The following is a 44,166-nucleotide window of genomic DNA, read 5'->3' on the forward strand; positions in this document are numbered from 1 at the left end:
CTGGTCGCCAATGTCGAGGGTGGCAACAAGGAGCTCGAGGGCCTGCGCAAGGCCAACGCCGAGCACCCGATCGAGGTCACCGGTAAGAAGCTGCGCGACCTGATGAGCTGGGTCGACCGGCCGATCACCGAAACCGCCTGAGCAGCAGAGAAAGAAGCAATGGATACTCGAGTAGCAATTGTCACCGGTGCGGGCTCCGGAATCGGTGCCGCTTGCGCAGAGGTTCTCGCAGACGCAGGCCACCACATCGTCGTCGCCGATCGCGATGTCTCGAGCGCAGAACAAGTTGCCTCTGCGCTGAACGCCCGATCTTACAGTGCCGAAGCGCAACATATCGATATCGGGAACAACGATTCGATTCAGACGGCTTTTGACGCTATCGCAACCAAGCATGGACGATGCGACATCCTTGTCAACAATGCCGGTATCTCACAGGTGCACGACATACTTACCTTCCCGGATGACGTGTGGGAACAGACGATCAACATCAACCTGACGGGAGCCTTCCGTTGCAGCCAACGTGCGGCGAAGATGATGGTCGAGCGCAGGTGGGGGCGAATCGTCAATATCAGTTCCATCAGCGGAATCCGAGCGGGTGTCGGTCGAACCGCATACGGATCGGCTAAAGCCGGCGTCGATGCTTTGACTCGCCAATTTGCCGTCGAACTCGGGCATGCGGGTATCACGGCAAATGCTATCGCCCCCGGACCCATCGAAACTCCTCTTGCCCATGTAACTCACAGTGAAGAAACTCGAAAGTCCTACTACAGCCACATTCCGCTGCGGCGGTATGGAAACGCCGATGAGGTAGCTTTCGCTGTCGGCTTCCTTGCATCGGAACGTGCCGGATACATTACCGGGCACACTCTCCCTGTTGACGGAGGGTTCGTAGCGGCAGGTCTCTTGGAGAGATAGCAGCGGAGTTATCTAACAGCAATATGCACGATGCCGCGGCATCGCAGAAAAAATCGATCGATTACGGGTTCTCTTGAAGGAGTTGAAGTGTCCGGACAAGGGTTGTCTTTTCTTACCTCGGACGATGTAGAACTGATCTACGACGATGAGGGTTCGGGGCGCACATTCCTTTTCCTGCATGGCTACAGTTGCCGGCGTGGGCACTGGGAATACCAACGTGAGGCTCTTCTGGCCGGCGGTCATCGAGTAATAGCACTCGATCTGAGGGGGCACGGTGACTCCCAGAAGCCCCAGCATGGCCAGACACTAGCCCGAATGGGACAGGATGTACGTGAACTGATCGAGGGACTCGGTCTCGAACAGACTTGCTTGGTAGCGCACTCGATGGGAGTGTCGGTATCGCTCGCAATGTTCATGATCTCCGGATTCGAGGGGATCGAGCGCTTCGTTAATATAGACCAGACACCCAAGATCATCAATGACGAGGGCTGGCACTGGGGTATCAAGGGTGTGAGCTGGGAAAACTTCTACGACTGTGTAAATTTCCGCATCAAATGGAGCGATGAAGAGCAAGAGCCGTCGCTACCGCCGGGCTCGGCAATGGCGGAAGAGCATTGGGCCAGCTTCGATCATGCCGCTGTATCCAAGCTGTTCCTCAACCACTTCGTATCCGATTGGCGCGACATTCTACCGAGAATTTCGGTTCCGACCTGGGTCGTGACCTCTCGTTTCACCAGCTATTACGATAGCGATCATCCGGAAGGAATGGAGTGGATCGCCAAACAGATACCGGACTCCCGGTTGACAATTTTCGAGCACAGCGGCCATCAACCTCACGTTAGTGAGGCGGCCGAGTTCAACCGAAAATTGCTCGAATTCTGCGCTGTCACGAATAAGTGACTCCCGACGCTAAATCTCATCGAAGGACGATTACCGTGAACAAAGCACTACGTGCCTCACTTGCAAAAAATGAACCCGCATACGGTATGTGGGTGACCTCCGAAGCCGCCGCTGTAACCGAGGTTGCTGCAATTCTGGGATTGGACTGGATTTGTATCGACATGGAGCATGGATACCTGGATTATCGCGACATACAGGGGCATCTTACGGCTGCCCGCGGTACCCAGCTATCTGTGTTCGTAAGGCCACCTACTCAGGACCTCGAACCGATCAAGCGAGCGCTTGATGTCGGCGCCCACGGTCTGATCGTCCCGCTCATCAACAACGTCCGCGAGGTCGAAAACGTCAGGAACCACATCTATTACCCCCCGATCGGCCGACGCGGCATCGGCGGTGAACGCAGTGTCACCTGGGGGCTAGAGCTCGAAAGCTACGTCAAGTCCGCCAACGACGAACTCATGTTCGTACCGATGATCGAGACTCAAGAAGCTTACGACAACCTCGACTCCATCTTGTCGGTCGATAAAATCGAGGCAATTTTCCTCGGACCCGGAGATATGTCCGCCAGCCGAGGGGCCGTCGGTGAATGGGAAGGGCCGGGTGTCGCCGAAATCAATCTCGACATCCTGAAACGTGCCGAAGCCCGCGGTATTCACGCCGGCATCGTCGCGCGCAGCACCGAAGAAGCTATTGCTCGACGGGACCAAGGATTCCGTATGGTTTCGCTGGGTTCCGACATCGGTCTCATGATCCGACAAATTCGATCAATGGCCACCCAGCTCGGACGCGAGCCACGACTACACAGCTGGTTCTGATTCCTGTCTCTTACTATCACTACCTCGGCTTCTGCGCCGGCATCGGCTACTGAGGCATGAGACGCGGGCCGGGCTGCGGTACACGTTGCGCCAGCCCAGCCCGCCCAACTATCGCTCAGCACTCGTCTACACGAGTGGACTTGATCCCAGCACTGAGCCTCTTCGAAACGACTTCTCACACCGGAAGGCCTACGTCCCGGATCTCGTATCTCCATTGACCGAGGACGCGGCCGAAAGGGAGCTATGGTGACCGACAAGACGGCGAGCACCAACGCCGGAAAACCCCTTCTCGAAGACAAAGTTCCCAAGCTGCAGGGTGACCTCGGTGGCCTCGGACTTTTCTTCACCGTGATGGCGTTCAACGCCCCGCTGGTCATAGTGATCGGCGTGATCCCCCTGATGATCGCCCTGGGCAACGGGATCGGCGCCCCGGTGCTGGTCGTCGTCTGCGGCCTGATCGTAGCTGCCTTTGCCACCGGCTTCCTGCGCATGTCCGATGTGTTGCAACGTCCCGGCGCGTTCTATGCCTACGTCACCGCCGGGCTCGGCAAACCCCTGGGCCTGGGCGCAGGCCTCTCGATGCTGCTGGCGTACTTCTGCCTTTGCGCAGGGTACCTGGCTTTCGGAGGCGTCGTGCTGAGCTCGCTGATCTCCACCACCTTCCACGGTCCACAGCTGCCGTGGTACGTCTGCGCCTTGGCGTTCTGGCTGGTCGTCGCGGTGTTGGGCTATCTGCGTGTCGATCTGTCCGCCAAGGTCACTGCGGTTGTCCTGGTTGGCGAGCTGATCGTTGTGTTCATCTACGATGCGGTGATCTTCGCCCGCGGTGGGGCCGACGGTCTCAGCGCGGCCCCGTTCGACCCGGTCAACTGGTTCGGTGGATCGATCGCAGTCGGACTGCTGCTGGCCAGCGGCATATTTGGCGGTTACGAAGTGACTGTGCTGTTCCGCGACGAGGTGCGCGACCCTGCCAAGACGATCCCGCGCGCGACCTACGGACTCATCGCGTGCGTGGTCCTCCTCTACGTCGTCACCACCTGGCTGTTCCTCAATGCCCTCGGCATCGATGAGGCCGTATCGACCGTCACCGCCGACCCGACCGCCGCCATGGATTCGTCCCTGGTCACCTTCGGTGGCCACCTTCTGCTCGACACTGCCACCGTGCTCGTCAACACCAGCGTGCTGGCTGTACTCGTCTGTGGCCACAATGTCGGCGCCCGGTACCTGTTCAACCTCGGCGCCGACGGCGTGTTCCCCCGCATAGTCAGCCGCGTGCACAGCCGTCATGGTTCTCCCCATATCGCCTCGATCGCCATGAGCGCGGCGGCACTGGTTGTCAACCTCGTCGTGGTCCTGCTGGGCATCGACGCACTGGCCTTCTACGCAGCGATACTAGGCATCGCGGCGCTCATCGGCATCACCGTGCAGTTCCTCACCGCCGTCGCGATCCCGATCTACCTGCGCAGTACCGGTAATCACACCGGACACATGCTGAGGTCGATCGTTCTACCCCTGATGGCGGCGGCGGGTTTCGGAGCGATCATGGTGGTGTCGATCCTCAACTTTCCGATCCTGACCGGAGGATCGCAGACAGTGTCCAACGTGCTGCTCGTGTTCGTCTACGGCATCTTCTTCTTCGGGGTCGCACTGGCATCGGTGTTGCGACGCCGACGCCCGGAGGTCTACCAGCGGATCGGCCGACAATGACCGTTTCACCCATCACCCCATGGTTCGACAACGGCATCGAACCTCTTGAGCCCGAGCATGTGACGCGACTACTCGCCTCTTTATCGCCGTCCTGGCACGAGCTCCCGACGCACATCGTGCGACGGTTGCTAATCGATCACGTGTCGGTCGACTGGCGGGACGTGCACCGCGCAGTCAAGTACCCACCTGTGGTGGTCGGGCAGTATTCCCCTTCTACGAACTCGACGAAATGTGCTGGTTTACCGATACCGTTCCCGAGGGCTGGGCGAACCATGGCCCAAGAACAGCGGGCGAAACCCGCACATGAACGAATACGAGGACTTCAACGCCCAACTGCTGAAGTTCGTCGCCCAGAAATCACACTTCACAAAGGCAGGCATGAACGGCACCACTGTCCAACAGTACGGCGGCGCATGGATACCGCGGTTACCCGGCGATCGACTGGACCACCCGTTCGTGCCGGGTCGGGAGGCTTACAAGGTCGGCAGCAAGATGTTTATGTTGTCGACCGAAGTCACCGGCCTACCGATAAGGATCCTCGGGACCGAGCATGCCGACGGGCAGGCACAGCGCAGAGCGCACGCCGAGAACGCCGCAAGCCGTCACATGGACAAGCGGCACTCGATCACCCCGGCAGTCACCGAGTCGACCGATCCAGCGCTGGCCGACGATCCGATCGGCGAACCGTACCTGCTCCCTGCCGGCGATCTCCGCCAGCAGGGTTACCCCGTGGATCCCGACATACTCGCCAAGGACTGGTCATGACGTATCTCCTCCTGGCAATTGCCATCGTGATCGAGCTGGTGGCCACAACCTTGATCAAGTACACCGAGGGTTTCACCCGCTTGTGGCCCACTGTCATCTGTCTGGCCTGCTACGCTGCGTCCTTTTTCGCCCTCGCTCAAACCATCAACCGCGGAATGGAAGTGGGTGTCGCCTACGCTCTGTGGGGAGCTATCGGGACCGCGGCCATCGCCACCATCGGCGTCCTCTACCTCGGCGACAGCTTCTCCACCGCCAAGGTTTTGGGAATCGGTTTCGTCATCATCGGCGTCGTCACGCTGAACCTTGGCGGCGCACATTGAGCGACCCTTCGCCATCACTCTCTGGTGGGGAAGGCGGAGCCAGTGTGCCCGGGGTCTGTCCAGTTTCAGGTTCACAGGCCCTGCTAGGGTGCCGCCTGAGGTTTGGGTCGAGCAGGGCTTGGTCAGCGGAGGTGTGGTGTGGCGCGCAAGGTTGTTGTCACTGTGATCGACGATGTGGACGGTGTATCGGCCGCGGCCGAGACTATCTCGTTCAGCATCGACGGTGCAGTGTATGAGATCGATCTGTCGGAATCGAACGCGCGGGAGTTGCGTGCTGGTGTGGATAAGTGGATCCCGTTTGCGCGCAAGCTCGGTGGACGGGGGCGGACGACCGCAGCTGATGTAGGCCGGCGTCAGGACGCGAGAGCGGTGCGTGAATGGGCGCGCCGCAACGGCCATGATGTTCCTGACCGTGGCCGGATTCCTTCCTCCATTCTCGATGCTTATCAGGCTGCAAACGGTTATGCTCGAAGCAGCCACCTGCCCATTTAGCGCCGTGGGCACCTCGCCGGACTACCAGCAAACTGAACAGTCCTGGAACACGAGGGGCGCGCAAACCCTGAAGCTTTGCTAAATACTGGTGCGCAGATAGGCTGCCCGGATGAGGATCTATTACCTCTGAGCAAGTCTGGTGTAAGTGGAGAGATCGACACCGGTCTTGCCGCAGAGGGGCATGGTGGCGATTAACCGGGCATACATCGGCCGTGACCCAAGAGGTGCAGGGAGGCGGCTGTTGAGTTCGCGGGCTCGGAGTGGGGCTGGGGTGGTCACAGGCTGCCCGAGACGTGGTCGTCACGGATGCTCGTATCCGCTGGTGTGCTCGTGTGGTGGTCTCCGTCGAGTAGCTTCTGGACGATATCGCCGAAGCGTTCCAGCACCTGTTCGGGGTGGGCGCCGGACTGGGGGGCTTCGAAGATTCGCAGGGTGGCGGCGAGACCCATCAGCGCCCCTACTGCCAGCTCGGCCCGCAGTCCGGCGTCGTCATCGCCACCGAGTCGTTCGGTCAGTGCGTCGAAGTATCCGCTGGTGAACTTTTCCTGGATCGTTGCGGGGTCGGGGGCGGTGAGTCGCAGCATGATCGCGCGCCCGAGGGGCTCCACCGCGTTTGCGTGCATGCGTTCGATGATGTGCTGGACCAGGGTGCGGCCGAGTGCGTCGTCCGGAATTCCGGCGAGTTCGAGGGGCTGCACCTCGGCCACCTCGTGGAAGAGTTTCTCCTTGCTTCCCACCACTTTCATCACCATTGCGGGCGACAGATCCGCGGCCAGCGCGATGTCGCGGATGGTCACGTGGCGGTATCCGCGCTCAGCGAACAATTTCGCCGCGGCCGCCAGCGCGGCATCCCTGGCCCGGGTCACCGCGCGGCAGCCGTGTCGGAGTGCGGTGTGGCCGGCGTTCGCGCGCAGGGTTTTGCGAGCTCGAGATCGACATGACGAGCCGAGCCCCAAATCGTGATTGCCTGTGCCGTGGACGAGGAACTCGTGAAGGCGGTGATGATGTATCTCCCGTTCTGCGGCAGCGGCAATTGGTAGTCGCCGATCGCGCCGGTCGTGGTCGTCGCGACGGCTTCGCCTGTCTGCCGGGTGAGTACCATGTGGACACCTTCCACCGGTCCGCTCGCATCGATCACTGTGCCCGCCATCATCAACCGTTCCTTCAGTACGATCGCATCGATTCTGCCATCGGCCTCGATGTTCACCAGGCGGGAGTCCGGTGTCCAGCCCTCGGCCGCGGTGACCAACAGGTAGCGGCCCGGTCCGGGGACGGCGATCGAGAAATGGCCCGCGGAGTCCACTTGGCTCCAATCGACGTGGTCCGCGGAGGGTGTGAACATTGTGACGACCGCGTGAGCGATCGGGCGCTTCGATGGGCCGAGTACTTTCCCGCCGGCCACGGCCTCGTGCGGATGCGTGGATTTGTCGAGTTCTTCGGTGCTCTCGTCCGGAGTGTCCCGGAGCCTGGTCATGGCCCATGCGATGACCGCCGTGACGAAGCAGGCACCCGCGGAAATCCAGAACAGCACGGCGAAGGCGTCGAAGGAGGGAAAGATCTCGTCGGCGACTCGGAGTGTGCTCATGGTCGCCACCGCGGCCATGACCGCGCTGGACAGGGCCGTGCCGATGTATCGCAGCAGGGTGTTCAGTCCGTTCGCGGACGCCGATTCCGTCAGCGGAACGGCGCGCATGATCAACGTGGGCAGGGCGGCGTAAGTCATCGAGGTCCCGGCGGCCACCAGTACCGAGCCGACGACTATCTGCCAGAGTTCATGACTGAAATACACGCGAGCTACATACGAACCCGCCATGACGAGCGTTCCGGTGAGCAATGTTGCCACCGGGCCGTACCGGCGGATGATCCGCGCGGACACCGGCGCCATCGTGCCGAAGATCAACGCGATCGGCGCCATCCACAGCCCGGTGCTCGAGATGTCGTATCCGAGCCCGTACCCCGTACTGACCGGCAGTTGCAGCAACTGGGTGGTGACGAGCATATTCGCGAACATGGCGAAGCCCAGCAGCAGTGAAGCGGTATTCGCCAGCAGAACAGCGGGGCGAGCGGCGATCCGGACATTGACGAGTGGGTTGCGGGCCCGGAGTTCCAGCGGCACCCAGGCGATCAACAGAACTGCGCCTGTGCTGGCCAGGGCAAGGGTGGTACCCGAGGTCCAGCCCCACTGTGCTCCTTTGGACAACGCGAGCATCACTGCTGTCAGGGCAACCGACCCGATGACTGCGCCGCGATAGTCGAACGACCCGCCGGTCTTGACCGGCGACTCGCGGATCACCCGCCAGACCGCGGCGAGAACGACAACTCCCACCACACCGGTCACCCAGAAGATGGCGTGCCAGTCCAGATGCGCGGCTATCAGGCCGGACAGGGGGAGCCCCGCGCCGGAACCGATCGCCAGGCTGGCACTCATCAGCGCCACCCCGAGCGGCATCCGGTCGCGCGGCAGCTCGTCCCGCAGAATTGCGATGCCTACGGGTATGAGGGAAAGTCCTACGCCCTGCAAGGCACGAGCGACGATGATGAGGATGAGGTCGGTGCTCACCGCGCCGAGGACCGAGCCGAGCACCATGACGATCAGCGCGACCATCATCATCCGCTTCTTGCCGAACATATCGGCGAGCCTGGTGACGGTGGGAATCGAGACCGCACCGAAGAGCAGGGTCGCGGTCACCAGCCAGGATGCGTTGTCGGCGGTGGTGCTCAGGAGGCCGGGAAGCTCGGGAAGGAGCGGGAGGACGAGTGTTTGCTGGAGGGAGACGACGGTGCCGGTGAGTGCCAAGGTCGCCATCACGGTCCAGCTCCGTAAGCCTTCGAAGCGGTCTCGAGCGCTCACACAGGAACCCTTTCGTCCGGGGTGAACAAGTGTTCACCCCGGATCAGTGAACCAGTGTTCACCACGTTGAGTCGAGCGCCCGCCGAAGATTGTGACCAATGTAATTTCGGCTGTACCGGGCCAACGGTCGATTGGGTAACTGCGCGTGAGGCGGGTTGGAGGCGGCCGAAGCTTGCCGGTTGGGTAGAGGTCGCCGACGGCTCCGACCGGTCGAGGAGCTCTGGTGCCGTGTGTCGAATACTGCAGCGTCGGCCCGCGTCATGAACCGTTGATGCGCGGTCGGAACGCTCACCCGAACGATTGCGGCGGATGCCGCCATTCGCGCCCGCCGGTAAAGGTGAACATCACTGCGTGAACACTGCCCGCTCGTCAACCGGAGTGGCCCCGCCGCCCTGTCGACTGGGTGTGACTTTGAGTAGTAACGGTTTCACGATGTCCCACAACGCATCGGGGACTAGCTTGAAATTTAGCGTCTGATCTGGGTTTTGTTGACTTTCTGCGGGGCCTTGGCCCCGCGGGTTTGGAGGGCTTCGGGACGCTTCCGGTCTCGGTGTGCACGTTGTAGCCGGAGCTGTCCGCTGGTTTTGGTGGCCTGCTGGTCGGCCGGGTCCGGGGCGGAAGGGGGCAGGCGATCCCGTTCCGCGGCGATTTCGGATGGGACCTGATCGGGGGCGTTGCCGGAGATGTTCCAGATCGCGTACCGGGCCCTCACCACCGGACTGAACCTCGGGCCGGGTCAGACCCTGCTGATCCGCGGCGGAACCTCCGGTGTTCGCCGGTCCGCCGCGAGGCTGGCACAGGACCGCAGTGCGTCCGTGATCTCCATCACCCGGGATCCGCTCAAGAAGGCCTGTTGCGTGGACACGGTGCCGATCACGTGGTCATCGACCGCCGATGCTGTCCGCGATGTCGTCGCGGAAGATGGCGTGGACGCGGCCCTCGAACTTGTCGGCCTGGATGTCCTCGCCGACACGCTGCGGACTGTACGCCGCGGCGGTACTGCGTACTTCGCCGGGGCACTGGACGGGGCGTGGACGCTTCACGAGTTCTCTGCCTTCGAATTCATCCCCACCGGCGTCCGTCTGACCACCTACAGTGGCGAAGCGTCCGACCTGCCCGCACGTGTTTTCTTGGATCAGCTGGAGAGATCGCGGCAGGGCGAGCCCGCCCTGCCATCGCCAAGCTGTACCACGGTCTCGCGCAGGCAGCCAGGCGCAGGGCGATCTGGAATCCGGGCACACCCAGGCAAGCGCGTGGTCGTCACCTGGTCGCCGCAGCCACCGGCGATGTCCGCAAGTGACCACATCCTGTCCGCGAGGGAGCGGCCGGTCCCGCCACCCGACGGTGAGGATGGGATAGCACGCAGCGTCGGCGGTGATCAACCGGCGGTCGACCCGTGCGCCCGCATACGAGAGGAGTACGCCATGAGCGTCAGCACGGAACAGTACAGCGAAGAAGTCCAGAAGCTCATCGAGTTCGAGCAGGCGATCCAGTGGCAGTGGAGCACCGGCGACCCGACCGGATACATCGAGGCTCTCGCGGAGGAGGTCACCTACTTCGATCCGATCGCCGAGTACCTCATCGTCGGTCGTGACGCGCTGGTCGAGCACTGGAAGCGCATCTCCGGAGATCCGGGGATCACGCGGCAGGAGTACCTGAATGAGGTCGCCCACGCGAACGAGGCAGGCGATGAAGTCGTGCTCGCGTATAACTTCAATACCTACCAGAAGGACGACAACGGCGCCGAGAAGCTGTTCCTGTCCTGGAACATCTCGATCGTGTTCCGGAAGATCGAGGGAGAGTGGAAGATCATCCACGGCAACTGGGCGCAGCGCCGGACATTCAACCTGGATGCACTCTCTGAGTAAAGCTGCGGCGGTTCTGTGCCGAGTCGTTGCATGGGCACATAACCGCCAAATCTCCAACGTCACATGCAGATGAGCGGCAATCGCCGCGGCCGTCCGGAACTCCTCGAGCGCCGCCGCAGTCTCGGAGAGGATCTCATCGGAGAAGTCGACGTCGCTGACGGCTCGCGCCATCGCAATGGCGCCGACCAGCGCGCTGCACACCAAGCAGGCGCGACGTCGATTGGAGATTTCACTGGTCACAAACGCCGCCGCGCGAATGACCCGCCACGTACTGGCTTTTGCTGAGCTCGCGCGGGAACTGCTGCGGGTCGGGCCCCGCCTCGGGCCGCGGTGGATGCCGTGTCATCCCGCGAAGTCGATACGCTGCGCTTCGGTGTAGATGTTCATCGTGTCCCCGCGCAGGAAACCGACGAGCGTGAGGCCGGCTTCGGCGGCCAGATCCACCGCGAGTGAACTAGGGGCCGAGACTGCCGCCAACATCGGGATGCCGACCATCACTGCCTTCTGTACCAGCTCGAACGAGGCACGGCTGCTGACAACGAGCACGAGATCCGCGGCGGGAATCCGGTGGTTGCGCACCGCCCAGCCGAGAACCTTGTCGACCGCATTGTGGCGGCCCACGTCCTCGCGCACCACGACCGCGGTCCCGTCGCAGGTGAATAGGCCCGCCGCGTGCACACCCCCGGTGACGGCGAAGGCCGCCTGCCGCGATCGGAGTTCATCGGGCAACGCGGACAGGGTCGGTGCGTCGATCGTCAACGCGCTGTCGGCGGGCCGGAATCTGGTGCGGGACCGTACCTCGTCGACTGAGGTCTTCCCGCACACGCCGCACGCGCCGCTGATGACAAACCGCCGCATCGGCAGTACGGTGGGTGCCCGCAACCGGATATCCAGGACGTTGTGGGTATTGTGGCCCTCTGCGTCGGTGCCGGCGCAGTAGCGTGCGGAGACGATGTCATCGGCCGATTCGATGATGTTCTCGCCGAACAGGAAGCCGTGGGCGAGGTCGATGTCATTGCCGGGTGTTCGCATGGTGACAGCGAGCGATTCACCCTCGATCCGTATTTCGAGTGGCTCTTCGACAGCGAGCGTGTCGGGGCGGCGGATCTCGCCCTCAGTGGTCACTCGTACCATCTTGCGGCGGGTGGTAACTCGGCTCATTTTCGTTCGAGCCGGATCGTGACCGCCTTGGACACCGGGGTGTTGGACCGTTCTGCGACGTGGTCCAGCGGAACCAAGGGGTTGGTCTCGGGATAGTAGGCGGCGGCGTTGCCTCGCGGGGTGGAGTAAGGGACCAGCCGGAAATCGGTGACCCGCCGTTCGGTGCCGTCGGTCCACTCCGACACCAGGTCCACGAGGTCGTCCGGGTGGAATCCGAGGGCGGCAATATCGTCGGGGTGTACCAGAACCACCTTGCGCCCGTGGTGGATTCCGCGATAGCGGTCGTCGAGCCCATAGATGGTTGTGTTGTATTGGTCGTGGCTGCGCAAGGTCTGCAAGATCAACCTGCCTTCAGGGACCTGCAGCCACCGTAGGTTGTTGATCGCGAAGTTGGCTTTGCCGGTGGTGGTGTGGAATTCGCGGTGGTCGCGGGGCGGGTGCGGCAGCTGGAACCCGTCACGGTGCCGGACTCGGCGGTTGTAGTCGGTGCAACCCGGCACCACCTGGGCGATGGCGTCGCGTATGAAGTCGTAGTTGCTGCGAAACCGTGCCCAGGGTACGGGATGATCTTGGCCGAAGAGTTCTTGGGCGAGCTCGCAGACGATGGCCACCTCACTGCGCAGGTGCTCGCTGGCCGGCCGCAGCCGTCCGGTGGACAGATGCACCATCGACATCGAATCCTCCACCGATACCTGGTTTTTGCGCCCGGTGGGCGACAGATCGAGGTCGGTGCGACCGAGCGTGGGCAGGATGAGCGCGGTGGCACCGTGCACCACATGACTGCGGTTGAGTTTCGTCGAGACGTGGACGGTGAGCGCACACCGGCGTAGCGCCGCCTCGGTGGTCCCGGTATCGGGAGCGGCGGAGACGAAGTTGCCGCCCATACCGAAGAACACTGTGGCCCGGCCGTCGCGCATGGCACGCACGGCGTCGACCGCATCGTAGCCGTGTTGGCGAGGGGAGGTGATCCCGAACTCGGAATCCAATGCGGCAAGGAAGTTTTCGGGCATCTTCTCCCAAATGCCCATGGTGCGGTCACCCTGCACGTTCGAGTGACCGCGCACCGGGCACACACCCGCACCCGGCTTGCCGATCATGCCGCGCAGCAACAGCAGGTTGGTGCCCTCCTCGATGGTGGCGACGCCGTGGCGCTGCTGGGTCAAGCCCATCGCCCAGCACAGAATGGTTGCCTTCGATCCCGCCAGCAGGGCGGCGGTGCGCTCGAGCTGATCGCGTGTGAGTCCGGTGGCTTCCTGGACGACGTCGAGATCCACTGCGCGTGTGTGGCGTTCGTAGTCGTCGAAGCCGGACGTCAAGGTGGTGGTGAACTCGCGGTCGATCACAGTGCCCGGTGCCCGGTCCTCGGCTTCGAACAGCAATTTGCCGAGCCCTTGGAACAATGCCATGTCACCGCCGAGCCGGATCTGGAGGAACTCGTCGGCGATCTGGACCCCGGTGGTTAGTCCGGTGATGGTCTGGGGATCACGGAAGCCGAGCAACCCCGTTTCCGGGAGCGGATTGACGGCGATGATCTTTGCGCCCGAGGCCTTGGCTTTCTGGAGGGCCGAGAGCATGCGCGGGTGATTGGTGCCGGGGTTCTGCCCGGCGACCACGATCACGTCGGCCAGTTCGAAGTCCTCGATCGTCACCGAACCCTTGCCGATGCCGATGGAGCCGGTCAGTGCGGTGCCGGAGGATTCGTGGCACATGTTCGAACAGTCCGGCAGATTGTTGGTGCCGAAAGAACGGACGAGCAGTTGGTAGAGGAACGCGGTCTCGTTGGCGGTGCGTCCTGAGGTATAGAACAGCGCCTCGTCGGGCGAGTCCAGACCGCGCAGGGTGGACGCGACCAATGCGTAGGCCGCGGGCCAGTCGATGGGGGAGTAGTGGGTGTCGCCCGGGCGCAGGACCATCGGGTGTGTCAGCCGCCCCTGCTGACCGAGCCAGTACCCTGACTTGTCCTCGAGATCGCTGATCGAATGTTCAGCAAAGAACTCGGGCCCAACGGTGCGCAACGTCGCCTCGTCCGCGACAGCTTTCGCGCCGTTCTCACAGAATTCGGCGAGTCGGCGGTGCCCGGTCGGCTCCGGCCATGCACAGCCGGGGCAGTCGAAGCCGTGCCGCTGGTTCACACGGGTCAGGGTGCGCGCCGTCCGGAGCACACCCATCTCTGCGACCGCGTGGTTCAGCGCCACGGCGACCGCTGTGACCCCTGCCGCCTGGGTCTTCGCGGCAGAGGTCGACAGATCGGACTCGTCGGCGTCTCGAATCGGAGCGTGGTGGTGCATGGCGAAGAATCACTCTCTGTTTCAGCAAATGGAGGGCGTTCGGATCAGTATCCGCGACGGATCCACTCCTCCAGGTGGGGTGCTTCGGCCTCGATCGTTGTGCCGTCGCCGTGACCGGTATACATCGGGAATGACGATGTCTGCCAGCTCGACCGGAGAACCAGGCTTCCTGGCAATGATTCCGCGAACTTGCTGTGGCATGAGATCGATCCTCCCAAGGCTGATGAGCGGACAGCGATGCGTAGTGCGAACACTGCGCAACGACGCTAGCCCGATGGTCGAGCCGAAGAATCTGGCCAGAAGGCGGGCAAAACCTATCCATCGGAGGAGTTCCGGTTGGTCGACGCTGCATGGCCCGTGCGTCTTACACTCGGCGGTGTGAGCGGCCAAGCAAGATGCCAGTCGGAGGAGCAAACACTGCGGAGTCTGCGGGACGTGGTCGACGGCCCGCTGGTGGAGATCGCGCTGCGGCTGTCGCGGTGTCTGGGCGAGCGCTGGCCACATCTGGCGCTGGTGATCTTCACTCGGGAATGTAGCGGTCGTCCGCGCAAAGTCGCCGGACCGGCCGAGATCGTCGATCGGATCGCCATCGCGGAACTCGAGGAGCTCAAGGCGACTGTCGAGCCGGGCGATTCTCGCGCGGACGACGTGGTGCTCGCTGGTACGCAGCGGTGGGTGTGGGCGGTGCGTGACCGCTGCGACACGCTGCTGGTGTTGATGCCACGCCAGCGAGAACCGGTGCCGCATCGGGAAGAACTCGTGGCTGTTTTCGGGATGGTGGCGACATCGATCAGTCAGCAGGTGGCACAAGCCAGTCCCGACTATCTCGCGGAGTCGCGGGCAGCTTCGACTGCCAGAGCGCGGGCTATCAGCGAGCTGACTGCATCACACGAGGCGGTGCTCGCGGGTCTGCTGGTCACGCTGCGCGCGCCCGGTCTCAACGATGCTGGGGCCAGAGCCGCGGCGACCTCGGCGGCGTCGAAGGCGTTGATCGCCCTGCGCTCCGGTGAAGCCACCGATCGTGCGCTGTCGGAGGAACCACCGGTGGCGGCGTTCGAGCGGCTACACCGCGAGCTCGAGCCGCTGTTGCACAGGCGGGCGATCATCGCGGAGTTCGAGGCCCCGATCGTCGACGGGCGGCGACTACCAGGCGAGGTTGCCCATGGGGCCCGTGCCATGACGCAATCGGTGGTGTTGGTCTTCATGGCACAATCCGACCTCGACCGCCTCCGCATCGCCTGGACGTCCGACTCGGACTGGCTTGTTATCGACATTCGTGACACTGCCGCCGGCCGACTCGACAGCTCGGCGACGACCAGGAGTCTCGAAGGAAGGGCACGGACGCTGCGCGCGGAACTCGACATCGAGGTGGTGCCGGGCTGGGGGAGCAGGGTGCGGGTTCGGATCCCGCTCGACTCGCCTGTCGCCGCCAGTGAACGGGCGGAATTGAGTTCGCTGAACCGGCGCGAACGCGAAGTACTGGCACGTGTGGCCGCCGGAATGCGGAACAAAGCGATCGCGCAAGACCTCGGAATCGCCGAGAGCACAGCCAAGTTTCATGTTGCGGCCCTGTTGAAGAAGCTCGCTGTGTCTTCGCGGGGCGAAGCAGCCGTCATCGGAATGCGCGCCGGGCTCACGGCTACTTTCGACTCAACTCAGCCGTGACGGTTCAGGGCTAACATCTGAGGCCGAGCTAGACTCGGCCGCGGTCGGCGCGCCGATGCGCAGCGCGTACACGGCCAGGCCGCCGGCAACGAGGACCACCGACATCAGCAGCTACACCTTCGGGGCACCAGCCTAAAGACAGGAGGCGACCGACCAGAATCGGCGAGAGGATGGCGCCGACTCGGCCAATGCCCATTCCCATCCCACACCGGTGGCGCGCACCCCGGCCGGATAGACCGACGGGGTCAGTGCGCACAGACCGGTGATCGAGCCATTGGCGAAGAGCCTCGAAAAGTTTGAGGCCGAACGCGACTGCGAGGAAAGACGCATTCACCCGCTGCGATCAGATCGCGTTCGAGCCGTCTGTTCACGTGCCTGGCAGTCTTCCATAGTCCACAACCCTGACCGGTTCCTGTTGTATCTGAGCCCATTTCATCAGCGCCAGGTGATCGCTGGTGCTCGCGCCGACAGCCACCGCCGATAGTCGGCGGCGGCACAGTCGGAGTCTCACAGTGGACGTGTGTCACATCTGCTATCAGCCCTCAGCGTTTCCCCTGTTGGGGGACCTGCCAGGCAGGAGCCCAACGATGGCTGTACGCGATGACCGGATGCAGCGCGGCGATGAGCTCGCGGCCCTGCGTGGTGAGGTTGTAGTGGACGGACACGGGGGTCGTGCGACCGTGCGTGACACCAGTCCTGCGTGCTCGAGTTCCTTCAGACGTTCCGAAAGTATGCGACCGGAGAGACCCTCCACCATCGCGAGCATCTCGCCCACCGGGTGGCGCCGTGTCCGAGGACAAGCAGAATCGCGCTGTTCCAGCGGCGTGCGACGAGTTCGATCGTCGCGCAGGTTGTGTGGCATTGCCGGTCGATGGCCGCAGCGTGGTTATGCGGGAGCTGGCCGGGCGGGTCGCGGTCCGGATGCTCGGGCGGTGGTCGGTGCGATTGTCGTGGCAGACCGCCGTGCGGGTACTGCTCGGCATCCCGCTGCCCGACCGCCGCTCCGCCACCTTGGAAACGTGGTTGCGGGCTCATCCAGGCCTCGAGTTCGTAGTGCGTGACGGGTCGACAACCTATGCCGAAGCCATCCGCCGGGGTCCCGACGGCGATCCAGATCACCGACCGCTGACACCTGTGGCACGACCTGGTGCGTGCATGGGAGAAGGTGGTCGCCGCCCACGTCCGCTGCGGGCCCTAAACGCCGGCAGCTGAACCGGGAAACCACTACCCTAGCCCGCTAGCACGTCATCCATAACCTTCTCGACCGCGGGTCGGACTCATGGATTGCGCCTGCCGGCTCAGCCTGGGCCTCCATACCGTGAAACTGTATGCCCGCGTCAGCGAACCCGAGAAGCTGCGCCGCCCGCCGCAATACCGGGCCGGTCGCGTCAACCCCTACCGTGATCACCTACGCGCCCGCCGCGCCACAGAACCTGGCGTCGCGGTCACTACCCTGCTGGCCGAGATCACCGCTCTCGGCTATACCGGTAGCCTGATCTCCTGCACAAGTACCTGAATCAGGGCCGCGCTGAGTCCGACCGGGTCTCGCCCTCGCCCCGGCGTCTCACTGCCTGGGTGGGTGGTCGGTCGAGACGGTCAACCGATTGTCCGGCGTCGAAGACGCGGTGGTGGTCAGCTGATACTGCGCCGGCCTGAAGCGCCGCGTCGCCCAGTAATACTCGAGGTGGGATTTCGGCCACATGGCGATCACTTTGCCATCGGCGTTGGTGTACCAACCGGGACAGTTGTCCGTGAATACGGTCTTGTCCAGACTGCATTGAAGCCAATCCTGGAATTCGCGGTACAGATCGTTGCGGATTTCCATCGCGATGATTCCGCGGTCGGCCTTGAACTCGATCGCCTGGCGTATATAGGCGGCCTGTCGCTCGAGTGAGAAAACGATCGTGTTCGTGATGCTGTTGGTGTTCGGCCCGAACATCAAGACCTTCCGCCGCCATGCCGACAAGGTGCTGCCCGACCGCGGCCAGGTGACCATGACCCAGCCGTTCCTGAAGGCCTACTCGGAACTGCAGCATGAACATGTTCGGAAAGCTGGTGGTCGTCATGCCCAGGTACGCGTGGGCGCCCTGTTCCCAATGGGATGGGTACGCAACTCGAGGCCGTCCGTCCGAGGATACGGATCGGGGCGAGGAATTCACTGGCTCGAAAGCCTGTACACCAGATGAGAACATCGGCGGCGACCTCGGTACCGTCTGGAGTGACACTCCGGACGGGGTGACGAGCTGCACGGCGGATCCGACGAGACGTACGTGCTTCTTGCCGAGCGTGCGATACCAGTCGTTGGACAGCAGTAGTCGGTTGCACAACATCTGGTAGCCGGGGATCGCGGCGGCCCGTTTGCCGGGGTCGGAGATATGGCGTCGGACCTTCAGCCTGACGATGTGTTCGTAAGCCCAGCGAACGGGCCGTAGTTTCCGGGTGACGAACGGCCAGCGAGCCTCGTAGGCGAGGAAGAGGAGATTGTGGTGGGTGATCGCGATGACATCGACCGGGACTTCGGTCCGGGGGAGTGCCCGGCGGTTGCGGATTCGCCACCCCGGGCGGTACCTACCGGGCTCGGAATCTCGTAGGCCGGCCCGGTAGGTCCGTGGATTGTTGTGGGTGTTACTGGTTGGGGAGTACCGGCACTTCGAGATAGGTCTGGGGTCCGTGGTTGATGGTTACCAGTCCTGCTGGTGCGGTGGGCTGCACTCGGGGGAAGTCGCCGCTGCTGAGGGTGACCCGTAGTTTTTCGCCGGTTTTGAAGCGCCAGTGTGTGTGACCGAGATCGATGGTGTATTGCACCGGCGCGTTGGCGGGTACGGGTTCTACTTTCTCCAGTGAGGTCCGCAGTTGCGCGCGCAGATTGCCGGTTTCGATCGGCAGAACTCGGCCGTCGGTGGTGACCGCCTCGAGTTTGCTGATGAAGTAGGTGTCGGCTGCGGTGATGGAGGCGTTGAGGTGCAGGGTTACCGGTCCGGCGACGACGGTGTCCTCCTCATAGGCGGGCAGTGTGAAGGTTGTGCGATCGGAGTTGTCACGTCCTTTCGAATTGGTGGAACTTACTTCGCTCTCGGCTTGGTCGACGGTGGGTTCTGTGGGGACGTTGCCGGTCTGACCGACGGAGGGCCCGTCGTAGGGATTGGCCGAATACGTGGTCTGGCCCGGGGCCGAGGGCTGATCGGCCAGTTGTCCTCCAGGTGCGGGGTAGAGGCGCTGATTTTCGACTGTTGGGGCGGGCCATTGAGCGTGTTTGGTCCATCGGCCGCCCCCGTGCTCGGAGGTGGATTCGAAGCTGGTGACCCGATCCGCGGGGAGGTCGGCGCCGTCGCGCTTGGAGACCCAGTGATCGAACCATTGCAGAACGGTGGCGTAAGAGATGGCGACTGCTGGGTCGGGGTCGTTTGGGCCACGATTCTTGCCCGGCACTGAGAAACCGCCGGCGTGGTCCCACGGGCCGTACAGCAGCCACGTCTGCTCCGGTTTCTGCCGGAAGGCATCGAAGCCGCCAGCTTTGAAGATGTCGAAGTAGCCGCCGACGTAGAGCACCGGCACGTTTGCCGAGGCGAGTTTGTTCGTTGTGGCGACCTGCTTCCAGTATTTGTCGTAGGTGGGGTGGTTCTGGAAGCTGCGCAGGGTGTCGGCATGGGCTTGTGGGCTGATGATCGGCGCTTCGGTTGCCCACCAGGTGCCATCGGTGGTGGGGACGCCGCCGGGGTAGACCCACTCGGCGTAGATGTTGGTCGGCGAGACCACGGGAACGATGGTGCGCAGGTGAGGGGGGTTGAGTGCGGCCACGCGGTAGGCGGTGATCGATCCGTAACTGCCGCCGACTTGTCCGACGTCGCCGGTGGAGTACGGCTGGGCGGCCAGCCATTCGATGAGGTCGTAGTTGTCGAGGGGTTCCACCGGTTGGAACCACGACGGGAATTCACCGCCGGACTCGCCGCTGCCGCGCACGTTGCAGACCGCGACGTTGTAGCCGCGTTCAGCCAGGTACTCGGACTGGTTGTCCGACGCGTCGAGTGCATACGGGGTGAAATTCAGGACGACGCTCGGATATCTGCCGTCGCTGGCTTTCCCGTCGTGTCCGGGACGGAAAAGATTGCATGCCAGGTCGGTTCCATCCCGGGTGGGAACGCGCACGGCCGTTTTGACGGCGTCGAAGTCGGCTTGGCGATCGTAGGCCAGCCACTGGCGTACATCGTCGGGTCCGGGGGCATCGATCAACTGCGCTTGCCCGGAGGCGCTGGAGTCGGAGTCCCGGCCTTGCGACGACGACGGGTCCGTGGAGCAGCCGGCGAGGACGAGTGCGGCACCGAGGGCCGCCGCCACTTTCAGGGCGAACGGTCGTGTTGTCGGTTTCAAGGGTATTGCACTTCCTTTCGGAGTTCAGTCGTGGGCGGGTTCACGTGATCGTCAGAGCGCCCGGTGGCGGGTTTCGGTGAGGATTGCTGTGCACACGAAGCTCAGGACTCCGATCGCGGCGAGCATGATGCCGATGGCGAACGCTCCGTAGGAGGCGGCCAGGGGCGCGGCGACCAGTGGTGGGACGGCGCCGCCGAGTACGCCGCCGAGGTTGTAGCCGAGACCTGCGCCGGTGTAGCGGTGCCGGGTTTCGAACAGTTCGGGCAGGAAAGCGCCGATCGGGCCGTATGCGATACCGAAGATCATCAGCGTGATACAGATCCCGGCCAGGAAAGCGATCGGGTTCCCGGTGTTGAGCAGGGGGAACAGGGCCAGTGACCACACTGTCGCTAGCCCGGCCGAGCAGAGGATGACCTTGCGCCTTCCGATTCGGTCGGAGTACATCGCGGAGACGATGATGGTTGCCGCGAACGCGACTGCCGCGGCGATACCGGCGACGAGGACGAAGGGCCGGCTGAAGCCGAGTGTTGTGGTGCCGTAGCTGGTGAGATACGCGGTGCCCATATAGAAGAAGGCGAACACGATCGCCAGCGCGCCGGCCGACAGCAGGATCTCGCGTGCCTGGCTGCGCCAGGCGCCCAGGAACGGTGCACGCTCGGTAGTGGATTCGGCTGCCTGGCGTTCGCGGTCGGCGCGGAAGACGGGGGTTTCCTCGATCGCCAGCCGCATGTAGAGGCCGATGAGTACCAGCACTCCGGAGAAGAGGAACGGCAGGCGCCAGCCCCACGACAGGAATGCTTCGTTGGTATCGCCCAATAGCGCACCGGTGACGAGGAAGGTGCCGCTCGAGAGGGCGAAGGCGATGGCCGGGCCTAGTTGCGGGAACATCGCATAGAGCCCGCGTTGGGCGGGTGGAGCGTATTCGGCGGTGAGGAGATTGGCTCCGGCCCATTCACCGCCGACCGCGAAGCCTTGACCGAACCGGAGGACCACCAGTGCGATGGGCGCGACGACACCGATGGCGTCCGCTGTGGGTAGACAGCCGATGAGCACCGTGGATACGCCCATCAGCAGCAAGGTCGAGATCAAAGTTGCCTTGCGGCCGATCCGGTCGCCGAAGTGGCCGAACAGCATCGCACCGGCCGGAAGTGCGATGAACGCGACCGCGAAGGTGGCGAACGAGGCCACGGTCGCGGCGACCGACCCCAGTGCGGGGAAGAACACCGTGGGGAACACGAGTGCCGCGGCGGTGCCGTAGATGAAGAAGTCGTAGAACTCGATCGTCGTGCCGATGCAGCTGGCGATGGCCACGCGCACGACGCCGGTTTGCCGTGATCGTGTCGTGGTATCGGCCGTGGTGGCCGGTGGGTGATCGCCGAATGACGTACTCATATCGGATGCTTTCTCGCGAGGAGCCGGCGCACAGGACCGCCGGATTGCGGTGATATCCGCAGACAGGGGGGTGTGACTGCTGTCACTCACCCAGAGGTACGGTACTACATCGGGTACTGAAAATGTAGTAAAAGTACCCAGATATTTCGTTCGGAGCGAACACCGAGCGAACGCGTCAGCGGGTGCGAGCACGCCGCTATGCCCGGCCCGCCACCAGGGCAGTGAGTCGGGCATGGCGACGATGTTCGGTTGAGCTCAGGTGCACCGGCTTTCGGCTGCCGGATGGTCCGCGGTCGTTATCGGATGGAGGAGCCGATGCCGAGGCCGCCGTCGACGTCGAGGACGATGCCGGTGATGTAGCGGGCGGCCGGGGAACAGAGGAAGGCCGCGGCTTCAGCGATATCGGCGGGGTCGCCGCTGGTGCGCTGCGGCACTTTGGCGATCAGTTTGTCGCGGGCGGCGGCATTCATGGACGCCAGCATGGGTGTTTCGATGAGGCCGGGGGCGATGGCGTTGGCGGTGATCCCGTTGCGCGCCGTTTCCAGGGCGAGGGTTCGGGTAAGCCCGACGATGCCGGCTTTGGCGGCTACGTAGTTGGCTTGGCCGAAGTTGCCGCGCCAGCTCATGGAGGAGAACGACAGGATGCGCCCGTAGTTGCGTGCTCGCATGTGGGGCAGGGCTGCGCGCGCGCAGTAGAACGTGCCGGACAGGGAAACGTCGATCACCGCGTGCCAGTCGGTGTCGTCGATGTTCTCGGCGCGGTTGTCGCGGATGATGCCGGCGGCATTGACCAGGACGTCGAGGCGGTCGTAGCGGTCGGCGAGCCCGTCGATCCAGGCCGTGACCTGTGTGGAGTCGGTGACGTCCAAGGCATGGGCGTCGGCGGCTCGGCCGGTCGCGGTCGTGATCTGTTGGGCGGTGTTGCGGGCGGCGTCGATGTTGATATCGGCGATCGCGACCGTGGCGCCTTCTCGGGCGAACTGGTGTGCCATGGTGGCGCCGAGGCCTTGGGCGGCACCGGTGATGGCTACGACCTGGGAATCGAAGCGGTTCATGATGCTCCTGTCTGCGAGATGACGTCGGGTGCGGGTGTTGCGCGGCGGGCGAGGAACCGTGCGAGCGCCGCCGGCACGTCGTGGGTGCTCCAATGGGAGTCGAAGACATCGAGTTCGAATGCGAATCCCTCGTGGGGGCCGAGCTCGTCTAGGTCGAACAGGAGCCGTTTGAACGCGTGCTGGGCCGCGCCGCGGCGCGCGGCCAGGGTGCTGGCGGCTTCGGTCGCCGCGTCGAGCAAGGTGTCCCCGGGGACGACGCGGTGGAGCCAGCCGGTGGCAGCGAGTTCGGAAGCGGGCAGCAGTTCGCCGGTCAGTGCCAGCCACCGGGCCATAGAGGGGCCGAGCTTGCGAGGCAGTCGCACGCTTGCTCCACCGGCCGGCAACAGATCGTTGCGGACGTGGCCGTCGCCGATGAGCGCGGTGTCGGCCGCGAGGACGATATCGCAGGCCAATGCCAATTCCATGCCACCGGCGACGGCGTGACCGTTCAGTGCGGCCACCACCGGCAAGGGCGTGGTTTCCAGGCGCGTGCACAGTGCAGAAACGTTGCGCAGGAAGCCGATCGGGGATTGTCCGGCGTCGTGCAGCTCGAGGAAGTACTTCAGGTCCGCACCGGCGCAGAACGACGGGCCGGCTCCGGTGAGCACGATCGCCGCGGCACCGGGATCGGCCTCGGCGGCGCTGATCGCGTGTTCCAGTCCGGTGATCACCTCGGGGTTGAGTGCGTTGCGGTGGCGGGGCCGGTTGAGGGTGACGATCCGGAGCGGTCCCTGTTCGGTGACCAGTACGGCCTCGTTCCCGGTGGCGCTCATGACGAGGCACTTTCGGTGCTGAGCTGCTCGCGGCGCTGCCTGCGCAGTTCAGCTCGCTGGATCTTCCCACTGGGCGTTTTCGGCAGCGCGTCGACCACATGAATCCGGCGCGGATAGGCATGGGCAGCGTAGTTGGTCTTGACCCATTGCTGCAGTTCGCCGGCGATCGAGGTATCGTCGCCCGTCTGGTTCGCGGCGAGGACGACGTAGGCCTCCACCACTTCTCCGCGGACGCGGTCGGGCGCGGCGACTACCGCGCACTCGACGACCGCGGGATGAGTCAGCAACACCGATTCGATATCGAACGGGCCGATGCGATAGCCGGCCATCAAGATCACATCGTCGTCCCGGGAAGAGAATCGGATGAGCCCATCGGCGTCGATGGCGGCTATGTCACCGGTAAGGAAATACCGGCGCTGCTCGCGACCACCGGCGTCCTCGATCTGCTCTTCTCCGGTGCCGCGGAATCGTGCCGCCGTCGCGGCAGCGTTGTCGGCGTACCCGGTGAAGGTCATCAGGACGCTGGCGGCGACATCGACGGCCAGTTGGCCGATTTCGCCGGACTCGGCGACGATATCGGAATCGGGACGCAATACCGTCATGGTCCAGCCGGGCAGAGCCGCACCCATCGCGCCCTCGAGAATGGGATGCTCGAGAAGCGGGTGATGGGCGTAGCCGATCGGCATCCCCAGTTCGGTCTGACCGTAGTGATCGTGCACTTGCAGACCGAGCGCTTGCCGGGCCCACTCGTTGACCTCCGGTGTCAACGGTTCACCGGCACTGGACAGCCGGCGCAGTACTAGTCCCTGCGGCACTCCCGCCTCGTCGGCGAGTAGACCGCGGTACACCGTCGGGGCGGCCGCGAAATCGGTGACCTGCAGATTCTTCAACACCCGCCAGGTCGTCTGCGCGGTGAACCCTCCTCTGACCAGGATGGTGCCGACTCCGGCCGCCAACGGCGCCACGATCGCGGTGTAGAGCCCGTAGGCCCACCCCGGATCTGCACCACACCAGAACACACTGTCCGCTTCGACGCCCAGCCCGAACTCCAGATAGCTCTGCCACCCAGCCGCATAGCGCACGGGATGCACCACGGCCTTCGGCTTCCCGGTGGTACCGGAGGTGAACATGTGCACCAATGACCCATCGCCGCCGACCGCCACCGACCCCTGCTCGGCCGCAGCTGCATCGGTGATCGACGAGGTCTGCTCGTTCAGGATCGCCGCGGACTCGTGCGCGCCGTTGACGATGAGCTGCCACGGCCCAGCAGGCACTTTGCCGGCCTGGTCGTCATCGGCGACAACCACCGCGACTGCGGCATCGGTGAGCCGCGCGGACACTGTTGCCGGCGCGAACGCGGTGAACAACGGCACGTACACCGCACCCAGCCGCCAGATACCGACCAGCACAGCCAGCAGCTCGGGGCTCTTGCCCATCAGGGTCGCCACCCGATCACCACGGCCGACACCACGATCGGCCAACACAACTGCAACCCGTCGGGACTGCTCGGCGAGCTCGCCGAAAGTCATCGTGCGCACCGAGTGATCGGTGTCGACGAACGTCAACGCGACGGCGTCGGGCCGGTGGCGATCACACAGCAGATGGGCGACGTCGACCTGAGCGCCGGTAAAGCTTGCGAGAATGTCGAGGACGCGCGCCTCGATAGGAGATGTCATGTCCCACTCCGTTGGGGATTGTCGAACTTGGGTACCGAAAGAATTCTGAAAGTACCCAATAAAGTACCCCATGGTTGGAGGGTGCGGAAAGGGGGACCTGCACGTTGCCCTGCCTGTGCCAGACTCTCGGCATGGCAGCTGTGTCCCCGCGTGCGCGATCATCGGTGAAAACCCCCCGCCGACGGCGGGTGGACTCGACACGTAGAAACGATCTGCTCGACAGCATCGAGCAGATCTTCCTCGACGAAGGATTCACCGCGGTCACCATCGGAGAACTCACCGAACGACTGCACTGCTCCCGGGCAACGCTCTACAGCGTCGCCCAGACCAAAGAGCAGCTGGTCGTTCTGGCCACCAAGCAGTTCTTTCGCACGTCGGCCGAGTGCATCGAACGGCGCGTCGCCGAGAAGTCCGACCCCCGCGAGCGCATCCTCACCTACCTCAGCGGTGTCGCCGAGGCCATGCGGCGCAACTCGCAGGCCTTCTACGACGATATGGTCGCCTTCGCTCCGACGGCCGAGGTCTACGCCCGCAACACCGAGCGCGCCGCCGCACGGGTGCGCGAGCTCATCGATGAAGGAGTCGCCACCGGACAGTTCCGAGCCACCGACGGGAACTTCGCCGCACAACTGGTGGCCCTCGCGATCGAAAGTGTGCAATCGGGGGTGCTACTTGAGCGCACCGGGATGACTGCTGCCGACGCATTCAACGAACTCGGAACTCTGCTACTCAACGGACTCCTCCGCGGTGCCGACTGACCTCTTCGGCCTCGTCGTCACCGAGAGGCGTCGATGGTCGAGTCGACACGGCGAAGGGCAGTTTGCGCTGCCGAGCAATCGGGGTGGGCGGATGGAAAATCGAGTGGCATCGGCATCAAGGAGGCGGCGGCCGGTCGGCTGGACGACGGGAAGTTCGTTCGACTATGTGTGCGGGATTGCCACCGCAACGAGGAGTCGGCATCCGACGCACTGGGCCACCCTCGGGCCGTGGAGAGCGATACTGCACCTGGCTTCTGTAAGACCGGCAATATTCGATGCCGCTCACGGTCGGCAAACCCCCAGGGCCGCCCGCAGCTGGCCATCGGTCTCCACGGCATCCGTGTGTTCCGGAGTGGGCACTGGCCGGTGAGCTGTCCCGCTCAGCGGTCAGTGCCCCGGCTGCGCCGCTACGCCATCGCCATGACAATTCTGTAGCGCCGATCAGCGACGTGGATTCGGCTGGACTACATGAAGAGCAGGCGGCCGACGCGGGTAGCGAATTCGGGGTCGTCGGGCGAGGCTTCGTGGCCGAAGCGGTCGGCAAACACCGCCTCGGCCAGTTGGCGGCGATTGGGCAGCTTATCGCGCTCTGCCGCAGCCAATGCGGCAGGCAGCTCATCTTTTGTGAGGTCGGTACAGTAGGCCGGTGCGCCCGGACGCACCCTCCATATCGACAACGGTAGGCGCCGACACCTCCTCCGTCAAAGCGGCGCTGCGATCGCGCGCACCCGCCTCACCCGACGTCGAACGCGTCCAGGCCTTCGACATGACCATGGGATGGACCCGCTCACCAACCTCCACGAGATCCGGCGTGCGGTTCATCTCCGCGCGGCCCTGGTTCGATCCGGGGACTATCGACTAAGGGTTGGTGCGCCGGCCCGGTGGCTCCCCTCGATCATGTGACTGCCTGGCAGGGCTCCATCGGGTGCCCTGCTCATGCCGTCCCGAAGCATGGTTTCGGGAATACCGGATGCCGATACTCGTGTTGGAAGTCCTGGGAAAATCGTAGAAAAATCGTAGAAAGCGGGGGTGGACCCCAAAGATGCCCAGGTCAATGGTGGTATAGGCTTTGTCGGTCATGAAATCGGCTTTTCCGGGTGCGGTCAACGGTGTGCCCACGACGGTTTACCTCGATCATGCGGCGACCACACCGATGCTGCCCGCCGCCATCGAGGCGATGAATACTGTCTTCGGGTCGGCCGGGAACGCGTCCTCGCTGCACGGATCGGGCCGGGCGGCCCGCCGGCGGCTGGAGGAGGCCCGCGAATCCATTGCCGCCGATCTGGGGGCCCGGCCGTCCGAGGTCATCCTCACCTCCGGCGGTACCGAAAGCGATAATCTCGCGGTCAAGGGTATTTTCTGGGCCCGCCGCGATGCCGATCCCCGATGTACCCGGATCCTCGCCGGTGCCACCGAACATCATGCGGTGCTCGACGCCGTGGAATGGCTGGAACGGCACGAGGGTGCGCGGGTCACCTGGCTGCCGGTGGATTCCGACGGCATCGTCGCGCCGGAAACCCTGCGCGCCGAACTCGCCGACAATCCCGGCGAGGTAGCGCTGGTCACCGTGATGTGGGCGAACAACGAGGTCGGGTCCATCCAGCCGATCGAGGAACTGGCGGCCATCGCGCGCACGGCCGATGTGCCGATGCACAGCGACGCGGTGCAGGCCGCCGCGCAACTTCCCATCGATTTCGGGGCGAGCGGGCTGGCGGCGGCGAGTTTCGCCGGCCATAAGCTCGGCGGGCCGCACGGAGTGGGTGTGTTGCTGCTCGGGCGGCAGGTGGGCTGTGTTCCGTTGCTGCACGGTGGCGGGCACGAGCGCGACCTGCGGTCGGGTACCTCCGATGTGGCTGCCGTGGCCGGGCTGGCCGCGGCATTGCGGCAGACCGTGGCGGAAATGCCCGCGCGGGCAGAGGAACTGATCGCGCTGCGCGACGAACTCATCGCCGGGGTGCGCCGGATTGCCCCGGACGCGGTGCTCAACGGCCCGCACGACGACCGCCGGCTGCCGGGTAACGCCCATTTCACCTTCCCGGGTTGTGAAGGTGATTCGCTGCTGATGCTGCTGGACGCCGCGGGGGTGGAATGCTCCACCGGTTCGGCGTGCACGGCGGGAGTCGCCTCGCCGAGCCACGTCCTGATCGCGATGGGGGTCGAGCCCCGGGAAGCGCGCGGATCGCTGCGGTTCTCGCTCGGGCACACCTCGCAGCGGGCCGATATCGAGGCCCTGCTGGAAGTATTACCGCAAGTGGTGGAACGAGCCAGAGCCGCCGGCCTGGCCGGTGCGAGAGGAGGTGCGTAGCGTATGCGCGTACTCGCCGCGATGAGTGGTGGAGTCGATTCGGCGGTGGCGGCGGCACGGGCTGTCGACGCCGGACACGAGGTGGTCGGGGTCCATCTGGCGCTGTCGAGCGCGCCGGGCACCCTGCGAACCGGTTCCCGGGGCTGCTGCTCCAAGGAAGACGCCGGTGACGCCCGCCGGGCCGCCGATGTGCTCGGTATCCCGTTCTATGTCTGGGATTTCGCCGACCGGTTCAAGGAAGACGTGATCGACGATTTCGTCGCCGCCTATGCCGCGGGCGAAACGCCGAACCCGTGCCTGCGCTGCAACGAGAAGATCAAGTTCTCCGCGCTCGCCGACCGGGCGGTGGCCCTCGGCTTCGATGCCGTGGTCACCGGGCACTATGCGCGGCTGACCGACGGTGTCCTGCGCCGGGCCGTGGACGCGGACAAGGACCAGTCCTACGTGCTGGCGGTGCTGACCGCCGAACAGCTGAAACGGGCCATGTTCCCGGTGGGCGACACCCCGAAGCCGCAGATCCGCGCCGAAGCCGCCGACCGCGGCCTCGCGGTGGCCGATAAACCCGACAGCCACGACATCTGCTTCATCCCCTCCGGCGACACCCGCGCCTTCCTCGGCGCGAAGATCGGGATCCGGCCGGGCGCGATCGTGGACTCCGGCGGCGCCGAACTCGGCCGCCACGACGGAGTACACGGGTTCACCATCGGCCAGCGCAAGGGCCTCGGCCTGCCCGGGCCCGGACCGGACGGCAAACCGCGCTACGTCACCGAAATCGACCCGGACTCCGGCACCGTGCACGTGGGCTCGGCCGACGATCTGCAGGTGTGGTCCATCGACGCCGAACGGGCCGTCTGGACCGGCGGCACGGCCCCCGATGGCCCGGTCGACTGCGTGGTGCAGGTCCGGGCGCACGGCGGTACCGCCCCGGCCACCGCGGAAGCGGTGGGCGACGGGTTGCGGGTGCAGTTGCACGAACCGCTCAGCGGTGTCGCGCGTGGCCAGGCCGCGGTGCTGTACCGGCCCGACACTGCCGGGGACGTGGTCCTGGGCAGTGGCACCATCGCCGCCACCGCGCGCACGGCACCCGCCGGCGCGTCCCGATGAACCAGGCCGGATTCCCGGCGGGGGTGGCGACAGGGGTCGGCTCCTGGCCGGGGACCGACCCGCGCGAGGCCGCCGCGGTGATCGTCGGCGAGCTGCCCGGACTACCGCATCTGGTGGAACTGCCCGCGCGGGGTGTGGGCGCGGATACGGTCGGGCGGGTCTCGGCCCTGCTGGTGGATATGCGTTTCGACACCACCCCGCGCGGCTACCGGCTCGCCGCGCGGCCGGGTGGAGTCTCGCGGCGGGCACACGATCTACTGCGCACCGATCTGGACGCCCTGCAGGAAGCCTGGGAGAACGCCGGGCTGCGCGGGTCGGGCCGGCCGGTGAAGGTACAGGCGGCGGGCCCGCTGACGCTGGCGGCGGAGGTGGAACTGCCCGGCGGCCACCGGGTACTCACCGACCGCGGTGCCGTGCGGGATCTGGCGGATTCGCTCGCCGAAGGAGTGGCCGCTCATATCGCCGAGATCGCGAGGCGGCTGGAAACCGAAGTCGTCCTGCAACTGGACGAACCGCTGGTGGCCGATGTGCTGAACGGTTCGCTGCGTGGGGCCAGCGTGCTGAACACGGTCCGCGCCCTGCCCGAACCGGAAGCATTGGCGGTCCTCGACGCGGTGCTGACGTCACAGCGGGTCCCCACCCTGGTGCACACCTGCGCGAACCGGCCGCCGCTGGATTTCCTGCGCCGAAGCGCGGCAGACGCGCTCGGATTCGATCTCGCGACGCTGTCCGGGACCGCGGGTCTCGACGCGGTCGGACAGGCGCTGGACGCGGGCAAACGCCTCGTGCTCGGGCTGGTGCCGACCAGCGCCCCCGGTGCCCCGGTGACCTGGCAGGATATCGCCGAACCGGGCGCTCGGCTGATGGACCGCCTCGGGTTTCCCCGCGCGACCCTGGCCCGGCAGGTAGCGGTGAGCCCGGCCTGCGGACTCGCCGCAGCCTCGCAGAGCTGGTCCCGTGACGCACTACGACTCACCGCCGACGCCGCGAAAGCCTTCGAGCAGGACCCGGAATCGCTGGTACCGCAGTCGTAGCTGTGAGCTGTGAGCTGTGAGCTGTGAGCCGGCGACGAGTGCCGCGTTGTCCGCGAGCAGTCGTCGTGCAGCCGCGGAAATCGGCTGTCCGCGAGTTGGCCGCCGAACTTCCTCCAGGCGGCCCGATTCGCCCGGATCGGGGCGGCGACGTGCCATAACGGTGGGCCGGAGTGTCGGTGGGCTCGACTAATCTGCGAGATGTGAGTGAGATCGGAACCCCCACCGAACGGGATACCCCCACCGGCGAGGCCGCGCCCGCGCCGGCCGCCGGGGAGGAACGCGCGCGTTGGCAGGAGCTCGCCGATACGGTGCGCGAACATCAGTTCCGCTACTACGTCCGGGATGCGCCGATAATCTCCGACGGCGAATTCGACCGGCTGTTCCAGCAGTTGCTGGCGCTCGAGGACCGGTACCCCGATCTGCGGACCCCTGATTCGCCCACCCAGTTGGTGGGCGGTGGATTCGCCACCGATTTCACCCCGGTGGATCACCTCGAGCGGATGCTCTCCCTGGACAATGCCTTCTCCGAGGCCGATATGCGGGCTTGGGCCGCGCGGGTCGAGGAGGAAACCGGCCCCGATCTGCATTATCTGTGCGAGGTCAAGATCGATGGGGTGGCGCTGAACCTGGTGTATCGCCACGGCAAGCTGGTACGCGGCGCTACTCGCGGGGACGGGCGCACCGGTGAGGATGTCACGCTCAACGCGCGCACCATCGAGGACGTCCCCGGGGAGCTGACCGCCACCGCGGAGTTTCCCGTACCCGAACTGCTGGAAGTGCGCGGTGAGGTGTACTTCCGGCTCGAGGATTTCGAAACGCTCAATGCCGCGATCGTGGCGGAGGGTAAGCCGCCGTATGCGAATCCGCGGAATACCGCGGCCGGTTCGCTGCGGCAGAAGGATCCGGCGGTCACCTCGCGGCGGCGGTTGCGGATGATCTGCCACGGTCTCGGGCGAGCCGAAGGTTTCACCCCGCGGTCCCAGCACGAGGCCTACCGCGCGCTCGCGGCCTGGGGGTTGCCGGTGTCCTCGCATACCGAGCTGGTCAGCGGGGTCGATGCCGTGCTCGCGCGGATCGCCTACTGGGCCGAGCACCGCCACGATATCGAGCACGAGATCGACGGTCTGGTGGTGAAGGTCGACGAGCTGCTGCTGCAACGCCGGCTCGGTTCCACTTCGCGGGCACCGCGCTGGGCCATCGCGTACAAGTATCCGCCCGAGGAAGCCACCACGAAGTTGCGCAATATCGCGGTGAACGTCGGGCGCACCGGCCGGGTCACGCCGTTCGCGGTGATGGAACCGGTGGTGATCGCCGGGTCCACGGTCGCGATGGCGACCCTGCACAATGCCGCCGAGGTGGTGCGCAAGGGTGTGCTGATCGGCGATACCGTCACGATTCGTAAGGCCGGCGATGTGATCCCGGAAGTGCTGGGCCCGGTGGTCGATGCCCGCACCGGCGACGAACGCGAATTCGTGATGCCGACCCACTGCCCGGAATGCGGTACCGAACTGGCCTACGAGAAAGAGGGCGACGCCGATATTCGCTGCCCCAACCAGCGCACCTGCCCCGCCCAGCTGCGGGAACGGGTATTCCATGTGGCCGGCCGCGGTGCGTTCGATATCGAGGCGCTCGGCTACGAGGCGGCGGTCGCGCTGCTGAATTCCGGCGCCATCACCGACGAGGGCGATCTATTCGATCTCGATACCGACCGGCTGCAGAATGTTTCGCTGTTCATCAACAAGAACGGCAGCCTCTCGGCCAACGGCCGGCGCCTGCTCGATAATCTCGCCGCCGCCAAGGACGTCCCGCTGTGGCGGGTTCTGGTCGGCCTGTCCATCCGTCATGTCGGTCCGACGGCGGCACGCGCCCTGGCCGCCGAATTCGGCAGCCTGGAACGGATCGAACAGGCGTCCCTGGAAGAGCTGTCGGGAGCCGAGGGTGTCGGTCCCACCATCGCCACCGCGGTCGCGGAATGGTTCACCGTCGATTGGCATCGCGCGATCGTGGACAAATGGCGCGCCGCCGGGGTCCGGATGGCCGATGAGCGCGACGAATCGATCCCGCGCAACCTCGAGGGCCTGTCGATCGTGGTCACCGGATCGCTGCAGGGGTATTCGCGCGACGGCGCGAAGGAGGCGATCCTGCAGCGCGGCGGTAAGGCCGCCGGATCGGTGTCGAAGAAAACGGCTTTCGTGGTGATCGGTGATTCCCCCGGTTCCAAAGCCGCCAAGGCCGAAGAACTCGGTGTCCCGATCCTCGACGAGGACGGTTTCCGCACGCTGCTCGAATCCGGTCCGGATGCGGTGCGCCCGGCCGGTGAACCCGGTCCGGAAGCAGATACACCGCCGGAGTAGGTGCGACACGGGCGCGGTCCCGGTGCTGCGGTCCGGTGGCGGGGCACGGCAGGATGGCGGGATGCTGCGCAGTTTTCGGGTGTCCAACCACAAATCGCTGGCCGACCTACAGGAATTGCGGTTGACCCGCGGCAGTGCGCCGGTGGCGGTGCCGGTGACCGCGATACACGGCGGGCCCGCGGCCGGTAAATCGAACCTGGTGGACGCGCTGGGGCAGATGCGTGCGGCGGTGTTGCGTTCGGTAACCGGCTGGGATCCCTACGCCGGGCCGGAGCGGGCGCCCCATCTCGGGCATACGGGGCAGCCCTCCGAATTCGAGGCCGTGTTCATCGCCGAGGAGACGCCCTACACCTACGGGTTCCGGCTGGATGCGGCGGATGTGGCGGCCGAATGGCTCTACAGTCATCCCCGGTCGCGGAAGCGGATCGTGTTCGAACGGGAGGGCGAGGCGGTGCGGGTCGGGCCCATGTTCGAGGCCGCGCGGTTCGGGATCACCGCCCTGATACCGCTGGTGCGGCCGAACTCGCTGCTGTTGAGCCTGGCCGGGCAGATGTATGCGGAGGCGCTGGTACCGGCCTACCGCTGGTTCGAGACGATGCTCGAGGTGTTGCACGGCACCGGCGATATCGACTCGGTCGAGCTGCGGGTGGGGTCGCATCTGTCGCGGTCCACCGAGAACGCCGCCCGGCTGCTCACCCTGCTGCAGACCGCTGATCTCGGGATCACCGATCTGCTCATCGCGCAGAACGATCCGGGCTACGCCGACTACCTGCGCGATCTCGACGCCGATATCGCAGCCTTGGGCGAACAGACCGATCGCGCGGCGGGCTCGGCGGCGTACGCGGCGCAACTGGAACTCGACAGTGGGCTCACCGCCGCGCAGCTGGCCCGCGAACTGACCAATATGCGCAATGCCCGCGATGCGCTGTACACGCGCATGGTGGCGCGGCGCGGCGTCGGGCTGCGGCTGGTGCACACCGGTGTCGACCCGGTGTTCACCCTGGCCGAAGAATCCTCGGCGACGGTGGCGCTGCTGCGGCTGCTACCGGTCCTGCTCGACGCCTTGGACGCCGGCAAGGTACTCGTCGTCGACGATATCGGCGCGCACCTGACCGTCGAAGAGGCGGACCGGCTGATCCAGCTGTTCCAGAACCCGGAAACCAATACCCGCGGTGCGCAATTGGTGTACACCACCGGCGACCGCGCCCTCGTCGACCGCGGTAACGGCCGTTCGGCGCGGACCCGGACCGGTGTCTGGGCGGTCCGCCGGTCCGACGCCGGTACGAGCACCCTCACGATGTCCTGAAGCCCGGCGGGGTCTGGGCTAGCTGCTCGGTTGCGGGATTGTGCACCCCATCTTCGGGTTCATTCCCATGTAGTTCAGCGGTCCGGCGAGGACCGTAACCGCCAGGGTTGCGGCGTGGGAACACTCGGCGGGTGGTTCGTTGAAATAACCGCGCTGTCCGGCGGCGACCAGCCCCGCCACGAACCACACGAGGATGACAATGCTGACTACTCGGCTTCCCATGGCACCTGCTCGAATCGATGAGTCCGGCATATCGATCGTTTCCTTCCACATCGGTACTTTCCGGATACCCCGTGGTGGCGGGCTGATGCGCCGATGACGGTGGTGTCATACAAACAGGAGCATTCCGGCGGGGGTGCCGATCTTTCTTCGGTGCACGGGGTTTTGCGGGAACATTCCGCCGCCCGGGGTTCGACCGGCCGGTGCCGAATCGCGGCGTGGCTGTATGCCGTTCGGCCGCGCAGGGGCTGCGGGCCGAGCCGGACTTCACGAAACGCCCAGGGGCGAATATGCCGCGCGGCGGAGTCCGTTCGTCGTTTCGTCTCCGGGCTCGGCTCCTACCGGCACATCGGCGGCGTGGCGCCGAGGCTTGTGCAGTCCGCGCCGCTGTGGGCGTGTCGGCGTACCCGGGCGAAGGCGAGGCGCGGTACGCCTACCATGGGGGTGTGTTCGAACTGGCGATGCTGGCGGTCATGGTGGCTGCACTGGTCGGGATGCTGGTCCTGGTGTTCCGGGGGCGGCGGGGTACCGCGTTGCCGCAGGACGCCGAGGTCGGGTCGTTGTATCTCACCGGGGTGAGCCCGCGGCCGGAGGCGATGGGCGAGCAGTTCGTCACTCTCACCGGAAACCTTTCCGGCCCTTCCGAACCTGGGAAAGTGGTGTACGGGCGGCTGGTGTGGGATGCCGCCTACTGGCCGGCCATCGGCGATACGCTCACCGTCGCCTATCCGCCCGGTAAACCGGATCGGTGGCGGATCATCGAACCCGGGAAGTAGGGGCCTCAGCCCAGGACGGTGGCCACGATCCCGGCGAGGTAGCCGAGGCGCGCCACCTCCGACGGCCGGAAATCGGGTCCACCGGGACGGCCGAGCAGCAGCGCCTTACTGGACGGACCCAGCGGCGCGGCCGCCATCTTGGTATCCATATCGCGCCAGATCTCGGGCACCCAGTCCGCGTCGGCGTCGAGGGCGAGCGGTTTCTGCAGCGGCATCCACGGCACCGAAGCCGCCTGGGTCTGCGGCGCACTCTGGCTGCCGACCAGCCGGTAAGCGCCCTGCGGGCCGATATCGAGTACCGTGCTCCAGCCCACCCGCAACACGCGCGGGATACCGTCGACCAGTACCTGTAAGCGGTCGTCGCGGGCGTTGGCCACATTGTCGATGAGTTCGAGTTCGCGGTGGGTGTCGAGAACACCGGAATAGGGCCGGATCGAATCGACCCGCACATCGCCGAGCGATTCCGCGGCGGTGATGAGCGTATCGGGAAGTGCGTTGGGGGCGATCTCGACCACCAGATCGTCGACGGCGAACCCGGCGCCGCGTTCGACCACATCCAGCGAGAGGATATCGGCGCCGACGGTGCCGAGTGCCACCGCCAATGACCCGAGGCTTCCCGGACGATCCGGAAGTTGCACGCGGAGCAGATATGACACGTGCGTTTCCCTTTCCTTCTGCGGCCGAGGCTCTGGACGAATACCCGGTCTGCCCATCCTTACACCCATTTCGGGCGGTTATCGACTCGAATTGTGCGCGCTGACCGCCGCGCAACGATAGCGAACGGTGTGAATCGGGTGGCCCGAGGTACTCCTGTGGCCTCGCGACCGACCCCGCGCGGCGGCACCATTAGGCTGTTCGTTGCTCGTGATCCGTATCCGAACTACACGCCGAAAGGGGTTCGCGGTGACCGCCATCTCCCGCGACGAGGTCGCACACCTCGCCCGGCTGTCCAGGCTCGCCCTGTCCGAGGCCGAACTCGATCAGTTCGCCGGACAGCTGGATTCGATCCTCAGCCATGTGGCGACCATCTCCGAGGTGGCCGCCGCCGATGTTCCGGCCACGCCCTCACCTGATCCGGTGTCGAACGTGACCCGCCCCGACGAGGTCCGTCCCGGGCTCAGCCCCGAGCAGGCCCTGTCCGGTGCACCGGCCAGCGAAGACCAGCGGTTCCTTGTTCCGCAGATTCTGGGAGAGGGCGAATGAGCGACCTGACTCAGCTCGAGGCATCCGAGCTCGCCGCCAAGATCCACGACCGGGAAGTGTCGTCGGTGGAGGTGACCCGGGCGCATCTGGACCGGATCGCCGAGGTCGACGGCGAATATCACGCCTTCCTGCATACCGCCGGTGAGCAGGCGCTGGCAGCCGCGGCCGAGGTCGATACAGCGCTCGCCGGCGGGAAAGCGCCGGCCTCGCCGCTGGCCGGTGTGCCGCTGGCACTCAAGGACGTGTTCACCACGACCGATATGCCCACCACCTGCGGGTCGAAGATCCTCGAGGGCTGGGTGGCGCCCTATGACGCCACCCTGACCTCCCGGCTGCGTGCCGCCGGTATCCCGATCCTCGGGAAAACCAATATGGACGAGTTCGCGATGGGTTCCTCCACCGAGAACTCCGCCTACGGGCCGACCAAGAACCCGTGGGATACCGGGCGGATCCCCGGCGGCTCCGGTGGTGGTTCGGCGGCGGCGCTGGCCTCGTATCAGGCGCCGCTGGCGATCGGCACCGATACCGGTGGGTCGATCCGGCAGCCGGCCGCGGTCACCGCGACCGTCGGCACGAAACCCACGTACGGCACGGTGTCGCGGTACGGGCTGGTCGCCTGCGCTTCCTCGCTGGACCAGGGCGGTCCCTGCGCCCGGACCGTGCTGGACACCGCGCTGCTGCACGAGGTGATCGCCGGGCACGATCCGCGCGATTCGACCTCCCGCAATGTGCCGGTACCGGCGGTGGTCGAGGCCGCGCGCCGGGGTGCGGGCGGGGATCTGCGCGGGGTGAAGATCGGGGTGGTCGAGGAACTGCACTCCGACAGCTACCAGCCGGGCGTGCTGGCCTCCTTCGATGCCGCGGTAGGTGTGCTGAAGGAGCTCGGCGCGGAAGTGGTCGAGGTGTCCTGCCCCCATTTCGAATACGCGCTGGCGTCCTACTACCTGATCCTGCCCAGCGAGGTCTCCTCCAACCTGGCCCGCTTCGACGCCATGCGGTACGGCCTGCGCGTCGACGACGACGGTAAGCACAGCGCCGAGCAGGTCATGGCCGCCACCCGGGCCGCCGGGTTCGGGCCCGAGGTGAAGCGACGCATCATGATCGGCACCTATGCGTTGTCGGCCGGGTACTACGACGCCTACTACGGTCAGGCGCTCAAGGTGCGGACCCTGATCGCGCGCGATTTCGAGCAGGCCTACGAACAGGTCGACGTGCTGATCTCGCCGACCAGCCCGTTCACCCCGTGGAAGCTCGGTGAAAAGGTCGACGATCCGCTGGCGATGTACCTGTCGGACCTGTGCACGCTGCCCACCAACCTGGCCGGGCATCCGGCGATGTCGGTGCCGTCGGGTCTCAGCCGCGACGACGGGATGCCGGTGGGCCTGCAGATCATGGCGCCCGCACTGGCCGACGACCGGCTGTACCGGGTGGGTGCGGCCTACGAGGCGGCGCGCGGGCCGATCGCCTGAGCTTGTCGTAGCGCTCACAGATTCCGGCCGCGGGCGGTGATCCTTTACGGGTTGCCGCCCGCGGTCTATCGGGCGTGTTCGGCAAGAGGTTGCGCTCGGTAGCGCCGCCGCGGGGAGCCGGTGTTGCGGGCGCCGGGGCCGGCCCCGGGTAGGGGCCCGAATGTTTCTGTAAGAATCCGTCGCCGTCGCCGTCGCCGTCGCCGTCGCCGTCGCCGTCGCCGTCGCCGTCGCCGTCGCCGTCGCCGTCGCCGTCGCCGTCGCCGTCGCCGTCGCCGTCGCCGTCGCCGGCCGGTCGGCGGTCGTAGGCGAATCGGAATCGACTCATGCGCCGCCTGGCAGTGTGGATACGCCCACCTCGTAGGCGGTTGGCAAGCAGGACTGGACAGCGTCGAGTCGCAGTCCATAGCTCGTGTCCGCGGGCATCGGCGTGGCCTCCGCCGGCGTGACCCGTGCCGTGTGGGTCTGGCGGCTCAGGCCGAGCGAGGTCGCTCGGGCGGCGGGATCAGGAGGCCGCGTGCCGACGTTCGGCTTCGCGTTCCACCGCGGTGGTCATCCCGGGGAAACCGCGCCGGAAACCACGGCCGAACAGGAGGCCCACCAGCGGCGCCAGCCACCCGGCGAGTTCGAAATGCGATTCGTAGCGGGTGCGGTTGTCGCCGAGGGGGGTCAGGGTGTGGGAGCGGTTGCTGCGTAGCGCGCCGAGCGGGAGCGGTTTCATGGAGTAGCCGAACTCCCGGCCCGGCGTGACGGTGTGGATGAATTCGCGCATGGGGATCGGCAGCGGCATCAGCTGTTGGACCCGCATATCGATCGGCGCGCCGACGGTCAGGTCCGCGCGGCAGCGACTGATGAAGGGATTCCAGTCGCTGTACCGGTCGAAATCGGTGAGGACCGACCACACCACGTCGGCGGGGGCGTCCACTTCGACCACATCGTCCACAACAAGCACGCCCCCAAACTAGAACGTGTTATAGGCGGGGTCAACCGGGGCCTGACTCTGCCGGGCAGGAGACTTCCCGGGCACCGGGAGCCGCGGTAGCTGCGGCAGCGGGACGGGCTCCACCGGCAGCCGGATCAGGCCGGGCAGCGCAAACCGTGGGCGGCGGCGGGCGGCCCGGGCCGACGCCACGATATGGCCGGGCCGCGCCGGTAGACCGCGATGACCGCCGGTGCCGACGACCGCCGGGCGGCGGATCCGTCGATGCAGCCGCCGCACACCCAGGACCAGCCCGGCGACCGCCGTCAGCCCGAACGTGACCAGCCGCAGCAGCCACGGCTGGGTCGGATGCTCGGTCGCGGCCTGGGTCGCCGCCTGCGTGAAGGTTTCCACCACCGGCACCCCGTAGTGCTGGCGGCGTGAGTTCAGCTCCACCGCGGTCGCCGCAACCGAGGCCAGGGTTTCGCAGCGGGTCCGCACCATCGGCTCGCCGTGCGCATCGCAGGCCTGGTGCAGCCGCACACCCAGGGTGCGGTCCAGCTCCTGCCGGGCCCACGGGCCGAGCGGGGCGCCGACGCTGTCGGCGTAGCGGAGCAGGTCGTAACCCAGGTCGTGGGCCATACAGGCGGTATCGAACTCCGGCGGCAGTTCGACCGGTGACGAACAGTCGCCGTCGGGTGCCACGAGCACGCCCTGGCGCAGGACGGGGTCGTAGCCGGAATAGGTCGCGAAGTCGCGCGGTATGGCCGCCGTGGCAGCCTTACCCGGATCACCCGAAGTGAGTCCCACCACCGCGAGTCCGGTGGGGCCTGTGATCGAACCGTCGAAACCGACGGCGTCGGAGGCGGGAGCGGATACCGCCGTCAGCGCCAGACTGAGCAGGGCGGCGCCGGCGAGCGCAGGTGGCGATATCCGCCGCAACCGGCGCCGTTTCCGGCGCCGGTGATCGTCACTGGGTGAAGCCATGGTGGGACACCTTAAGGGCAGAACCTGTGCGTTTCCGAACGGCACCGTAGGCGGTACGGGCCGGTGCGGGCGCGGTGGCGCGCCCGCATCCGGCGGGCAAACCCGCGCGCACCGCTGTCCGCCGCTATCCGCAGCCCGTGAGAGCGGTGCCCTGATCCACGCCGTAGCGGTGACCGTGACCGGGTGGCGCGGACAGGGCGCCCAGCAGGTCGGCGGTGGTCTGGACGAAACTCACCACCGGCAGCCAGCCAGGGGCCGGAGCGTCGCGACGAGCGCCGGTGAGATCCGGCGGCCGCCACAGCAGGCCGGGTGACCAGTGCACGACCGGGTCGGAGGTATTGGCCAGGATCGCCGTCCGAGCGCCCGGCTCCCGGCCGCCGCCGCCCGGCATACCCGACCACAGCACCGAACACGCCCGGCGGTTCTGTTCGGCCGCCCCGGCGAACACCGCGCTACCGCCGAGCGCGCCGAGGCTCTGCCCGTAGAGGTGCAGCCTAGGCGGGTCCGGCAAAGTCGCGGCATGCTCTTCGATAGCTGTGAAGAGCGCGCGCGCCGACGCCGCGGCCGAATCCCGGCCCAGCACGAACGTCGCCCAGCTCGGCAGGTGGGAATACTGCAACGCCGTCACGGCGAAATCCGCACCGAACCGTTCCCCGAATCCGCGCAGGGCTCGCGCGTCCACCCACCCCGAACCGGTGGGCACGGCCACCACCAGATGCGAGCGGTCGAATCCGCCGGCCCGATCGAGTTCCCGGACCGCCAGTTCGGCTCGCGACGCCAGATCGGGCGCCGACCGCAATCCGACATACACCCGCACGGCACCGGCCGGGCCGTTCGTCACGAACCGCTGCCCCTCACGACCCAGCGAGTCCCAGCTCACCAGGGACTCGGCGCTACCGGATCGGGTCATCGCCACCGGCTGCACGAGGCCGGAATCGGTGCCACCGCCACCGGCCGCGGCGACCCCCGGAATCCCGAAGAAGGCCACCGGCAGCGTCGCGACCAGCGCCGTCGCCAACCCCCGCGACCACCCGATCCGCCGTAGCAACCGGCCGGTCCCGGAACCCACGGCAACCAGGACGACGGTGACCACCAGCGACCCGGCAGCCCAGAAGGCCCAGTACTCCGGTCCGATGCGCGCGACCCCCATGGCGTCGCGCAGGGTGTTCTGCCACGCCGCCGCATGAACCAGCGCGGTCACCACACCGACGACGGCGGACGCGAGCACCAGATGCCGTACGGTTGGCACACCGGCGAAGCCATCCGGAACCGACCGGCGCAGGCGCCCGGTGGCTATGCCCCGGTATCTACGGATGAGCATGCCCAGGCGCCGGTCGGTGAGCTTGCCCGATGGTAGATCGGTGGTGTGATTGCCCTGCGCTCCGGTTGCGCCGGTGGTCATGGGCGCCGAGGGTGGTCGGCCGTTGTGGCCCCGGCGGACCGGGTCGGCTGTCTGCTCGCCGGGCAAGCCTGAGGCCCGACTGCCGACGGTGCTCGAACGGCCCCGGCGTGGGAGGTGTCGCCCCGGGTCGTTGCGCCGGCGGCGGGAGAGGATCGGGTTGGCGCGCCGGCAGCGGGAGAAGAGGGACCCGGCGAGTTGCGCGATGCCCAGCAGGGCGATGACCAGCACGGAGGTGAGTAGGGCCTGGGCGGCGGCGGAGCGGGGGAGCAGGCCGGGGGCCAGCGACAGGATCGTGCCCAGCGCCACCGCGAGGGTGACACCTACCGGGAAACCGCGGCGTGCCAGGCGGCGAAGATCACCGGGTGCGTTCGTATCGGATGTCGCCGGGCGGAGCGGGGGAGCCGCTACCGCGGTACCGGTTCGGTCGAGCGGCCGTAGGAGAAGGGGTGCCGGCGACCAGAGGGGCTGGGCCGCGGCCGGGGTGATGTGTTTCATGCGAACTCCTGCCGGAACGGGATCACCGGGAACGCGGCGCGCGGGGAAATGGCCGGCGATGTGCGGCCGCGTAACGCCGGGCGGCCGAACCGGCCACCCGCGCAACTACGCCAGGTCAGCAACGCCGCGAGCGCGGTGAGTACCAGCGTCAGCACACGCGGCAGCCAGGCCGCGGCCGTCTCGGCGAACGAAAAATGTTCGACCACCGGCACCCCGTAGCCCTGCCGCCGCGAATTGAGGTCGACCGCCGTCGCGGCGATCCCGGCCAGGGTGGTGCAGCTGGTGCGGGCCATCGGGTCCTGGCGGTGCCGGCACGCCGACAGCATTCGGTCGGCGAGGGCGCGATCGAGGTCGCGCCGGGCCCACCCGCCGAGCGGGTGACCGCTGTGCTGGGCGTAGCGCAGCAGGTCGTATCCGAGGTCGTGTGCCTTGCAGGCGGTGTCGAACTCCGCGGGCAGCGGAACCGGTGACGAGCACGATCCCTGTGGGGCGACCAGGATTCCGTCGACCACCGCCGGGCGGTATCCGGTGACGGCGCCGAAATCGCCGGGAAGCTGCGGTGCGGCAGCGGTATCGGTCAATGCGCGGACAGCGACCGCGGCCGGGGTGGTGTCGGCCGCCGGTCCGGCGGCGTCGGCCGTGGGGACCGCGAGCAGCGATGCCGCCGCGGCGATCCCCGCGACGGCGAGCGCGGCGGGCCGGCGGCGCACCGAGGCCGGGCGGTGCGCGGCAGAGTTCGAGACAACCATGGTCGTGACGGTATGAATCGATAACGGTCGCGGCCGTCCCGCTCAGGAGCGGTTCCGGGCCCGCCCCGGGCGGTGAGGGCCGGGGTGGTCTACCCCGGGTGTACGGGTCCGATTTCACCCCACGGTATGAGGTGGATCCGGGTGGCGGTTCGTAATGTCGGTGCCATGATGGAGATCGGCGCCGGGCAGCCGGCAGCGAAGTCACTGCCTCTCCGGAGCAGGCTCGCCCGCCTCGGACCCCGGTGGTGGGTGGATGCAGGCACGGTCTTCGTGGTGCTGGTGTTGTTCTCGGTGGCCTGGCCCACCCTGCACCTGACCCATGACGTGCCGTGGTCGATCGCCCCGCTCATCGCGGCGTTCGCCGCCCTGCCGGTACTGCTGATCCGGCGCAACGCGGCGCTGGGCTGGGCCGTCTCCGCCGGTTCGGCGTTGTTCATCGCGCTGGCCGTACCGAACGAGCCAGGTGAAGCCCTGCCCTTCCAGGTGGTGCATATCGTCGCCCTGTACTTCCTGGTCTTCGGGGTGGCGTTGCGGTCGCCGCCGCCGCTGGTGGCGGTGGTGTGGGCGGCGACATCGCTGCTGCTGGGCGCGGCGCTCTCGGAGGAGGGGGTCGGCGCCGATCCGTGGGCCTGGCCGGTTTCCCTGGCCGCGACCGTGTTCGTCGCGGTACTGCTGCGGTCGCTGATCCGTTCACGTTCCGAGCTGAACCGGCAGACCGAAGTCAGTGAACTCGAACGCGCGCGGCGCACCATCCTCGAGGAGAAAGCGCGGATCGCCCGCGATCTGCACGATGTGGTAGCGCACCATATGTCGCTGGTGGTCGTGCAGGCGCAGACAGCCCCGTACCGCGTGACCGGTGTGAACGACGCCGCGCGGGCCGAATTCGAATCGATCGGCGCCACCGCGCGGGAGGCGCTCAACGAGATCCGCGGCCTGCTCGGTGTATTGCGCAGCGACGGTCAGCTCGCCGAACACACCCCGCAGCCCACCGCCGTGGACTTGGAAGCGTTGTTCCAGTCCGCCACCCGGGCCGGGGTGGATCTCACCTGGTCGGTCGAGGGCCCGCTCGCGGCGATACCCGACACCGTGGGCTCCGCGCTGTACCGGATCGTGCAGGAATCGCTGGCCAATGCCGGCCGGCACGCCCCCGGCGCCCCGGTCCGGATCGGAATCGACTGCGCCGAAACCGTCACCCTCACCGTCGTCAACGGTCCGGGCACCGGTCCGTCGGCCGCCGGCACCGGCGGGCACGGAATTCCCGGCATGCAGGCACGAGCCCTGGCGGTCGGCGGACGGCTGACGGCGGAACCGACGGCCGACGGCGGATTCCGGGTCAGTGCGCTGCTACCCCGCACCGTCGCGATGGACCTGTCCACGCCGGCCATCGCCCAACCCGGCACACCCGCCTGATCCGATCCAGGTGGGTTCGCCCTGGCCGAGCCGTTCGGTGGTTTCCGGCAGCGCGGTGCCCGCCCGGCGTAGACGTGGCGCTGCGGCTATCACACCAGCGCACAACGTCTCGAATGGCCCGGAAACCCCGTGCTGTCAACAGATCACCGAATATCCGCCGGCGTGCCCCACGCCGTCCGAACCCGGCCAAGGCATTGACGGCAACCGAATTGCCCTCGTCGATCCTTCGATCGGGCGTGCGTGCCGTTTCCGGCGGTGTGGTTCCGATAGCAGGCACGCGGCCTGTCTCGGAACTGGACCGTCCGGGCAGAGGCCGAACCGGTGCGATACTCCGCACCGGTTGCCAGAGCGTTCGTGGCCGACTTCGCCGGACCAGATGCTCCCTCCTGGCCTTGTTGTGGCCCACCCCACAGGTTCGGGGCCCGTCTCGTTCTGGAGCGACGGAGCGGGGGAGCGAAGCGGAGGAGTGAAGAACGAGACCTCCAGGGCCCCGAACCCGGGGCGCCCGGGGGGGGGGCCGCCCCACACCACATTTAAGTTGGGGGGGGGGGGTTAAGGGGTGTTTTGGCGGCCGGCGGGGCGGGGGGGGGGGGGGGGGGGGGGGGGGGGGGGCGGGCCCCCCCCGAAAA

38 protein-coding genes and 2 pseudogenes are annotated in these 44,166 nt (G+C 66.2%); 22 read left to right on the forward strand and 18 right to left on the reverse strand.

Going from position 1 to position 44,166, the window contains the following annotated elements:
- The 8 genes and pseudogenes from QH196_RS19655 to QH196_RS19690 form a co-directional block, all read left to right on the forward strand.
- Window positions 1-141, forward strand: a pseudogene (locus QH196_RS19655) (ketol-acid reductoisomerase); the annotation flags it as partial.
- An 18-nt stretch (window positions 142-159) separates the two neighbouring features.
- Window positions 160-915: an SDR family NAD(P)-dependent oxidoreductase gene (locus tag QH196_RS19660; protein WP_280417271.1), complete on the forward strand. Its 756-nt coding sequence runs from the start codon at window positions 160-162 to the stop codon at window positions 913-915.
- An 87-nt stretch (window positions 916-1,002) separates the two neighbouring features.
- Window positions 1,003-1,815 (forward strand): alpha/beta fold hydrolase, encoded by an 813-nt coding sequence (locus QH196_RS19665; protein WP_280417272.1) that lies wholly within the window; start codon window positions 1,003-1,005, stop codon window positions 1,813-1,815.
- Window positions 1,816-1,850: 35 nt separating this feature from the next.
- The gene (locus QH196_RS19670; protein ID WP_280417273.1) at window positions 1,851-2,630 is read left to right on the forward strand and encodes an HpcH/HpaI aldolase family protein; all 780 of its coding nucleotides are present in this window, start codon (window positions 1,851-1,853) and stop codon (window positions 2,628-2,630) included.
- Between the two features lie 243 nt (window positions 2,631-2,873).
- A complete protein-coding gene (locus QH196_RS19675; RefSeq protein WP_280417274.1) occupies window positions 2,874-4,337 on the forward strand; it encodes an APC family permease in 1,464 nt (487 codons plus the stop codon).
- 303 nt (window positions 4,338-4,640) lie between these two features.
- Window positions 4,641-5,102, forward strand: a complete 462-nt coding sequence (locus QH196_RS19680; RefSeq protein ID WP_280417275.1) for an MmcQ/YjbR family DNA-binding protein — start codon at window positions 4,641-4,643, stop codon at window positions 5,100-5,102.
- Window positions 5,099-5,422 (forward strand): DMT family transporter, encoded by a 324-nt coding sequence (locus QH196_RS19685; protein ID WP_280417276.1) that lies wholly within the window; start codon window positions 5,099-5,101, stop codon window positions 5,420-5,422. The genes QH196_RS19680 and QH196_RS19685 overlap by 4 nt, the downstream gene beginning before the upstream one ends.
- A 138-nt stretch (window positions 5,423-5,560) precedes the next feature.
- Window positions 5,561-5,914, forward strand: a complete 354-nt coding sequence (locus QH196_RS19690) for a histone-like nucleoid-structuring protein Lsr2 (protein WP_280417277.1) — start codon at window positions 5,561-5,563, stop codon at window positions 5,912-5,914.
- A gap of 275 nt (window positions 5,915-6,189) precedes the next feature.
- On the opposite strand, the gene QH196_RS19695 is transcribed toward QH196_RS19690, so the two are convergent.
- Window positions 6,190-6,780 carry a TetR family transcriptional regulator gene (locus QH196_RS19695; RefSeq protein ID WP_280417278.1) on the reverse strand — a complete coding sequence of 197 codons (591 nt, stop codon included), beginning with the start codon at window positions 6,778-6,780 and terminating at the stop codon, window positions 6,190-6,192.
- The gene (locus QH196_RS19700) at window positions 6,777-8,765 is read right to left on the reverse strand and encodes an MFS transporter (protein ID WP_280417279.1); all 1,989 of its coding nucleotides are present in this window, start codon (window positions 8,763-8,765) and stop codon (window positions 6,777-6,779) included. Before QH196_RS19700 ends, QH196_RS19695 begins: the two co-directional genes overlap by 4 nt.
- A 683-nt stretch (window positions 8,766-9,448) precedes the next feature.
- Here QH196_RS19700 and QH196_RS19705 point away from each other — a divergent pair.
- Window positions 9,449-10,633, forward strand: a complete 1,185-nt coding sequence (locus QH196_RS19705; protein WP_280417280.1) for a nuclear transport factor 2 family protein — start codon at window positions 9,449-9,451, stop codon at window positions 10,631-10,633.
- Window positions 10,634-10,975: 342 nt separating this feature from the next.
- On the opposite strand, the gene fdhD is transcribed toward QH196_RS19705, so the two are convergent.
- From fdhD to QH196_RS19720, 3 genes and pseudogenes are all read right to left on the reverse strand, one after another.
- Window positions 10,976-11,794 carry a formate dehydrogenase accessory sulfurtransferase FdhD gene (gene fdhD / locus QH196_RS19710; protein ID WP_280417281.1) on the reverse strand — a complete coding sequence of 273 codons (819 nt, stop codon included), beginning with the start codon at window positions 11,792-11,794 and terminating at the stop codon, window positions 10,976-10,978.
- Window positions 11,791-14,082 carry an FdhF/YdeP family oxidoreductase gene (locus QH196_RS19715; RefSeq protein WP_280417282.1) on the reverse strand — a complete coding sequence of 764 codons (2,292 nt, stop codon included), beginning with the start codon at window positions 14,080-14,082 and terminating at the stop codon, window positions 11,791-11,793. Before QH196_RS19715 ends, fdhD begins: the two co-directional genes overlap by 4 nt.
- A gap of 44 nt (window positions 14,083-14,126) precedes the next feature.
- Window positions 14,127-14,207, reverse strand: a pseudogene (locus QH196_RS19720) (MBL fold metallo-hydrolase); the annotation flags it as partial.
- A gap of 253 nt (window positions 14,208-14,460) precedes the next feature.
- Between QH196_RS19720 and QH196_RS19725 the strand changes: the two are divergent.
- Together QH196_RS19725 and QH196_RS19730 are read left to right on the forward strand one after the other, a co-directional pair.
- On the forward strand, window positions 14,461-15,747 hold the full coding sequence (locus tag QH196_RS19725; RefSeq protein ID WP_432279517.1) for a LuxR C-terminal-related transcriptional regulator: 1,287 nt from the start codon (window positions 14,461-14,463) through the stop codon (window positions 15,745-15,747).
- 1,318 nt (window positions 15,748-17,065) lie between these two features.
- A complete protein-coding gene (locus tag QH196_RS19730; RefSeq protein WP_280417283.1) occupies window positions 17,066-17,263 on the forward strand; it encodes a hypothetical protein in 198 nt (65 codons plus the stop codon).
- Between the two features lie 48 nt (window positions 17,264-17,311).
- Here QH196_RS19730 and QH196_RS19735 read toward each other — a convergent pair whose 3' ends face one another.
- Window positions 17,312-17,743 carry a hypothetical protein gene (locus tag QH196_RS19735; protein WP_280417284.1) on the reverse strand — a complete coding sequence of 144 codons (432 nt, stop codon included), beginning with the start codon at window positions 17,741-17,743 and terminating at the stop codon, window positions 17,312-17,314.
- Between QH196_RS19735 and QH196_RS32365 the strand changes: the two genes are divergently transcribed.
- Entirely contained in the window at window positions 17,661-17,933 is a 273-nt protein-coding gene (locus QH196_RS32365) for a hypothetical protein (RefSeq protein ID WP_348538090.1), read from the forward strand. The two genes, QH196_RS19735 and QH196_RS32365, sit on opposite strands and share 83 nt — an antisense overlap.
- Window positions 17,934-18,372: 439 nt before the next feature.
- Here QH196_RS32365 and QH196_RS19740 read toward each other — a convergent pair whose 3' ends face one another.
- The 5 genes from QH196_RS19740 to QH196_RS19760 form a co-directional block, all read right to left on the reverse strand.
- A complete protein-coding gene (locus tag QH196_RS19740; RefSeq protein WP_280417285.1) occupies window positions 18,373-20,115 on the reverse strand; it encodes a CocE/NonD family hydrolase in 1,743 nt (580 codons plus the stop codon).
- A gap of 51 nt (window positions 20,116-20,166) precedes the next feature.
- Window positions 20,167-21,507 carry an MFS transporter gene (locus QH196_RS19745; RefSeq protein ID WP_280417286.1) on the reverse strand — a complete coding sequence of 447 codons (1,341 nt, stop codon included), beginning with the start codon at window positions 21,505-21,507 and terminating at the stop codon, window positions 20,167-20,169.
- Between the two features lie 296 nt (window positions 21,508-21,803).
- Window positions 21,804-22,562 carry an SDR family oxidoreductase gene (locus tag QH196_RS19750; protein WP_280417287.1) on the reverse strand — a complete coding sequence of 253 codons (759 nt, stop codon included), beginning with the start codon at window positions 22,560-22,562 and terminating at the stop codon, window positions 21,804-21,806.
- Window positions 22,559-23,374: an enoyl-CoA hydratase/isomerase family protein gene (locus QH196_RS19755; protein WP_280417288.1), complete on the reverse strand. Its 816-nt coding sequence runs from the start codon at window positions 23,372-23,374 to the stop codon at window positions 22,559-22,561. The genes QH196_RS19750 and QH196_RS19755 overlap by 4 nt, the downstream gene beginning before the upstream one ends.
- Window positions 23,371-25,050 carry an AMP-binding protein gene (locus QH196_RS19760; RefSeq protein ID WP_280417289.1) on the reverse strand — a complete coding sequence of 560 codons (1,680 nt, stop codon included), beginning with the start codon at window positions 25,048-25,050 and terminating at the stop codon, window positions 23,371-23,373. The genes QH196_RS19755 and QH196_RS19760 overlap by 4 nt, the downstream gene beginning before the upstream one ends.
- A 131-nt stretch (window positions 25,051-25,181) precedes the next feature.
- Here QH196_RS19760 and QH196_RS19765 point away from each other — a divergent pair, with 131 nt between their 5' ends.
- A complete protein-coding gene (locus QH196_RS19765; protein ID WP_280417290.1) occupies window positions 25,182-25,808 on the forward strand; it encodes a TetR/AcrR family transcriptional regulator in 627 nt (208 codons plus the stop codon).
- Between the two features lie 464 nt (window positions 25,809-26,272).
- Here the strand turns inward: QH196_RS19765 and QH196_RS19770 are convergent, their stop codons facing one another.
- A complete protein-coding gene (locus tag QH196_RS19770) occupies window positions 26,273-26,470 on the reverse strand; it encodes a hypothetical protein (protein ID WP_280417291.1) in 198 nt (65 codons plus the stop codon).
- 416 nt (window positions 26,471-26,886) lie between these two features.
- Between QH196_RS19770 and QH196_RS19775 the strand changes: the two genes are divergently transcribed.
- The 5 genes from QH196_RS19775 to QH196_RS19795 all read left to right on the forward strand — a co-directional run bounded on the left by QH196_RS19775 (window position 26,887) and on the right by QH196_RS19795 (window position 33,911).
- Window positions 26,887-28,113, forward strand: coding sequence for a cysteine desulfurase family protein (locus QH196_RS19775; RefSeq protein ID WP_280417292.1), 1,227 nt, complete (start codon window positions 26,887-26,889; stop codon window positions 28,111-28,113).
- 3 nt (window positions 28,114-28,116) lie between these two features.
- The gene (mnmA, locus tag QH196_RS19780) at window positions 28,117-29,217 is read left to right on the forward strand and encodes a tRNA 2-thiouridine(34) synthase MnmA (RefSeq protein WP_280417293.1); all 1,101 of its coding nucleotides are present in this window, start codon (window positions 28,117-28,119) and stop codon (window positions 29,215-29,217) included.
- Window positions 29,214-30,251, forward strand: a complete 1,038-nt coding sequence (locus QH196_RS19785) for a methionine synthase (RefSeq protein WP_280417294.1) — start codon at window positions 29,214-29,216, stop codon at window positions 30,249-30,251. Before mnmA ends, QH196_RS19785 begins: the two co-directional genes overlap by 4 nt.
- Window positions 30,252-30,460: 209 nt before the next feature.
- Complete coding sequence (ligA, locus tag QH196_RS19790; protein WP_432279518.1) at window positions 30,461-32,605, forward strand: NAD-dependent DNA ligase LigA; 2,145 nt, start codon at window positions 30,461-30,463, stop codon at window positions 32,603-32,605.
- Window positions 32,606-32,666: 61 nt separating this feature from the next.
- Window positions 32,667-33,911, forward strand: coding sequence for an AAA family ATPase (locus tag QH196_RS19795; RefSeq protein WP_280417296.1), 1,245 nt, complete (start codon window positions 32,667-32,669; stop codon window positions 33,909-33,911).
- 18 nt (window positions 33,912-33,929) lie between these two features.
- Here QH196_RS19795 and QH196_RS19800 read toward each other — a convergent pair whose 3' ends face one another.
- Window positions 33,930-34,133: a hypothetical protein gene (locus QH196_RS19800; RefSeq protein ID WP_280417297.1), complete on the reverse strand. Its 204-nt coding sequence runs from the start codon at window positions 34,131-34,133 to the stop codon at window positions 33,930-33,932.
- 443 nt (window positions 34,134-34,576) lie between these two features.
- On the opposite strand from QH196_RS19800, the gene QH196_RS19805 reads away from it, so the two are divergent.
- Window positions 34,577-34,906, forward strand: coding sequence for a hypothetical protein (locus tag QH196_RS19805; protein ID WP_432278116.1), 330 nt, complete (start codon window positions 34,577-34,579; stop codon window positions 34,904-34,906).
- 5 nt (window positions 34,907-34,911) lie between these two features.
- On the opposite strand, the gene QH196_RS19810 is transcribed toward QH196_RS19805, so the two are convergent.
- Window positions 34,912-35,562 (reverse strand): amino acid-binding protein, encoded by a 651-nt coding sequence (locus QH196_RS19810; RefSeq protein WP_033241261.1) that lies wholly within the window; start codon window positions 35,560-35,562, stop codon window positions 34,912-34,914.
- Window positions 35,563-35,809: 247 nt separating this feature from the next.
- On the opposite strand from QH196_RS19810, the gene gatC reads away from it, so the two are divergent.
- Window positions 35,810-36,109, forward strand: coding sequence for an Asp-tRNA(Asn)/Glu-tRNA(Gln) amidotransferase subunit GatC (gene gatC / locus QH196_RS19815; RefSeq protein ID WP_280417298.1), 300 nt, complete (start codon window positions 35,810-35,812; stop codon window positions 36,107-36,109).
- Window positions 36,106-37,578: an Asp-tRNA(Asn)/Glu-tRNA(Gln) amidotransferase subunit GatA gene (gene gatA, locus QH196_RS19820; protein WP_280417299.1), complete on the forward strand. Its 1,473-nt coding sequence runs from the start codon at window positions 36,106-36,108 to the stop codon at window positions 37,576-37,578. Before gatC ends, gatA begins: the two co-directional genes overlap by 4 nt.
- Window positions 37,579-38,080: 502 nt before the next feature.
- Here gatA and QH196_RS19825 read toward each other — a convergent pair.
- From QH196_RS19825 to QH196_RS19840, 4 genes are all read right to left on the reverse strand, one after another.
- A complete protein-coding gene (locus QH196_RS19825) occupies window positions 38,081-38,527 on the reverse strand; it encodes an SRPBCC domain-containing protein (RefSeq protein ID WP_280417300.1) in 447 nt (148 codons plus the stop codon).
- 9 nt (window positions 38,528-38,536) lie between these two features.
- Entirely contained in the window at window positions 38,537-39,481 is a 945-nt protein-coding gene (locus QH196_RS19830; RefSeq protein ID WP_280417301.1) for a hypothetical protein, read from the reverse strand.
- Between the two features lie 124 nt (window positions 39,482-39,605).
- The gene (locus tag QH196_RS19835) at window positions 39,606-41,378 is read right to left on the reverse strand and encodes an alpha/beta-hydrolase family protein (protein WP_280417302.1); all 1,773 of its coding nucleotides are present in this window, start codon (window positions 41,376-41,378) and stop codon (window positions 39,606-39,608) included.
- Window positions 41,375-42,127: a hypothetical protein gene (locus tag QH196_RS19840; protein WP_280417303.1), complete on the reverse strand. Its 753-nt coding sequence runs from the start codon at window positions 42,125-42,127 to the stop codon at window positions 41,375-41,377. The genes QH196_RS19835 and QH196_RS19840 overlap by 4 nt, the downstream gene beginning before the upstream one ends.
- A 249-nt stretch (window positions 42,128-42,376) precedes the next feature.
- On the opposite strand from QH196_RS19840, the gene QH196_RS19845 reads away from it, so the two are divergent.
- Window positions 42,377-43,537 carry a sensor histidine kinase gene (locus tag QH196_RS19845; RefSeq protein ID WP_280417304.1) on the forward strand — a complete coding sequence of 387 codons (1,161 nt, stop codon included), beginning with the start codon at window positions 42,377-42,379 and terminating at the stop codon, window positions 43,535-43,537.
- Window positions 43,538-44,166: the final 629 nt, after the last annotated feature.

The sequence above is a fragment of the Nocardia carnea genome, assembly GCF_029868325.1.
In the GTDB taxonomy this organism is placed as follows: domain Bacteria; phylum Actinomycetota; class Actinomycetes; order Mycobacteriales; family Mycobacteriaceae; genus Nocardia; species Nocardia carnea_C.

Bases quoted from the DNA above. Each gene is read 5' to 3' on its own strand.
- QH196_RS19660 (WP_280417271.1), top strand. From the start codon at position 160: ATGGATACTCGAGTAGCAATTGTCACCGGTGCGGGCTCCGGAATCGGT.
- QH196_RS19675 (WP_280417274.1), top strand. From the start codon at position 2,874: ATGGTGACCGACAAGACGGCGAGCACCAACGCCGGAAAACCCCTTCTC.
- QH196_RS19680 (WP_280417275.1), top strand. From the start codon at position 4,641: ATGAACGAATACGAGGACTTCAACGCCCAACTGCTGAAGTTCGTCGCC.
- QH196_RS19685 (WP_280417276.1), top strand. From the start codon at position 5,099: ATGACGTATCTCCTCCTGGCAATTGCCATCGTGATCGAGCTGGTGGCC.
- QH196_RS19705 (WP_280417280.1), top strand. From the start codon at position 9,449: ATGTTCCAGATCGCGTACCGGGCCCTCACCACCGGACTGAACCTCGGG.
- fdhD (WP_280417281.1), bottom strand. From the start codon at position 11,794: ATGAGCCGAGTTACCACCCGCCGCAAGATGGTACGAGTGACCACTGAG.
- QH196_RS19715 (WP_280417282.1), bottom strand. From the start codon at position 14,082: ATGCACCACCACGCTCCGATTCGAGACGCCGACGAGTCCGATCTGTCG.
- QH196_RS32365 (WP_348538090.1), top strand. From the start codon at position 17,661: ATGCTGTTGGTGTTCGGCCCGAACATCAAGACCTTCCGCCGCCATGCC.
- QH196_RS19735 (WP_280417284.1), bottom strand. From the start codon at position 17,743: ATGGTCACCTGGCCGCGGTCGGGCAGCACCTTGTCGGCATGGCGGCGG.
- QH196_RS19745 (WP_280417286.1), bottom strand. From the start codon at position 21,507: ATGAGTACGTCATTCGGCGATCACCCACCGGCCACCACGGCCGATACC.
- QH196_RS19750 (WP_280417287.1), bottom strand. From the start codon at position 22,562: ATGAACCGCTTCGATTCCCAGGTCGTAGCCATCACCGGTGCCGCCCAA.
- QH196_RS19755 (WP_280417288.1), bottom strand. From the start codon at position 23,374: ATGAGCGCCACCGGGAACGAGGCCGTACTGGTCACCGAACAGGGACCG.
- QH196_RS19760 (WP_280417289.1), bottom strand. From the start codon at position 25,050: ATGACATCTCCTATCGAGGCGCGCGTCCTCGACATTCTCGCAAGCTTT.
- QH196_RS19765 (WP_280417290.1), top strand. From the start codon at position 25,182: ATGGCAGCTGTGTCCCCGCGTGCGCGATCATCGGTGAAAACCCCCCGC.
- QH196_RS19775 (WP_280417292.1), top strand. From the start codon at position 26,887: ATGAAATCGGCTTTTCCGGGTGCGGTCAACGGTGTGCCCACGACGGTT.
- mnmA (WP_280417293.1), top strand. From the start codon at position 28,117: ATGCGCGTACTCGCCGCGATGAGTGGTGGAGTCGATTCGGCGGTGGCG.
- QH196_RS19785 (WP_280417294.1), top strand. From the start codon at position 29,214: ATGAACCAGGCCGGATTCCCGGCGGGGGTGGCGACAGGGGTCGGCTCC.
- QH196_RS19795 (WP_280417296.1), top strand. From the start codon at position 32,667: ATGCTGCGCAGTTTTCGGGTGTCCAACCACAAATCGCTGGCCGACCTA.
- QH196_RS19800 (WP_280417297.1), bottom strand. From the start codon at position 34,133: ATGGGAAGCCGAGTAGTCAGCATTGTCATCCTCGTGTGGTTCGTGGCG.
- gatA (WP_280417299.1), top strand. From the start codon at position 36,106: ATGAGCGACCTGACTCAGCTCGAGGCATCCGAGCTCGCCGCCAAGATC.
- QH196_RS19830 (WP_280417301.1), bottom strand. From the start codon at position 39,481: ATGGCTTCACCCAGTGACGATCACCGGCGCCGGAAACGGCGCCGGTTG.
- QH196_RS19835 (WP_280417302.1), bottom strand. From the start codon at position 41,378: ATGAAACACATCACCCCGGCCGCGGCCCAGCCCCTCTGGTCGCCGGCA.
- QH196_RS19840 (WP_280417303.1), bottom strand. From the start codon at position 42,127: ATGGTTGTCTCGAACTCTGCCGCGCACCGCCCGGCCTCGGTGCGCCGC.